The organism is Flavobacterium sp. WV_118_3 (assembly GCF_039778605.1).
GTDB lineage: Bacteria > Bacteroidota > Bacteroidia > Flavobacteriales > Flavobacteriaceae > Flavobacterium.
In genome coordinates this window covers 511201-568871 of record NZ_CP156060.1, presented here as the reverse complement: position 1 = coordinate 568871, position 57671 = coordinate 511201, and the positions used below count along the sequence as shown (strand labels likewise).

The following is a 57671-nucleotide window of genomic DNA, read 5'->3' as shown; positions in this document are numbered from 1 at the left end:
CAAATCCAATAATATTCGCTATGGCCATAAAAGTAGCAATTTCAAACGTCTTCATACTCGAATCGGTCGGATGCCAGGAACCATCAACAACCTGATAACTAAAACCATAACTGCTAAACGGAGCCATCCCCTTTGGGATGTTCATAATACTTTTTAGAGTCGATAAAATCGCATCCATATATTCTATCGGGATTTTGTTTTCCGGAACATCCCAGACAAAAGTATCCGAATCTTTTACCATCCGGATATGAACAACTGCATACTTTTCGGAGGCTCTTTTTATACAATTCCCAATTCCCAGATATTCATTTTGCGTAAAAAGGAACGCTTTAAAAGCCTCCCGAATCTCTTCATACGGAAGATGTTCGGATTTTGCGTTATGAATCAACAATCTCATTTTGAAATATTTATATCATTTTGTATTTCTTTTTTTTAGTCGTCTCTATATTCATTCCCTTTAAAATCCAGCCAGCCTTTTTCTCCGTTTGCGCGTTCATAACGGGCAAAATAACCCTGGAAATCCGCTATTTTTTTATATCGAAATTCCTTTTGTATCGGATAAAGTAAGTACAAATCGTTCTTTTTTATTTGGTAGAACGGTGCTTTATACACTATGGCTTGTACCTTTTGATACCCGGTAAATGGTTGGTCATCTTCGAAATACTGATTTTTATTTTCCGGTTTCAAAAAGTAATGCAGGTAATTGATTCCAAATGTCCCGTCTTTCCTTAAAAAAGTAACGATAACATCGTCGAATGGTACATGCATACTAATCCTTCCTTTTTGATAAGGTCTATTATAAATGCTAAAATCGACACTGCTTTTTACCGTATCCTTCATTTTGTTTTTTAAACAGATTTCCAGAATTTCACTCGTATTTTGCAACGAAATACTATCCGAAACCGTGTATTGATCCTCGTGAGCAATATGATCCAGATTGCGCATTTTTAGCGTAAAATTATCATTCCTTTTAGTTATGACTAATTCATAGAAATATTCCTTTGTTGTGGGTTCATAAACAAGATGAAACGGATAATTAAATTTTGTTTTTAGTTCCTGTCCGGTCCTGTCGATCGATTTAAGCGTATTGTTTTCGATCATCTGTATACTCCACGGATTGAAATTTACCGCTTTGAGTGGATCCTGATTTAGTTTTTTTAAAGCCAAATTATATAAATCCATCGTTTTTCCGGTATGCCCTATTATCGACGTCCCCCTCAAATCAATCGCATCATAATTTTTAGAAATCAATATTTCATTAAAACGATTTTTCAACTGTAGCTTTTTATTAGGTAACGTATCGATTCTAAAATAGTTTTTGTTCAATTCGGCAAAAGCATTGCTTGAAAACGCATAAATCTCATCTTTGGTCAAAGCCTTTTTTTCAACTTTTAATTCGGGAACAGACGGATCATGAAGCCCGAAGAGTTGGATTTTATTCGGAGTGGGAATCAGATATAACGTTACGTTATCGTAGGTATAGAGTATTCGTTTTTGATCAAACTGAATAAAAATACACGGTAACCATTCTTTTAAATAGGTGTTTACCGTATCATTCTCCTGTTTAATGGCAAAAATCGCAAAATACCCCGGATTGAATTGGCGGAATTTACGGATCTCATAAGATGTCATATTCGTGTCATCTTCCGTATACGTGAATTGCAATTCCTGAAGTTTTTTAAAATCGTAACGGCCATCTATTTGATCATACGAAATGGAATTTTCGTGTTTGGATAAAGCTTCGGCTTCATTCTTTTTTATAGGTTTTAAAACCGACTTCATTATTTCCTGCTTTCCTTCAAAATCGACTTCAATTTCTAACGTATAATAGCGCGATCCCTTTTTGATCACGATTCCTTTAGCCGGACTGATACAATACAATTGGCCTTCAGTAACGGTATAGGTTTGCTGACCAACAGAAAATTGGCACCATAGCATTACGATAATACACAATATAATTTTTTTCATCTTATTTCAAATCCCAATGGTTAGCATTTAGAACAAAGTCCATTACTTGTAATTCTTCATTGGTATTAAAGTTAGTAATCGCAATTTCGACTTTATCTTTTCCCATCGCCTTATATTGCACTTCATAAACCTGCTTTTCGCTCATCTTTTCGTGTTCAAAATTTACTACCGCCGATCTAAAACAACCACAACCTTCCGGGCCGGTTGAACTTCTTCCGGTAACAATCGTCATGCCATTATCGTGATAAACAGCTGGAAAACTTTTCTCTTGATCAAAATAATATTGCGACTTGACTCCATATTCAAAAGCATCCATCTTTTCACTGAATCGCGATCGGGGATATATTTGGCTCCCACAAATAAGCGAAGGATTGTAAACAATCAAAAAAAGAGTATCCTTAGTGGTGCCCATTTTCGCAACTTCCTTTACGATAGACGCTGTTAATCCCTTTTCATTCACAATACGTTTTGGTTTTGGGATGTAAAAATCCGTTTTGATAAAAACAAAATACGCCGTGATTAGAATCACAATAACGAGAAGAGAAAAGACTGTTATTTTTGCTTTTTTCATTATAATTTTTATAAAAAAGAATTAAATAGACTACTCTAAATGACAAATCTATACAAAAAAACATCCCTTTTCACAATAGCATTTATTAAAATTGAAGATTAAGTTTTTACTGTATAAAGAGTTCTACATAAAGCAATAGCAAGCTGTGTACTGCTCATTCAAAATGCACTGCAAAAAATCATGGGCAATACACCTAAAGATTAGCGGAAACACAAATTTATGGAAGACTAACGCCGGTACGGAATCGTCCAGATCAGATCAACCGCCAGATAATGCACACCGGATTTTGCGTCACGATATCCATTAATCAGGTTATTCACATAACCGATATCCATCGCAAGCGGTGTTTTGGGAATCTGAAACCAATAATACAAGCCCAATCGTGCTTCTTTATACGCCAACTTCGAGCCGTTTTTATCGCCATCATTATAGCGGCTTATTGCAAAAAGACCTTCGGCACTTAAAGTCAGCGCCTGCTTTGTTTTGGTAGACAAAGTATAAGTTAACTGCGTTTTGAGTCGGGTTCGGAACTGAAAGTTTTCATCGGCCTTACTAAAATCAGCCGTATAAAACTTCCGGAATTCCAGACGGGCGGTGTTTTTCCATTGCCACTGATCACTCAAATGTAACGTATAAGCATAACGTCCGTATATTCGGAATTCCTGTTCGACGTCTTCAAAACGATAAGGTGCTTTCGTTTCGTAATTATCCTGTCGGCGATAACTCATCGCATAACTATACTGCTGATTCGGAGCAAAATTGCGGTATACTTCGTGGTTCAAAACCAAGATCGCCTGGTTTTCGAGTAATCCGGAATGATCCGGATCGCTCTTTCGTCCCAGCCCGAAATAAGTCATTGTTTCTTTTTTTCCGACGGAATCCAGCTTGCGCTTTATACCAACCGCCGACCAGAAAGCCCTTTTTGTTTTTCCCAATCCCGGTGGACTTAATTGAGCCTGGATCGTATGAAGCGATCCCATATTGAATGCAAAAAACAGGAAAAGTGTTTTTGTTATGGTTGTTTGTATGCGCATTATAAAAAGCGTTTGAAATTTGAGGTGTATTCGTTACAGCAGCAATACTACGATCCAAAACTGTAGTGATTCTGGAATACCGTTCACAAAAGCAACTTCTTTTTTGATCCGAAAATCCGAATAGTAAATACGAAACTAAAAAGCTACAAACAGCTGTACAGTGTTGAAAAAGGAATTTTCAACTGATGGTAGAAGCCAAAATAAAAATGAGCACAAAAAACAACAACATAACTACCTATAAACCAAGCAGTAGTAAAATAAATCTATTGTCGACATAGCAAATGTACGGCAAAGAGGAGGTATTAAAATAGCACAAATCCTGACTAAAATTTCACGAAACAAGAGTATTTGCAATAAATCCGGTTTTATTTCCGGGCAGTAGTTTTTTTAATTGGAATTGTGTTGAGAAATTTATTTAAAACTGTAGTTCAATGCCAATCCGGCTTTACTATCGATATACGTCGGACTAAAACACAGTCGGTTTTCTTTTTTAAATTCAAACGTCAACGGATTAAAATAATAAGTAATAACCGCTGTAGCCATGCCTAATCCGGCACCTGCCGTTATATCGCTCAACCAATGGCGGTCGTTGAGTATACGTAGCGTTCCGGTAGTAGTTGCCACCAAAAAACCGGCACTGGCAAACCAGATATTACTATTTCTGTATTCTAAAAAATGTAAGGTTGCACAGGTAAAAGCAGCTGCGGTATGTCCGGACGGGAACGCATTACAAGCGGAATTATCAGGTCTTAAATCGCCTATATTATTTTTTAACGGCAAAGCAATAGCCGTTAGCAGCAATTTTGACACCAACAAATTGGAGAGCATACGGGCATTGCTATGCTCCGATTTGAACCCGATATAATTGCCCCCAAATGTGAGCGCCACCGAACTGTACTGAAAATAATCGTCGAATGAAGTTTGAAACGATCCGAAATTCCGATCTCTAAACTCCTTTACATCGTTATTAATTCCGGAATGTCGAAGCAAGGTACCGCCAATAATCAACGCTGATGGAATAATGAGTTGTTTGTACGAAAAACAATCCTTTTTTAGCAAGGTATCCGATGGTATCAGCATATTGGATTGTACCAAAGTATCGGATACTGTTTCTGCAAAGCCTGAAACAGGAAGGCATAATACCGCTATGATACAGTACAGTAAATGGTAAATTTTTCTCATTAGAATGTCATTTTAAGGCCTAAGGTTTGAAAGCCATAGCGGTGGTAGTTTCCGGTAATCCGGAGATCATATTTTTTTTGGAGGCTTACCTGACCATTTTTCTTGCGATCGACAAAACGGTTTCGGGCAATATTTTTACCACTGAAATACCCGATTAGCAAGGCTAAAGGATAGTCGGATATCCAGTGTACTTCACTTTGAACCATTTGGAAACTCAACAGTCCGATCGCCGAATAACCAACCGGTTTTAGCCATTTCACCTCGGGATAATTTGTGGTAATCACCGTAAAAGCCGACATAATAGTGGCCAGGTGGCCGGACGGAAAAGCGTCGTAAGTAGGCGTATTTTCGCCATAAGCTGCAAAAGAAGGAAACGGATTCCAATCGCCACCCGGATTACCGTTTTCACGAGCGATAAAAGGGCTTTCTCTTCCGGTAGTTCGTTTAAGCACCTGGATATAAAATCCTGATAGTGCCATACTCTCGAGCATCCCCGAAGCAGTGGCATAAGCACGGTAATCGTTTGTAAAAAGGGCATGCGTCATAAAACCGGCCGACAATAACAATACCGTAGTTCCGTTACCCACCAGATAAAAAGCTGCACCGGTATTCTGGGGAATATTACTCAGCGGTCCTAAGTTCCCGTATTTATTATCGGGCGATAATCCTATTTTATCGGCCCATCTTCTGGATTCATCAATAATATTCTGATCCAATGGAATCATTACTGCCGTAGCAGCCAAAGCGCCTCCCAAATACCAGGCATGATCATCGGCAATAAAATCGCGATTGGTATCTTTAAAATCGTGCCACAAATTGGTTATCGGTTCGTGCCATTTGGGCTGATAGTAAATTCTCTCGGTATTCGCATCGATGGTATAGGTTTGCGTTTTTCTATTTTCAAAGCGTTTGTTAAGTATGGATAGTGAATCCGATTGCGAAAAAACGCATCCGGAGAAAAATAAAAGTAAAGGGATAAACCTATTCATTGTTGTTTGTAAAAGTGTGCCAAAAGTATAGTAATAAAATTCATGCCAAAATTTTACTACAAAATAAAATCTCATAAAAATGTTAAATTTTCTTATAAAAATACACTTTATATTATTATTTTAATTTTTTGTTAATTTTTAATCACTATTTTAAAAAAAACATTACACTATAGCTATTAAATCGTTTTTAAGTACCCTAAAAAAACCTTGCGTCCCACAATGCTACTAATTCCCCTAATATCAAAACCTTCCTCAAATCCTGCAACAAAAAAACACCTTACTACTTTTAAACAAGGTATTCTATTACATCCCGTTCACTTTACCCTGCAGAATGCATTTTTCCTCCCTTACCAACTTCATTTAAATAGTCCAAAACATCTTTACATATATACCATAACTTATGACAACTGCTTCCAAAATCCCGAATCCAATCCCCTCCTCTTATTGTTTTTAACTCCTCTATTGACAACTCCTTAAAATTTTCCATTTCTATTTTTTAAAGCTGCATTAGTGCTAACCCAACAAAAACCAGATTATATAATGCATGATACATAATTACATTTAAAAACATTTTTGAAGACAACCTAATATAGGTTAATACCATTCCCAGTACCATTTGAGGAAAAAACTGAATTACCAATGCATATACCGGAAGTTCCTGGAGTGAGGCTACAGTATAATTAGAACTATGTGAAATTGCAAAAATTAAAACATAGCTTACAAGAAAAATTTTAGGGAGTATTTTCTTATTTGAAAAACGAAATACAATAAAAGCCAAAACGTTTAACAGCATCATCAAAACGAATAAATACGAATTAAAATTCGCGACAAAAGCAAAAACAACTCCAAATAGGAGTCCTAAATAAGAGTAGTTACTTTTTACTAACGCATATCGAAAAGCAATTTCCTCTACTATGGGAGCCAAAACAGTTACTACAAACAGTAATTCCAATGGCGACTCCAAATAGGTCATAAGACGATCTGAATGGACACCATCAATATTAAAATAACGTATAGCCAATTCTATAGCTACAATAAAGGAAATATGAATGCAAAAAATCGCAATAAATAGCGCTCTTTTTGGGATAGTGTCATTTACAATCACATTCAACTGCATTCCAACCTTCAACGAACCGATCTGCAGCATCTGCAAGCGCAATAAAAACACCGGCTCTTTGGGCCCATTTATACAATTTACGCCAAGGTATTCGTCCTCCTTCTATACTTTTCATTTCCAAATCACTAAGTACAACCCTATTTAGTTTTTCAAATTTCATTTCCTTCCTTTATACTATTATAAAAATAGACCATACTACTAAAAATAACGAGCTTACTCCTGGTACAAGACAGAACCTTTCATGGTCATTTTTTTATCATTGCCGTATTTTCATTTGATTAAAACTTTATTCGGGCGATTTATTATAATTGATAATTTGCTACTTTTAAACCTGTATCCTAACACCGAACAAAAGCCATGGACAAGGATTTCCAGTACCAATTCCGAGAACCGGAGCCTGCACTCGCCGATTATATCGAAAGCATCGGGATGTTTTTCAATCCATCCGATCAGGAAAAAGAAGTCGTTGTCATGCCCGATGGCCGGGTTGATCTGTTTTTTTCGCAAACGGGAACCGCACCTTTTCGCACCTTACTTCTCGGACTGGAGACCTATCCTGAACAAAGGAGCGTTTCGCCACAAATGCGTACTTTTGTAATTAGCTTTAAACCCTTGGGCGTTGAATATATCCTACAGCAATCTATCGCGTCATTACTGAACACCGCTACAAGTCTTCCGGATGATTTTTGGGATTTTGGTACCGTTGACTTGCTCGATTTTGAGAGTTTTTATATAAAAGCTACTCAGAAAATAACCGAGCGTTTACCCCAAAAAACAGATGCCCGGAAACACCAGCTTTTTGAGCTTATCTATACATCCAAAGGCGAAATGAGCGTCGCGGAACTTTCGGAAAAAATTACATGGAACAGTCGACAGATTAACCGTTATTTTAATCGGCAATTCGGACTTTCGTTAAAAGCCTTTTGTACTATTTTACGCTTCCGGGCTTCTCTGGAACATATCGCTCAGGGTAAATTATTTCCGGAATTAAACTTTACCGATCAGAATCATTTTATAAAGGAAATCAAAAAATTTTCGGGTGTTGTTCCGGGCGAACTGTTCAAAAACCAAAACGACCGATTTATACTAGTATCCGTTTTAAAACAGCGATAGCTTTGTATCCACATTAAATGTAGGATATGAAACTAAAAGATAAACAAATCGCCATCATAGGTGGTGGTCCCGGAGGGCTAACCTTAGCGCGACTATTACAACTTCAGGGCGCAAGCGTAACCGTATACGAACGCGATTATAATCAGGAAGCCCGTTTACAGGGTTCTCCTTTAGATTTACACGAAGGATCGGGTCTTGCGGCCATATACCAAGCCGGTTTATTCGAGGCTTTTAAGCAAAATTTCCGTCCCGGAGCCGACAAAAAGCTGATCCTGAACGAAAAGGCTGAAATCGTCTATAGTGATCACGATGCCAAACCGGAAGAAAACTTTGGTCATGCCCATTTCCGACCGGAGATCGACCGCGGTCCGCTGCGCAACATGCTTTTGGATTCTTTACAACCGGGAACCGTGATCTGGGATCGTCATTTTATCCGAATGGAAAAACAACACGAAGGCTGGTTATTGTATTTTAACAATAGTGCGACTGCCTATGCCGATCTTGTTGTTGCCGGTGATGGTGCCAATTCGAAAATACGTCCGTACCTTACGGATATCAAGGCTTTTTACTCCGGTATTACCATGGTGGAGTTTACGATTCCAAATGCCGAAAAAGCGGTTCCGACTATACATACCTTATTAAATGATGGCAAAATCATGGCTTTTGGAAAAGAAAAATGCCTGCTTATGGGGATGAAAGGCAATGGTGAATTAACCTTTTACGCCAGTCTTAAAGTTCCGGAAAACTGGGCGACCACCAATGGTTTGGATTATTTCGATACGGCACAATTACAGGAATGGTTTCAAACGGAATATGTTGGATGGGACTCCAAATGGAACGAACTGTTTGAAAGTCCTGCTACGGTTATCCCGCGTCCTATTTATTGTATGCCTTTGGATCAGACCTGGGAAGCGCAATCCAATCTGACGCTTCTCGGCGATGCCGCTCATGTCATGCCGCCATTTGCCGGTGAAGGTGCTAATATGGCGATGCTTGATGCGCTGGAATTAAGCGAATGCCTGACTTCAAATAAATACGACAGCATACAGGAAGCGATAACCGCCTATGAAACCAATATGCGGAAAAGAGCCGCCAAAGCCGCTCAGGAATCCCTTGAAAATGGCGAACGGATGCATTCTGATAATGCCTTAACGATTATGTTGGAAATGTTTAGTGATCATTAATTTCTTTAAAAAAGTAAAAGCAGGACAAATTTGGACTTTAGCCGGTTTGTTCTGTATTTAATAAATGAATCTATTGAAAAATTGTTGCTCAAAACTATTTAATTCCTTATTACGTAAATTAAAATTCAAGGCATATGAGCATTTTCAAAAATATCGTATCAGAATGGATGAAACGAAAAAAAAATTCGGATATTGAAAAAGTCAATGTTACTTCTTCCGGTGCCTTTTATATGAAAAGTGAAGATTTATTTAATGATGACAAAGAAGCTTTAGCGTTATTGAACAAATTGGATAAAGCTGTAAAAATTTATAAAAGCGCCAATAAAAAATATTTTTCACATTCGGATTAATGCCTCGTCTTGATTTAATCATCTTACCCTTAATTGCCGGATATGTATTCCTTTGTACTTTTAATTTAACAAAATACTATAACATTAGAGTTGACAAACAACGTTTAATTTTTAACTCTCTTAGAGAAACCAGGCATTATCATACCTGTCAATGTAATCTTAATTGTTTTAAAATTTGACAGTGACCTCTTTGGTCGCTTTAACAATTCGGAAGATGAAAAAAACAATCTTACTTTATCACAAAAATTATATAAAGGTTTCGAAAGCTTTTTTAAAGAACTGTTTCGAGAAAGTCCGATATTTACAAACGCAATAAAAAAACTACTCAAATGGACAACTCAAGAGTATACAAAATGGCATTTGCGAGTGTTTATCCGCATTATATTCAGAAAGCGGAAAAAAAAGGGCGTACAAAAGACGAAGTCGATACAATTATATTCTGGCTTACCGGATATGATCCGCAAAGTTTACAACAGCTTCTCGACAACAAAACCGATTTTGAAACCTTCTTTGCACAGGCACCGCAATTCAATCCGAATGCTTCTAAAATTACCGGTATAATCTGTGGTTACCGGGTCGAAACTATGGAAGATCCGCTGATGCAAAAAATTCGTTATCTCGACAAGCTAATTGACGAACTGGCCAAAGGAAAAGCAATGGAAAAAATTCTACGGCAATAGCATACGATCGTTAAATACTGTTTTTAACCATAGTCCCCAGTTTCTTTAAATCGTTTTCGACGCGATCGGTCCATTCCATCGCATAATTGAGGCGCATACAATTGTTATATTGATTGTATTGCGAAAACATTCTTCCCGGTGCAAAATTCATTTTTTGCTTTAAAGCCTGTTCGTACAAATCTTCCGTACAAATCCGCTTATCCAGTTCCAACCAAAGCATAAAACCACCTTTAGGCTGCGAAATTTTGGTATTATCCGGAAAATACGTTTCAACCGCACGCTGAATCTGTAAATAATTGGCATACAATTTTTGTCGGAAGGTTCGTAAATGATGATCATATCTTCCGTGTTCCAGAAAGTGTGCAATAACATCCGGAAATAAGGATGGTGAACAAACCGTTTGTCCTATTTTCTGGCGGATAATTTTATCTTTAAACTGTCCCGGTGCTACCCATCCAACCCGATAACCCGGTGCCATCGACTTGGAAACCGAGCCACACCACATTACCAATCCGGCTTCATCGTAGTATTTACAAGGCTTGGGACGTTCGGCTCCGAAAAAGAGGTTACCATAGATATCGTCCTCAATCAGTGGCACATTATAATGAGTGATCAATCGAACCAGTTCTTTTTTATTTTCATCGGGCATCTGAAATCCCATCGGATTATTAAAATTCGTCACAAAACAACAGGCAGCTACCTGTGGCAGGATTTCTTTTAACGCGTCGAGATCGACACCCAAAACCGGATGTGTGGGTACTTCAATAGCGCGTAATCCTAACAGTTGAATCGCCCGAAGCACTCCAAAATAGGCCGGCGTTTCGATCGCCACGGCATCGCCTGGTTTGGTAACCGCCATCAGTCCGTTATAAATCGCGTTGATCGCACCGGAAGTAATCACCAGATCCTCTTCGGTAATTTTACCTTCCAAGACCAAGGCCCATTTTGCAATTTCCCGACGCAAATGTTCACTTCCCTGAACGGGTTCGTAGGATGTCGCGCTATCGTCCCGGTCTTTTACTGCTTTGATAATTGCCTTATTTAGTTTTGCCAACGGAAGGAAATTTTTTCCCGGAATACCCAGAGCAAACTGTGTTACGTCTTCATTGGCTATCGTTCCGAAAACTTTGTCGACTAAATCCTGAGCGGTTTCTTTCTTTTCCGTAGCTTTAATTCGGGTAACACTCGGTAATGCCAGTTTTCGCTGCGACGTCTGACTTACAAAGTAGCCCGATTTGGGTCTTGGTTCAATCAATGAATGACTTTCCAACTCCAGATAGGCCAGTTTAACTGTATTAATACTCACATTATACAGTTTCTGAGCACTTCGGATCGACGGTAATTTATCACCTTGTTGTAAGGTTTCACTTTGAATCTGTTCGGCTATGGTTCTCGCTATTTTCTGGTATAACGCTTCTGTTTTCATCGGACTACTTTTCACAAATGTATTGTTAAACGCTTTAATTGCAGCTATAATCCAACCAATTTAAAAGACATAAAATCCCCGATTGTAAGGAACCGACATCTTTAAAAGCGGCTTTTTTTTCCAAAAATTCCATAGCAACCTGCTTTTCCCATTCCGTTTGTATTTCCGGATTTCCGGAAGACTTCTGATCTATTTTATATCCTATCGCTCCATTTTCATTTACGATCAGACTGGCAAAAGCAATAGGCCTGGTATTATTTTTCAGTTGCAAAAACGGAATTCCGAACGACGTCCCAACCGACATATCCTTTGGTCGGCCATTCCATTCATTAAAGGAATCTTTTAATTGTCTTATATCCGTGGCATATACTTCCGTTATACTCCACGTTGCTTTATCGGTAACGATACGATTCATAACATTTGATTTATACCACAAAGCTATATCGGCACTACCAATAGTTACAGATACAGAAAAACTTATTTTTACAGACACAGATGGTCTGCGGCCGTTTTTAGACAACTATTTCTTTTGGCGCTTGGTATTTGCGACAATTAACTCAGTCACACCAGTATAACATTCCGGTGGAATAGCATGTCCCATTCCATTTATCAACTGAAGTTTGGCATCCGGAATAGAACGGGCTAAATCCTTGGCACATTCCGGATGAAAAATCGGATCTTCCGTACCGTGAATAATTTGTGTGGGTACCATTATTTTGTTTAAAATTGCTTCCTGATAGCTCCAGGATCCCATGGCCAGCAATTGTCTTAAAACACTATTCCCGGGTTGGGAGCGTTTTAATTCGGCTTCAATCATCTTGCGTTCCTGTTCTTCATCCAATGGAAAAGCAGTTCCTGCAATACGCTTTGCAAAAGTCAGTGCGTGCGTAATATAGGCCTCGTGATCTATGGATGCATCGACCACCGGTTTTGTCATCATAGCCATAACATCCGGTGCGACCGGTGGCAAATTCGGATTTAAAGATGTTGCCATAATGATGGTTAACGACCGTACTCTTTCCGGATAATTGGCGCCTAGCAATTGCCCGATAATGCCGCCCATCGAACGCCCAACAATATGTGTCTTATCGATTTTCAGATGATCCAATAAGGCAATCACATCGGCTGCCATATCGTTTAACGAATACGGAGGGCCAACCCTTTTCACTTTTTCAAACGCTTTTTCAAGATCACCTTCATAATCATTTTTAGAATCGGGTTTATAAACGGAAGCGCCCGAATCCCGGTTATCCAAACGGATTACCTGAAACCCCTTTTGAATCAATAACTGGCAAAAAGCCTCGTCCCAACGAATTAACTGGCTACCCAGACCGGGAATCAACACGATACTTTCCGGATTATTTTCGCCTAAAACGGTGTAGCACAATTCGACATTATGTATTGAAATTGTATTCATCTTAGTATAAACTTTTCTTTTATTCTATTTTTTTAGCTAAAACCCGATTACAGATTCCCTCCCAGTTCGGCCAGCAACTCCGCCATCAACTGTATGGATTTCCCTTTTTTAGCGGGTAGTAAAGTATTGGCAATTTGTTCGGCGGTTACTTTTGCTTCTTCGAATAGCTTTTCACCATTTTCAGTAATCACGACATAACTCACCCGCGCATCCCGTTCGTTGACTTCCCGTGCCACCAGTCCGATTTTCTCCAGCGGAGCCAGCAAGCGGGTTACACCGGAAGCTGTTAATCCGATTCTTTCGGCCAGATCAATTCGGCGCATCCTTTGTCCGGGCGCATTATACAGTACATAGAGTATCATAAAATCGCTAAATCCGATACCATGAACACTCAGCGAATCGAATTTTCGGGATACGATCGATTGCACTTTAGCCATGTTAAGTAAGAAATTCAAATCTTTATTTATCATTGAAATATATTTGAGTTATCAAGTATTTATTTTTTACAAATGTAGTTTTTTTTTAGGAATTACCATTTAATTTATTACGATCCCGATTTATATCCGAAAATAAAATAAACTCCCTAAAAAATAAGGAAATTATCGTTTAAGATGACGTTTTTTTTTAGCACTCCAATCAAAATTTAAATCTTAAAATTATATCACTAATAAGTGACATAAACCTGATTACCCGCAAAAAGAAACCATTATTAAAGTTTTTTCCTACTATTTAAAACACAACAAAGTAACATAACTCGACAAAAAAGAAAATAATTGTCACAGCTTTAAAAAACCGTATTACAATTTTTAGAAAAAAAATCTTATAATTTTTCACAAAAATGCAGGCAACAAAAACAATAAACAACTCACAAACAACAACTTATACAATATACTTTATTTATTCTAAATTAATTTGTCTATTCCAAGCTTGCCTTTTAATTTTGCATTAAAATTTAATCAATCTAAATAAAAAGATAGAATGAACAGACAAATCCTAGTGTTATTATGGAGTCTATTTTCTCTGGTAACATTTGCTCAAAACAAAGGAACTATAAAAGGGGTTGTTCAAAATGAATCCGGAGTAGCACTCCCAAATGCCAGTATAAGCGTACTGAAAACCTCGATCGGAACGTCGACCAATTACGAAGGTCAGTACACCATTTCCAATCTGAATTACGGCACCTACACCCTACGCGTAACCATGGTAGGCTATAAAAGAACCGAAACCAAGATTACCCTAAACGCAGCACAAAGCACACTACCCAACATCATTCTAAAAGAAGTTGTAAACGAATTGGACGATGTTGTGATCAACGAGAAAAAAACAAACAAATTCACGAAACGAAGCAGTACAACCGTATCGAAAATGCCGTTAAAGGATATTGAAAACCCACAGGTTTATGTATCCGTTCCGGCAGAATTATTAAAAGAACAGGTTGTGACCAACTTTAACGAAGCGCTAAAAAATGCCACCGGGATCACCCGTTTATGGGAATCGACCGGTCGTGGCGGTGATGGAGCCGAATATTTTTCTATGCGTGGTTTTTCGGTACAACCCACCATGTTAAACGGTTTACCGTATATCAACAATGGTAAAATTGATTTTTCCAATATCGAAAGTATTGAAGTGATCAAAGGACCTTCCGGAACGTTATACGGAAGCAGCCTGATTTCCTATGGTGGTTTGATTAATGTCGTAACCAAAAAACCATACGAAACCTTTGGTGGCGAATTGTCGTACCAGGCCGGAACATACGGACTTAACCGTGTAACCGCTGATATAAACACCCCACTGGGCAAAAACAATGATACCTTTTTACGTGTTAATGCCGCCTATCAAAATGGAGATTCTTTTCAGGATGCCGGTTATAGCAAATCCTTTTTTATCGCTCCGTCGTTAACCTATAAAGCATCCGATCGCTTAACATTTATGATCAATACAGAATTTTTAAATTCGGAAGGATCCTATGCACCGATGTTGTTCTTAAATAGAAACTCCCCTCTTCCGTTTACCGATATTAAACTGTTTGACAAAAATTATAAAAATTCATTTACGTCAAACGCACTATCCATTAGCAATCCGACCTTTAGTTTACAGGCGCAAATGCTATACAAACTATCGGATTCGTGGACTTCACAAACGGCTATTTCCAGAAGTACAGCCAAATCGGACGGTTATTATTCTTATTTATATAGCAGTGGAACAGACGATTCGTTTACCCGCTATATTACCAAAGCCAATGCACAAACCAATAGCACCGATATCCAGCAAAACTTTATCGGTGATTTTAAAATTGCCGGTTTACGCAACCGTATGGTCGTAGGTTTGGATTATTATAATGGTATTCAAAAAGACAACGGTGCCGGATGGGCCGCTTTGGGTGTGGTAACCTTATCCAATAGCCAGGATACCGGAAACCTAACCCAATTGGCTGCCGATACCGCTTTGGCAACTACCGACTTTACACGATCGAATGCCGAAACTGAAACGTATGCCGCTTATATTTCGGATGTCATCAATATTACACCTGCATTATCGGCGATGGGAAGTTTACGTGTGGATCATTTTATAGGAGAAGTAGGAGACGAAAAGAAAGGACAAACCGCTTTTTCACCGAAATTCGGTTTAGTATACCAACCGATTCAGGACAAATTATCCGTTTTTGCCAATTATATGAACGGATTTAAAAACGTATTACCGCAAGCTATCACTAACTCGGTAACCAACGAGCGCGAAGGCTACCGTACTTTCGATCCTGAAAAAGCAAACCAATATGAGTTTGGTGTTAAATCCAGCTTTTTTAACAATAAACTAAGTGCTACCGTGAGTTATTACAACATTACGGTAAGTAATATCGTAATGAATGTGGGTAATGGTCCTGCAACCTATACACAAGGAGGCGAAATCAAAAGTAAAGGTCTTGAAGTGAGCGTAGTAGCCAATCCGGTTGAAGGATTAAACATTATTGCCGGTTTTAGCACCAACAATGCCGAAGTAACCAAAGACCTTGAAACATCAGGATATTTAGGATTGCGCCCGGAAAGTGCCGGTCCGGAAACACTGGTAAATCTTTGGGCTAATTATACGTTTACCGAAGGTAGCATTAAAGGATTTGGTTTTGGTTTTGGTGGAAATTATGCCAGTGATCAAAAAACATTAAACCGTTCGAATATCGGGACTTTTGTCCTTCCAAGCTATACGGTAATTAATACGGCTTTATCCTATACTGCCGATCGATTCAATATCATTTTGAAAATGAATAATATTTCGAATGAAAAATATTATTCGGGATGGTCAACCGTTAGTCCGCAAACATTGCGTTCGATTACGGCTGGATTAACCTATAAATTCTAATTGATTTTAGTTTGTTATACAGGGTATTTTTAAAATGCCATATCCTATAACCTGCCAGATTTCTGATTTGGCAGGTTTCCCACAAAAAGAGCTACTCCTTTGAGTTGGCTCCTTTCTATTTTAACCGTTAAACTCGTATGTTATGAGAAATCTGATTTTAATTTTTACACTTTTTATTCTGGGTGCTACCAAAAGCTTTGCCCATTTTATGTGGATCGAAACCACCTCAAAAGGAAAAATCAATACGCCACAGGAAGTTCGGGTTTATTTTGGCGAATACGGACATGATGTTCGCGAAAAAGTAGGCAGTGATACTTTTAATAAGATGAAACGTTTCACACTTTGGGCAATCGCGCCAAACGGTGAAAAAACAAAACTGGATGTAACACCGTCGGATCTTTTCTACAAGGCTTCCTTTACACCGAAAACCAACGGAACCTATACTTTTATTCTGGATAATGATAAAATCGAGGTTATTGATTTTACCAAATACAATTTCGGAATTTTTAAAACCCATTATCATGCTACAGCCAAAACAACCGTTGGAAATGGTTTAGCGGATAGTGTTTCTCAAAATCCATCGGGTTTATCGATAGCCGACATTTCTAAAAAAGCAGGTGAAGTAACGCTAAAAATCACCTATAAAAACGAACCGTTTTCCGAAAAAGAAATCGATTTATTTATCCCGGATCAATGGTCCCGAAAAATAAAAACCGACAAAAACGGAACGCTAACGTTTAAAACGCCGTTTAAAACGCAATATGTGGTGGAAGCTACTCAAAAAGAAGAAACACCCGGAAATTATGATGGCAAAGACTATCAGTTTATCTGGCATAGTGCTGTTTATACCTTACCAAACTAATTGCTAAAAAACGTTTTTCAGGATGGCTAAAAAGAAGAAAAGAGACTTTAAATATTGGATTGGAAAAATGCATTTGTGGCTGGGACTGGCTTCTGGCATCATTGTACTTTTTCTTTCCGTAACCGGCTGCATTTTTGTATTTAACGAAGAAATTTCCAATTGGCTTCGGAAAGATGTACTATATGTAACCGAAAAAGCCGAAAAGACACTTCCGGTTAGTCAGTTATGGGAAACGACCCAACAGCAAATTGGAGAACGTATTAAAAATGCCTCCATTGTTATCTATAACGATCCGGATAAAGCCTGGACCTTTCGCAGTTATAAACGAAAAGACAAGCCTGATTCTATTTTTCATTTTGGGAATATCGAATATTACCAGACGGTTTATGTGAATCCGTATACCGGGAAGGTTTTGGGTGTTTATGATGAAACCACCGATTTTTTCAATATTGTAAAAATGCTACACTGGAGCTTGCTGTTGGAAACAGAAATCGGACAACCCATCATCGGCTGGGGTACTTTTACTTTTGTAATTATGCTGATTACCGGTATCATTTTATGGTGGCCCAAAAACAAAGCTGCTCGCAAACAGCGGGTTTGGTTTCAGTGGAAAGCCACCACACAATGGAAACGTAAAAATTACGATCTGCACAATATTCTGGGTTTTTATATTGCTTCGATCGCGATTATCATTGCGTTTACCGGAATGGTATGGGCTTTTACCTGGTTTCAGGCGATCGTTTATGTTGCCGGTTCGGGAACGACCACGCCACCGGATGTTAAAACCGAAAAATCGATCGTAACAAAACCGGGAACAATTTCGGCATTGGATAAAACACTGGTAATTTGTCGGGAAAAATACCCATCGGCAAGTGCCTATAATTATGGGAAACCAGCCGGCGCAACTGATGTGATCAACGTATATATACAACAAATAGACGGTGCGTATTATATCCATCACAATTTACAAGTTGATCAGTATACCGGTAAACTATTATTACAACGGGATCACAGTGCTAAAAATTTTGGAGAGAAACTGATCACCGCCAACTATGATATTCACGTAGGGGCAATTCTGGGAATTCCCGGAAAAATACTGGCGTTTATCGTCTGTTTTATTTGTGGTATGCTTCCGGTAACCGGCTTTTTAATCTGGTATGGCCGAAATTTTAAAAAGAAATAAAAAAAGCCCTGACGGGCTTTTTTTATTTTTAGGGTTTCCCCATTAATTGTTGTAATGGTTTTAACTGCTCCATATCGATGTTTCCTTTTTTCATCAATCCGAATAAGGCCATTACATCGTTTGGATTCATATTGTCACCAATAATTCGCGCTACGGCAAATCCGTTTTCGCTCTTACATCCGTACAATACAAACTCACTGATATGGTCGGTATCGCCCACAAAGTAAATCGCAGCACCATCTTTTCCATTTCCGGCTTTTACCAATTCCTGATACGTCGGATCTTTTAAAATTTCTTTTACTTTACTGCGTTCCACATCAAATTCCTGCTGGTTTTTACCATCGGCTTTAAAAGCCAGTACATTCATTTTTTTAAAGGATTCCAGGGCTTTTTTCTCTTCCGTCGAAAGAGCTACTTTATCCACATTGATAATGCTCGGAGAAATATCGACCGCTAAAAATTCTTTATTATCCGAATTTTCTACAAAATATTTCTGTAAACTCGGTTTGGTTTCACAACCGGTCAGTGCTAATGAAAGTACGACCAATAAGGTGCCTATTCTTTTCATAATATCCGTATTAATGTTAAAAAAACCTGTTCACCAAAGATGAACAGGAATTCTGATTTATATTATTTCTGTGATGCTTTCTTTAAAGTTTCACCGCCCGGAAGTTTCATTTTCTCGGTTAAGGCTGAAATTTCATCTAAATCGAAATTACCGGTTAACGACATCAATACGGTTTCATTACCTTTTCCGCTTCCGCCTTCGATATACATTAAGAGCTCTTTAATCTGACTGCTGGTTGCTCCTGATTTTACGTAGATTTTTACGTTTTTACCGTTATCATTAACCCGCATCAGTTCTTCCAACGGATTCGCTTTTAAATAGGCCGTCACACTGCTTTTCATTTCTGAAGCGGGTTTCGCACTAGTCGTTGTATACACTTTCAGGTTATCCAGTTTTTTTAGTAAGTTAATGTACACCTGCGTTTGCTTGTCGGAGGCATCCATTTTTACTTTACTCATCATTTCAAACATTTTCTTATTTACCACTACAGACGTGACATCGTCCTGATCGGCAAATTTTTCAAAAGGCGATTGTGCCAATACCATACTTGGCATGATTATTAAAGCGATCGCTACTACTATTTTTTTAACTATTGTTTTCATACTGTTTTTTGTTACTTGTTGGTTTTTATTTAAAAATTGTTTTGGTGGTTTTTTCGTATTCTTTCATGTACCCCATACCTTTTACGCCGAGATTAACATTTTGCGACACCATTTCGAGTGCTTTTTGCGTTTCCTTATAAGCGACTTCCGGGTTTTCGAATGATCCGAGGTCCTGTTCCTGAGGTTTTTGGTTCAGGAAGGTGAAAAGTCCAAACAAAAGCGCGACGCTCGCAGCTACAGAAATCCACGCTACATAGTTACGTTTTCTGGGTTTTAGTGGAACTGTTTTTGTAAACTGTTCGTCTTTTGCCTGGGCGAAATAGCCCAACATTGCGCGATACTGCTCGTGATGTGGCGCCACATCGGGCTGCATAAAGTAGTTTTTCAACTCTTTTTCTTCGGCAATACTGGTTTCACCTGAAAAGTATTTTTCGATTAACCTATCCATTGAATTGAATTCCATAATTGTGTTTTTTAACCAATTGTTCTCTTATTATTTTTCTTGCTCTCGATAACGCTACCCGAACTGCTGTTTCGTTCATGTCCATAATTTTAGCGATTTCCGAGAATTCATATTCTTCCACATCCCGTAACTGGAGAATTAACCGTTGTTGTTCCGGGAGGTCTTCCATTATTTTTTCGACCCAATTCCAGCTATCTTTATCTTCCAGTTGTCTTTGAGCACTTGCCGTACCATCGGAATAGTTATTGTGAACAATTTGCAAATTGGATGCTCTTTTCGATTTTAACTGATCCAGACAATAATTTTTAGTCATCGTCATTGCAAACGCTTCTACACTATTATAATTCGACAGTACGTGGTTATTTTTCCATAATTTCACCAAAACTTCCTGAGTCGCATCTTCCGCTTCTTCAGTACTCACAAGCAAACGTTTTGCCATCCGGAACAGTTTGTCTTTAAAAGGAGAAATTACTCTGATGAACTCCTGTTGATTCATAATTTAGGGTTGGTTAGTTTTGGTTTATATAATGAAGACGAACACGGATTTGTTTTGTTACAACCGTTTTTAAAATTTATTAAAAATAATAAAAAAAGCAGGCAGAAATCGAATATTTCTGCCTGCTTTTGTTCTCAAAAAAGTAGTATTATTATCGTACAATCAGCTTTTTAACTTCTTTCCGTGCTTCGGCTTCTAAAGTGATCATATACGTCCCCGGAGTTAAATCGGATACAGAAATTTGTTTATGATCTCCTTTTTGTAGTTGTTTTACCATACGTCCGTATAGATCGTAAATTACAATTGTTGTTTCTTTTTCAGAACGAATGTTTACGAAGCCGCTGGTCGGATTCGGATACACGGAAAACAACTCCGGGTTAAAATCTTTTGCGCCCAATGTGGCCTGATTGATCACTCCAACTGCATCCAGATCGAAACCACCGGAACCAAACGGTGTTGGATACGGATCGTTCACTATATTTCCAAAACTGTCGCGACTTGCATATTGCGGATCGATTGTTCCAATCACATCGATTACTTTCACATGTGTAATTCGGTCTTTATTCAACAACGGATTATCCGGGATATCCGACAAATCGAACGGCGTACCGAAGTTAGCTCTGTATTTTCCTGCCAGGTTATTGATAAAACGGCAGTCGATATTTCCGAATCCGTCAACCTGAGTAGCCGTTTGTGTTTCACTATGCGCCGGGAAACGGAAGAAATTAACCCCATCTGAACTCACTTCCACAAAAGCCAACTCTAAAAAAGTATCGGAAAAACTGTTTTCAAAAACAGCGAAATCAAATCCTGCTCCGTTGGCAATTGGCTGAGCAAATGTTAATATTGCATTACCGCCATCGCCCAAACTTACAATTCCACTTCCATCTGGAGCACCGGTAGCCGCTTCTGCAGAACCAACATTTGCAAATGGCCCGTTCGGATTCGTAATATTTTGCGGCCCCTGAACCACTGTCGCTCCAGTTGCCCATGCCACAAACTGAGAACTACTGGCTGCAATTGCCGTAGATCCTTCCTGCCCAGCTGGCGGCGCATAGGATTGTGCATTTATAATTGTTGTTAGCCCCAATGAGGCGATGAGTAGTATTCTTTTCATATTGTAGTATTTTTTTAAGTAAATCGGTAGCCGACTTTTATAAAAAATAAGCTACCTATAAAGGGTAGCCTACTTTTATAATTTCAGTTTTAATTATTGAGATAGAAACCATTTGTTCCTATTCCTGTCTCCTTTTGTACTAATACCGCACCAGTAGTACTAAAAACGGTAACCTGACTTCTGGCTACAAACCCTTTGGCGTCCGAAACATAAATTCGTCCGTTAATTGCTGCAAACCCATAGAATGTCGAAAAGTCGTTATCTGCTACGGTAAAAATTGGTGTTTCACTTACCGTTGTTTCATTCAATCCTACACGGTATACCCCATTACCTTTGGTAAAATAAACCACTTCCCCATCGATATCCATATTACGGGCATTTGCCAGAGAAACCGGAAACGTAGTCGTTCCGACAATCTGATTATTCGCTGTATTAATTGCATATAGTTTGGTTTCGGTGGTATTCCCGCATAATGCATATAACTGTGTTCCTTTGGCCTCGATAGCATTCAGACCATCAACTACTGTTAACGTGGTGCTAATGGTATTCGTTGCGGCATCAATCACCGTGATTTCGTTTCCGCTTCCGTAGGCCGCATTCTGAAGGTATACTTTTCCGTTAACAGCCACTACTTTTTCGATGGTTTTATTTACCGGAATCGTAGCTAATTTTACAAAGGTTTCCGTATCGTATACCGTTACATTTTTCGAAACAGCATTGGTCACATATAGTTTACCATTTAATGCAGCTGCATATCGCGGCTGACTCAATCCGTCGGTAATCGCCCCCAAAGAAGCGAACGTATGACGGTTGACTATTTCAATTTTATTAGAATTATTGATCAAAATAAAAGCCTTATCGCCATAAAGCGTCATGCTTTGTGCTACATCACCAAGGATCTTACCCGGATTAACCGCCGGAAAAATACTCGCCTGAAAGTCCTGGAAGTTATTCGACAGGAACGATACCGAAGCATTCGGTGTCATAAAATTTCCTTCGTTCAACATAAAAACACCATTATCATAGGCTTCTAAAGGTGTTTCTATTACGACATCTTCACTTTTACTACAAGAAGCAAAAGCGAAATATAAAAGGAGCAGTGTTAGTATGTTACTCCATTTTATGCTATTCCATTTCATACGAATCGCTATTAATTATTGAAATAGAAACCGTTTGGCATTACCCCAACGGTATAGGTTTTCTGTAGTGTGCCGGCAACATCGTAAACGGTTACTTTTCCGTTTGCTACATAATCGATTGCGTCACCTACATAGAATTTACTATTTTGTGCGGCAAAACCATACACGGTAGTTGCTGTTGCCGTAAAAATTGGAGCAGTTGGTAAAGCCGCTGCTCCCAGGTCTTTTTTATACACGCCTTTACCTTTCATAAAGTAAATGCTACCAGCATCGATATCCATAAGCGCCGGATGCTCACCCGCAGCAAAAGTGAAAGACTGCGCTATTGCATTGCTTGCTAAGTCTACTTTTACCAGTTTTGCAGATGTTTCAGTACCCGACCAAGCCGGTTTTCCAGAACATAGTACATATAATTCGTTATTGTTGATTTCGATAACTGATGGCACATCACCAACCGTAATCGTAGTCTGTACTACATCAGAACTATTGATCAACGAAATTTTGTCATTAAAACCATAACCTCCTTTATGTGCTACATATAAATTGTTATTATAAGCTACGATTTGCTCCGGCCCTTCAGCTACAGCGATATTTCCTGCAATCTGATTGGTTGTAAGATTTACAATCGCTACATAGTCATCGGTAGCCACACCTGCATCACCCCAGTTGGTTACATATCCTTTACCATTGGCAAAAGCGATATATCTTGGGTTTTGTAATCCGGTTTGGATGGTTGCCACACTTTCGAAAGTATAACGGTTTACCACCTCAATTTTGTTGCTTCCGTTTAAAACGATATACGCCAGGTCACCGTTAAATCCAATACTTTGTGCTGTATTTCCCAAAACTTTTGTTGGGTTAACCGTATTGAAAATATTATTCTGGAATAAGGTCGGGAATTCAGATGAGATATAGCTTACCTCTGCATTCGGGGAACCGAAATTTCCTTCGTTCACTACCAAAACACCTTTTTCATAGGCTCCTTTTGCTACCGCTGCCGGTGCTTCTTTGTAAACGATTTCCTCATCGGTACAAGAGGCAAAAAACACCGCTGTTAAAAGGCCTAAACCAAGTAATTTGTTGATTTTCATTTGTTTTAAAAAATTAAAGTTAGGGTTACGTTATAATTTCTGCCTGGCATTAAGCGACCGGCAACACTTTCATATTTTTCGTTGGTAAGGTTTCGAACCTGCGCGCCAAGGCGATAGGTGTTTTTCTTTCCGATACGGTAATCAATCCCAAAATTGGACACCAGATAGTCTTTTACCATATATTTTGGATTGTTGTCCGATAAGGTAAATACTTCACCATTATATAAGGTCTGGTAATAGGCTCCAAAATTTTTAAAGGCATACGATACCGCTCCGGTCAATTTGTGATAAGGCACATAAATAAGCTGCTTGTTGGTGTTTTCATCTTCCGACACCGTATAGGCATAGGTTCCTTTTAAGCCCAATTCGTGCAATCCGAGTTTATGAGTGTAATCCAATAAAACTTCTGCTCCGTAGGATTGTACTTTGTCGGTGTTTACCGGAGCCCAATAGCCTTCACTCGTAGGAAGCCAACGCAACATGTCTTTTATTTTCATATAATAGGCTGTGGCTGTCAATTGTAATCCGCCAAAGGTAAACTCCTGTCCGAAGTCGGCCTGATAGGCACTTTCCGGTCGAAGATTCAGGTTTCCGCCCGGCTTCCAATAGAGGTCATTAAAGGTCGGAATACGGAAATTATGGGAACCGTTTAGTTTTACTTTATACCAGTTGGTAATGGCATAGGTCGCTCCGGCCGAAAACAAAAACGGACTTTGATAGGCATCAGTGATTTCTTTTCGTCCGCTTACTTCGTAGGTAAACGCATCGGATACCTTATGTTTAAACAGTATTACTCCGGAACCTATTTTGCGTTTGGCTTCACCAATACCTTCACCTTCTCCATCGTTGATCGTATAATCGATAATGGCGTTCAGTTTTATGTTTTCGGTGATGGCATATACCACATCGTATTTAGCGATGAAGGTCTGCACTTCCCCAAACGAAAAGTTATCACTTTGAATATTGTCGTAATATTGATAGCGTTCTTTTAGAAAAGCCGCTTTGACATTCGACGTGAATTGCCCTGCGCTATTGGTCCATACTAATAAATTCCGACTGTTTGCATTTCGGTATTTGGTTCGGATCGCATTTTCGGAAGTAATCGAAAAATGCCGTTCGTCTTCGTAAAACTGACTGTATAATTTCAGGATGTTTTTATCGTTGATCTTATAACCGATATTGGCATTGACCGTCGCATTATAGTATTCCCCATTGGTATTTTTTTCGTCCGATCCGACAAAAGGATAATCGTTATCCGAACTGTTCCGGCTAAAACTGATCTGCGTATTCCACTTTTTAGTTCCGGCATTCAGACGATACTGTGTATTGATCGTATTAAAACTACCATAACCCAGATACAATTCATTCTGGAATGCTTCGCGGAACCGGAAGTCGGTATTTAAGTGAACCGTTCCTCCGATGGCACCACTTCCGTAGACCACACTTCCACCACCCGATTTTACCGAAATGGAATTAAAATCGCGCGTAGTAACCGTATTAAAATCCGTTTGACCCAATAGCTGGGAATTGATATTGATCCCATTCCACAACACGGCCGTTTGTTGCGCTGTAGTCCCTCTAAAAGAAGCCGACGACACCATTCCGTATCCGTTTTCCTTAAAATAGATCACGGAATTATAATTTAAAAGAGACGTTAAAGCCGGTTGATTTTGCTGTATAATCGAATCGTTTAGTTTTAAAACCGTTTGCGACACGGTATTATCGCGTAGCTGAACGTCCGACACGATCACTTCGTTCAGGTTAATAGTATCGTTCTGAGCCAATAGCAACTGGCTCAAAAACAGCAATACGAAAAGTAGTTTTAATCTCATAGTCTTAACAAGCCTTTTTTCCCGAAAGCTTTTAATTATTATTTACTATGGCAGGTCTCCTGGCTTGCGTCCTGTGGTTCACCTTCCCATAACGATACGTTACAGTGGTCGAAGCATAACAACAGGCATTCTCCGTTTTTTCGGAAGAACAAAGCTCACAGTTGCGGGTACAGCTCAAGATTGTATCCATTATATCGGACGGCACTTGATTCCCTTTTAATATACTCAGCGAAAGGCTTAAGTATAACCATAATACATTGCAAAGATAGTCGTAAGATTGAAATTATCTAATCCTTAAACCTTTTTTTTGCACATCTCACAAAAATACATCGAAAATAAATTTATTTTTGCAGAAACCGCAACCGTCATCATTATGAAAAAAACAGCGCTTTTAGCTTTGCTTTCTCTGGGATTACTAACCGCTACCAGTTGTAAAAAAGACACACAAACTTCCGAAAAAGCGGTTGTTACCGGAACCAATAGCATTCAATATGCCAAAGGACTTTCTCTTCAACATTACGATGGATACAGCGTGGTAAAAGTGACTAATCCGTGGCCGGATGCAAAAGAAGGCTTTACCTATATTTTACAGGAAAAAGGCGGAATTATTCCGGACAGTCTTCTAAAATACACCACTATATCAGTACCGGTACAATCGGTTGTGGTAACCTCAACCACTCATATTCCGGCATTGGAATTATTAGGCGTGGAAGACAAACTGGTTGGTTTCCCGAATACGGATTATATTTCTTCCGAAAAAACCCGGGCGCGTATCGATACAAAAAAAGTAAAAGAAGTCGGTAAAAACGAAAGCCTCAATACCGAAGTGATGATCGACCTCGATCCGGGTGTTGTCGTTGGATTTAGTATCGACAGTAATAACAAAACCTATTCCGCATTGGAGAAAGCCGGTTTAAAAGTCGTGTATAACGGCGACTGGACCGAACAAACTCCATTAGGAAAAGCCGAATGGATCAAGCTAATCGGTGCTTTATTCGGAAAAAACAAAGAAGCCGAAACCCTGTTTAACAACATCAAAAAAGACTATACCGAAGCACAGGCCATTGCCAAAAACGCCACCAAACAACCCACCGTATTTAGCGGTGCAATGTATCAGGATACCTGGTATTTACCGCAAGGCGACAGTTGGGCGGCCGTTTTCCTAAAAGATGCCAATGCCAATTATTTATGGAAAGATTCCAAAGGAACCGGAAGTGCTTCCGTTTCGTTTGAAGCCGTTTTTGACAAGGCACAGAATGCCGATTTCTGGATTGCGCCGGGCGATTATTCATCGATTAAAGAATTATTGGATGCCAATCCGCATTATGCACAATTCAAAGCATTAAAAAACAAACAAGTTTATTCCTTTGCTTTAAAAAGAGGTCCGAAAGGAGGTTTTATGTACTTTGAACTGGCACCAACCCGTCCGGATCTGGTTTTAAAAGACATGATCCGTATTGTACATCCGGAATTACTACCGGATTACCAACTGTATTTTTTCCAAAAATTAAACTAATTTGACCGCGACCAACCGCCATAAACTACTATTCGGATTACTGGGAATTACCCTGATCGCACTTTTTCTGATCAATATCGGAACGGGTTCTGTTTCCGTACCTTTAAAGGAAATCCTAAACAGCCTGACCGGTAATGAAGTCAGCAAAAAATCGTGGGAATACATTATCCTGAATTACCGATTGCCAAAAGCCTTTACCGCTATATTGGCCGGAATGGGCTTATCGATCAGCGGTTTGTTAATGCAGACCTTATTCCGCAATCCGCTGGCGGGACCGTATGTTCTCGGATTAAGTTCCGGAGCGAGTCTGGGTGTTGCTTTTGTAATTTTGGGTGCGGGAATCTTACCGGTATTTTTACGCGAGCTACTGGTTTCGTCCTACGGAATCGTAATTGCTTCCACATTGGGTAGCTTTTTGGTTTTAATGGCCGTTCTGTTTGTATCGCGTCAATTACGGGACACGATGGCAATACTGATCGTCGGTTTGATGTTTGGAAACTTTGCCTCAGCCATTGTAGGCGTATTAACCTATTTCAGCACCGCCGAACAATTACAAAAATTCACATTCTGGTCGTTGGGAAGCCTCGGTAACCTGTCGTGGACATCAATCACAATACTGTTTATCACCGTGTTTATCGGTATGCTGTTAAGTTTGATCAGCATCAAACCCTTAAATGCTTTACTTTTAGGCGAAAATTATGCTCGTAGCCTAGGGATCAACTTTCGAAGAATCCGTTTTATCATTATCATCGCTACGAGTTTACTGGCCGGAAGCATCACTGCTTTTGCCGGACCGATAGCCTTTGTCGGATTAGCCGTGCCGCATATGGCCAAATTGTTGTTTCAAACCAGTAATCATGCGATATTATTCTGGGCGACTTTAGTATTGGGCGCAGCGATTATGCTTTTATGCGATACGCTTTCGCAACTACCAGGAAGTGAAATGACCTTACCGATTAACGCCATCACTTCACTGATCGGTGCTCCGGTGGTAATCTGGTTATTACTCCGAAAACGCAAAATGATCAATTAATGGCGACAACACAGCACAACATATTGACAACTTCGGGTTTGACCATTGGTTACAAAACCAAAAAAGCGACCACCATCATCGCCGAACAACTGCAATTGGAATTACCTTTGGGTAAGCTCATCACGCTAATCGGCAGTAATGGTATTGGAAAATCGACCTTATTACGTACCCTTACCGGGATTCAGAAACCGTTGGAAGGAACCGTTTTACTTAACGATAAAAATATTAGTGCCTACGAACCACTTGAACTGGCGCAACATTTAAGCCTGGTACTCACCGAAAAACTACCGCCGAGTAACCTTAGTGTTTTCGAACTGGTAGCCCTTGGTCGGCAACCCTATACCAACTGGCTTGGGACACTTTCGGACGAAGACATCGCTCAGATTAAAAAAGCCCTGGAACTGACTCAGATCACACATCTGTCCGATAAAAGACATTATGAGATTAGCGACGGACAATTACAAAAAGTACTCGTAGCCCGCGCGTTGGCGCAGGATACGCCACTTATTATTCTGGATGAACCGACTACACATCTGGATCTTTTACATAAAGTGACCTTGTTTCAACTTTTAAAACGACTGGCACACGAAACCGGAAAATGTATTTTATTTTCCACTCATGATATCGACCTGGCTATACAACTTAGCGATGAAATGATTGTGATGTTACCGGGAACCGTTTTACAGGATACACCTTGTAACCTGATTGCGAATCAGATATTTGATCAGCTTTTTAAAGATGAAAACATTGTATTCGACAGCGAAAAAGGGAAGTTTATCATTCGCTAAATCCAATTCGGTTTTGTAATTTTAACCGAACAAAAAATAATTATCATGAACTGGAAAACCCCAACCACTGCTCTGATATTAATGCTAACCAGCAGTATTGCTCAGGCACAACTCAAAACAGTCGATTATTCCGATGGTAAGCAAGCCCTTCAGGGTTTGATGGCTACTCCTAAAAAATCAAAAGCCAATAAGCCGGGCGTACTGATTTTACCCGCCTGGATGGGAATTGACGCCAATGCAAAAGAAAGCGCTCAGGAATTGGAAAAACTGGGCTACTATGCTTTTGTAGCCGATATTTATGGCGTGGGCAACAAACCGGAAAATACAAAACAAGCTGGAGAACGTGCCGGTTTTTATAAAAAGAATCCGTTGGAATATCAAAAACGTATCCGACTGGCACTTGACGAATTGGTAAAACAAGGTGCCAATCCGAAAGAACTGGCCGTAATAGGTTATTGCTTTGGCGGAACCGGTGCCATTGAAGCCGCACGGGCCAATTTCCCGGTAAAAGGTATTGTCTCTTTTCACGGTGGATTAGCAAAAGAACCGAACGAAAAAACCGGGCTTATTCAACCAAAAGTACTGATCCTTCACGGTGCCGACGATCCGTATGTACCGGAAAGCGATATTAAAAACTTCCAACAGGAAATGCGCGATGCGAAAGCCGACTGGCAGATGGTGTATTATGCCAATTCCGTTCACGGTTTTACGCATAAAGATGCCGGAAGCGACAACAGTAAAGGTGTAGCTTATAACGAAAAAGCAGCCAAACGTTCCTGGAAAGCCATGCTTGACTTTTTTGATGAGATTTTTAAATAAAGTATAAAAAAAACTGTCCGGTTTCTGGAACCTAACAGGTTGTATGATCAAGTTTTATGGACCTGTCAGGTTTTGAAAACCGGACAGGTCTTTATTTTATTATCCTTTTTGTTCGTAATCGTAGTTTACCATCCAGTGGATTCCGAATTTATCGGTAAACATTCCGAATAAAGCCCCCCAGAATGTTTTTTCCAAAGGCATGGTTACTTTTCCTCCGGCTGAAAGTCCTTCGAAAATACGTTTTGCATCCGCTTCCGAATCAGCATTGATGGAGATCGAAATATTATCCCCGGCCGTAACCCTATGTCCGCCGCAACCTTCTGCAGAATCACTTCCCATTAAAATTGTTCCACCAATTGGAAGACTTACGTGCATGATTTTTTCTTGTTCCGATTCCGGCATGGGCTGCTCGGAAGGCATATCTTTAAACTTTCCTTTGTACTGGAATTCACCACCAAATACCGATTGGTAAAAATCAAACGCCGCCTCACAGGTACCGTTGAATGTTAAATAAGGATTTACATTTGCCATAATTTTGTTGTTTTTTGTTTGTTTTGTTTGGAATCTCAAATGTAGCCAATATTCGAATCCGACACCTAAACCGTTCGTTATTTTTTAGGATGATCATCCGGTATCTTTCACTAAAAAAATACGTTGTTATACTGTTTCGGGCAGTTCAAAATGTTGCACTTCGCGCACCGCTCCGGCTTCCAGATTTTCTAACGTCAGATTACCAATTCGCACGCGAACGAGACGTAACGTTGGAAAGCCTACAGCCGCTGTCATTTTTCGTACCTGACGAAATTTCCCTTCGGTTAACGTTATCGAAACCCAACTGGTTGGCCCGTGTCGTTCGTCGCGGATTCTCCGCCCAACACCTATATAATCCGGTAATTCGGTTATAAGCCTGGCTTCGCAGTTTTTTGTCGTATAGCGCGTTCCTTTTACTCCGATTTCGACACCGTTTTGTAAGGCTTTAACGGCTTCGGGCGTAATGATTCCGTCTACCTGAGCATAGTACTCTTTGGCTACGGTTTTGCTACGCACTTTTTCACTCATCATTCCATCGGTCGTAAGTAACAACAATCCCTCCGAATCTTCATCCAATCGGCCGATAGCCATCGTTCCCTCCGGAAAAGCATAGAGTTCACCCAGTAGTTTTTTATGTCGTTTTTTTTCATAAATAAACTGACTCAGATAACCGTGCGGTTTGTGGATCAGGAAATGATGGTGTGGCATAACAGTGGTATTTGCAGCAAAAATACACTTTTTTAATCGTAACGATTAACCGGAAATCGTTAACTGCGCTTTCTTTTCGCGCGCCAACACCGAGGTGTAATAACTGCACAACAGGTCGTATAATATCATTTCACACTGACGATTGTTGGAATCAAACAAACGATTCATCATCATATGAATATGACTCCCCAACACATCGTCCAAACGTTCCGGTTCCAACGCTTCCCGTATTCTATTTGCCGCTGTCAGAATAATCTTATTTCTTTCCAGAAGCAATGCTTTTAGGTCGTTTGAATCGGGATTGCTTTTCATAAAACGATCGATTTCATTTTTATGATTCCGGTATTTTGTACTCAGGTCTTTTTTGGTCATAGCATTTACCTGAAACTCTTTAAAAAATCCGGTTCTAAGATGCTCCGTCAGCTTTTTTCGGGCCATCATATCATACTCAAAAACACTCAAAAACGAATCGATTGCCGCCATTCCGACCATCCATCTTTCATTATCATTATCGGTAAGCTCTAATACGGTAAGTAGTTTGACCATACATTCGCTATCGTAAAAAAAGAGCGTTTCGGTTTCTTCCATTACCATTTCTCCGTAACGACTCAATTCCCGTTCGTAGGTTTCGGTTTGGATTTTCCAGATTGTATGCTGATCCGACAAACGGCGAAACGTATCCCGAAAAGCGAGAATCACCAATCCGATATGTTCCGGTTCCGTCAGATGCAATCGCAGTCGCAAGTGATGTTCCGGGTCGGCATAGCGGATAAAAAACCATTTATCGATTACTCCGTCGCGTAACAAACCGGTTACCACCGTGTATAAATGATTGTACAAAACCGAATCGGTTGTTGCAAAACCGGTATAAATCTTATAATACAGCCATTCTTCCCCTATAAGAAAAGTTGCTTTGACATTGTTTTCCATTTGGTTCCTTTTTAAGATCGGGTTTTAAAAAAAGAAAAAATAAACTCATTGGCGAAATACTCCGTTTCGTTTCCACCTACCAGCGTTGCATCGGTTCCCAGAAATTCTTCCAGCTCGAACACACTTTTTTTCGCAACAGCCGAAACCAACATCTGAAAGGAGGTCAGGTTTTCCAGATTTAACAACAACTTATTATCCCCTTCAACCAAAACAACATATTGCGGTATCTTTCGTTCGTGTCGCCATTGAGTAACTTCCGCCAAACCGGAGATCGTATCGATAGCCTTTAGTTTTTCAAATTCTTTTCCTACTACTTTCCATTTGGCTTTGGACAGAATAATGGTATCATATTCCACTCGTGGCAGAAAATTCGATTCGTCACGTTGAACACCCCAGTTAAAATACAAACCACCTCTTTTACCCTGTGCTTGTAAATCGCATAAAAAATGATAGACCGGCAAGGAATTGTAACTGTAATTATGTGCATTGGTGAGTCGGGGCAAAACCTCTTTATTGTGCTTACGGGAACGTAAAACGATTCGGCCGCTTTTTATCGAAACGTATAAATCGGTTATCGGGATCTGATTTTCCGTGGGTTTACCCGAAGTCGCCAGATACGGGATCTCGAATTGTCTGAAATCCGGTCGCATTAGTACATTCCCTACTCTATTTTCGGGTAAATGAATAATTTCCGATACCAATTTATCCGGATTTAGTTCTTCTTCCGCCCGAATAATAGTGCGCGCATGTTTGTCCATTTGTGGATCACCCAAACAAAAACGCCCCATCAGATTGGCAGCGCCCGATCCTCCTACAGAGCGGATCACCAACTGCTCCTCTTTTTCGCCTTTTACAACCTCTGCTACTACCGAAAATGTATCCGGAAGGTCATCCCAACCTGCTTCGGTTCCTTTTAAATCGGCTTCATCAATCCGGATCACTGCACTTTTATTTTCCCGTGCTTCCTGTATTTTTCGGTATAAAATACTATCAAGTGCCGTCCAACGCACTTCTTTTCGTTTTTGCGTTCCAACATTCGGCACACGGATATTATGCAACAGCGTGTTGATTCCTCCTTTGTAATTATTGACCGGATAACCAATACCCAATTCATTATCCAATACCAGCGATAACGGAACCTCCCGGTCTTCGTAACGTTGACGGAACTTTTCCATGAATTGTTGTAACTGCGGATTTTCGTTTTTGGGCGTTATCCGATTTAATACGGTTATCGCCTTTTGTAGCGGAACTGTTACTACCTGCGCCAGTACATTCCGACTGGCGTTCAGGAACATATCCGTTTGAAAAATAAACTTTTCATCAAAAGGGATTTCGAACCGGCGTAGTGTTTCGATCAGATCATGATAGCGTTCCGGATCATTTCCTAAAGTATGATCAAGTGCGTCTATTTTTGCAGCAACTTCTGCCAATAACGTCACCTGTGCTTCCGCTCCTTTTATGTTTTTAAGTAGGTTAAGCGTTTGTCCGATAAATTCCGTTCCGGAAACGGAAAGCTCCATTTCACTAACCAATATCTGATTATCGACTAGTTCGTCGATAAATTCCGTAGCTTCCGTTTCGGTAATTTCATCCGAAACTAACGCTTTAACCAAAGTCGCTTTAAAAGCACCCGTTTGTGCCTGTTTGAGACAATCCCGAATATAATCCGAACCTTCAATCTCGATCAGATGATGGATGCGATTTCCGTTTTTATACAGACATTCCACATAACGGATATGATCGCCTATAAAATACAAACTGGAATTCGGATAATACCGCAGTTGTTCCCGGATCAACGGGTTGGTTGTAAACGATTGATTTAACGCTCCCACAAAATTCATATCCAAACGGGTATGCCGTTTATTTTGTGTATAATCGGTATTCCGGATGGCACTTTCTTCTGCAAAAGTTCCTAATCCACAACCGGCAAAAAGCCCAAAAGGAGTCGATCGGGAAGCCATTCGGGTTAAATATTTCAGAAAAGAGAGACGGATTTTCTGTATTTCTTTTGGGTCCTTACTGTTTCCGGATACCCATTTTTCTATTTCGCGATATAAAACCGGCGAAGCCAGAAAAACGGCTTCTTTTACAACCGGATTTTCAAATTGTTTTTTTATACTTTCGTCCGGTACCTCTTTTCCGGAAGTCAATTTCAAAAAATGATCGACCGGCAATAACGGCGTTCGTAAGACGTAATTGTCAAAGTTTATATAGGGCAATTTCTGTTCCATGTCATGGTGTTGAATCGTTACAAACTAAGGAATACTGCTTTGTCTACCAAAGGCGCTCCCATTGGAGAAATCGTTGCCAGATAGGCCGCTGCAACTCCCGAAAGACCTTCGAGCAACGAACTATCGTTTTCCTTTCGTTCGCCTCCATCATAAAGGCAATATCCTATTTCGGAATCGGCACCTGTTTTATAATCGTAGGTTTTTTGCAACCAATACTCTGCAGTTTCCCGGAACGCTATTTCGCCGGTACGGTCATAACTGTTTTTAAACAACAATGCCAATCCGGCTGTTCCGTGACACAATCCGGCGTCGTGGTGCATTGTTTCAGCGATCAACCTCCGGCTGGCAACCTGTTTTAATTTTGTTATCGTCTCTTCTTGTAAAGCACCATCCTGTAAGACATCTGCCAGCAATAAATGCGTGTGCAAAATCCCAAGATCCCCATAACACCAGGCTACTCTTGATGTTTCCGGTTTTGTCGTCCCGTTTCGATAATCATCTTCTAACAACATCGTCGGATAATATGATTTTATCGCTCCTAATTCCTGTGTATTGTGGCGGTAAAAATTCAGACTTTCTTTCAACAATTCTTTACAGGTATCCGTTTGGATATTATGTTTGAGACATTTGCCTAAAAAGTATTGGATTCCGGCATTTCCGTGTGCCAGACCAAAATCAATCTTATAGGCTTTTGTTTTAAAAAAATCGAACGTACTCCAATAACAGCTATTTTCTTCTCTTTTGGCGGTGACATTCAGACGGTCGATGACTTTTTCGGCATATGTCGACGCTCCTTTTTCTAAAAAATAAAGCGCCATTCCCATCGCGCCATGCAGGATATCCACATGATCCATTTCCAGATTGTCATTCAGATGCTCTGCGATAATTTCGTCAATTTCTTCGATGATATCTTTATAATCAGCTATATCGATATGCTTTTCTTCTGCCAATTGGTACAAGAGAAACCCATATCCCGCCAGACCGCCACTAAAAGACGGATAAAAAGCTTCACTTTCCGAAAGTAGGATATATACTTTATCAATATATTTTCTGAGAATGACAGGATCTACAAGTTCCGGAAATTGTTTCCGTATAGCTGTCAGTGTGAGAATGATTCCGGGTAGGCCGGTATGTAATGCGATTTGGGCGACTTTATTATCACGAAAAAGCAGTGTTTCGTTTTGCAGATACGCCGCTATTGTATTCAGTTCCTTATAACTATCAAAATTCATAAACAAAAGTAGGTTCAAGGTCATTATTAAATGCAAAACCGTTGAAGAACCGGTATTCTCCAACGGTTTAAATAGCACAATTTTACACTATTGCATATTACAATGCATTTATACGATTATAAATGCGATGGTGTGCAATCGCTATTTATGCTACGATGCTCTTTTTACATCTCCTCCCAAGTATAGGTTGGGCAATAGTGATGTGTAACACATTCGATTTGTATACTTACACATTCTCTTCTTGTTAACTTAACACCACAAGGCTCCGGATCGGTCCATTTCACTTCCGTTGCAAAACTTGCACATGTTTCGTTTGTTCCACCACCCTGGATGTTTGCTTTTTCCTTATCCGTTAAAACGGAAACTACTTTCTTTTTTAAATTTAATCGTTTCATTATATAATAAATTTGATTGGTTGCGGTATATGAAATGGTATTTACCTTTTTAAAAACGTTATTTTCCGTTTAGCAAAAACATAAAAAAACAACGCATTTTGAACCATAAAAAAAATAAATGATTCGCATTTAACATCATACAGAATCTTGTTTTTTTCAAATTTAAGAAGTTAAAAAACAGGTTCTTATTCGTTTTAAGGGTAATTTTACCCGTTTTTTATAGGATAATATTTATTTTTTATATTTTTAAGACCTAAAAAAGAGTAATTAAATGAATCGGACTGTAGGAGCAAAAATTCGCCATTTGAGAAAAACACGAGGTTATTCACAGGAAGAAGTTGCCGAAAAACTTAATATCTCCCAATCGGCTTATGCCCGTATCGAAAACGGAGAAAGTCAGTCGTGGGCTTCACATATTGAACAACTAAGTACGATCTTTGATGTAAAGCCCAAAAGTTTTTTATCCAAACAAAAAGAAGGCTCTCCCATTAAAAAACAAAAAAGTAAGCTACAACTGCAGGATACACTAATCGCTCTGGACGAAGTGTACCAAAAGCTAATCGAACAATACGAAAAACGCCTGCAAGAAAAAGACGAACTGATCGCTTTATTAAAACACGGACTGGAATCCAAAAAATTATTACCGTAATAGCTTTTTAGGGATTCTTATTGATCTCTCCCAATATCCTAAAAACACTTTCCTTTTTTATACGGATTTCCATACCGGTATCTTATCTTATTTTGATCAATTTTATCCCGTTTCGGCGGAGCTTCTTTTTTTTGTGTTCCTAAAAAACAAATAGCTACTTTTACAAAACCATTACATAACAAAAACAAACGATGTTACAGACACTAGTTTTACTCGCCGCATTTATCTTAGCATTGGCAATCGGAATCTATCTTGGAAAAGCCTTATTCAGTGCGCGTTCACAATCGGAAAAATCGGGATTGGAAGAGCGCATTAACGGTCTGTTAGTACAACAGGAGCAACTCAAACAACAGTTTTTACAGGAACGCGGTCAGTTTGAGCGACAACTGGCATCAGTTCAGACCGAAAAGGAAAACATCCGTAACGAAAAAGAAGCACTGGCCATACAGCTTTCCAAAAAAGAAGTCGACTTTGAAAACCTTTGGGAACGCAACAAAGAACAGAAAGAGGAAGTAAACCAGTTACAGGAAAAATTCACCAAAGAATTCGAAAATCTGGCTAATAAAATCCTGGAAGAAAAAACCAATAAGTTTACCGAACAAAACAAAGAAAACTTAAAAAACATACTATCGCCATTACAGGAGCGTATTCATTTATTTGAAAAGAAAGTTGAAGACACCCATAAAGAGAGTATCGACTATCACGCTGCTTTGCGCCAGCAAATTCTAAATCTGCGGGAAACAAACGAACAGATGAGTAAAGAAACGCTAAACCTGACCAAAGCATTGAAAGGCGATAGCAAAATGCAAGGAAACTGGGGCGAATTGATTTTGGAAAAAGTACTGGAAAAATCAGGATTGGAAAAAGGGCGCGAATATGAAGTACAGCAAAGTTTTGTAACCGAAGAAGGTAGTCGCGTACAACCAGACGTTGTGATCAACTTACCGGACGGTAAAAAAATGATTGTGGATTCCAAAGTATCCCTTACGGCTTACGAACGTTATGTAAACGAAGACGATGAAACAATCCAGATTCAATATCTGAAAGAGCATGTTAACTCGATAAAACGTCATGTTGAGCAACTGGGTGGTAAAAACTATCACGATCTGTATCAGATGGAAAGTCCGGATTTTGTATTGCTATTTATCCCGATGGAACCTGCTTTTGCGATCGCTTTAAATGAAGATGCCACCTTATACAATAAGGCTTTTGAAAAAAATATTGTCATCGTAACGCCATCGACCTTATTAGCGACTTTGCGTACCATCGACAGTATGTGGACCAATCAGAAGCAACAGGAAAACGCTTATGAAATTGCCCGTCAGGCTGGTGCTTTATACGACAAATTCGAGGGCTTTGTAAACGATCTGATCAAGATTGGTAAAAAAATGGACGAAGCCAAAACGGAATACCAGGGCGCGATGAACAAGCTTGTAGACGGAAAAGGGAATTTGATCACCAGTGTTGAAAAATTAAAAAAGATGGGAGCCAAAGCCAAAAAGGCATTACCCGAAAGCATCTTAAACCGTGCTAACAACAACGACTTAACCGAATAAAGATGAGTACCGAACCTAAAAAAATCAGCTCTTCGCGAATCAGCATTTCCGAACTGATGTTGCCATCGCATTCCAATTTTAGCGGAAAAATACACGGCGGCTATATTCTGTCCTTAATGGACCAGATTGCTTTCGCATGTGCTTCGAAATATTCGGGTCGCTATTGCGTAACCGCATCGGTTGATACCGTTGATTTTTTAAATCCTATAGAAGTAGGCGAATTGGTTACCTTAAAAGCTTGCGTCAATTATGTAGGCCGGAGTTCTATGGTGGTTGGCATCCGGGTTGTATCGCAAAACATTCAAACCGGAAAAATAAAACACAGTAATTCGTCCTATTTTACGATGGTAGCCAAAGATGATCAAGGAAATACTGTAAGTGTGCCGAAACCTATTTTAAACACACTTGATGAAGTTCGGCGTTTTTACGATTCCATCCGGCGCATTCAATCTAAGAAAGAACATCAGGATCATATCAGTCGTTTTGACTATACTTCTCCGGAAGCTTTAGACAAGTTATCCGATTATGGTGTAACATTGGTCTTATAACAAAAGGGGCTGACTCACTTTTGAGACAGCCCTTTTCTGTTTTGAATGATTGACAACAAAATACCTTAAAACCTGTTTCCTACTAATTTATTGTCAGTTATATTTAAATTTTAACGCATTATTCTTATCCTAAAAAATAGCGTTTTGACTTTTGAGACAGCTCCTTTTTTTATTTCTATGTTTTAATTAATTTCTCATAGGTTTGCGTTCCATCGTTATGTATTACAGTTCCAAAATAAACTCCCTCAGGAAAAACAGACAGATCGATTATATCCATCGCACTCTTCAACACCAATTGTCCACTTAAATTATAAACCAAAACAACAGCAATCTCTTTCGGGGTCTTTATTCGAAAAATACCATTTGATGGATTTGGAAAAATCGTTGTGACAACAGTATAAGCATCCAATTCCGGTATCCCTAATTTTACTTTCTCACCTTCAATACTATACGCTGTAGAATTTACATAACCATAAACCCATTCCGTATCACCGCTTTGCCATACCAGTGTATCAAATCCGCCACCATCACCATCGTGCCAATACCAAATTTTATCTTCCGGCAAACCATCGGTAGCCACAACCGGAGCAAAAGCCAGCCAATAATAATTATTGTTTGCTTCCAGAACTAATTCTTTACCGGCCAGAACCAAGTCAACTGAAACAATAATTTTCTCATCCTCAATCCTTTTTAACAATCCAGGATTGGTATCATCCAGATAAAAATGAGCTAAAGAAGTACCCGAAAACGGAATTTTAAACCTATCGTCATAAAGGCCCTTATCAAAAACAAACACATGCACTCCTTGTATAAGGGAAATATCTCCGGGAGCCGTTTTACCCATTTGTCCTACAAAATTAAATCGGGTGATTTTACTGTTATGTTTAATATAAAAATTATCCGCCAGGATTTTCTTTTGGGTATTCGTAACTGTTGAAATATTATCAACAAAACGATGCGGCTTAGTATCAGGATAGTTTAAAAACGTCGAAACCAGCACTTCCCCTTCTTGTGCCTTCAATAGCGTAATAGCAAGCAGCATGCAAAACAACAACAATCGACATCTTATTCTTTTCATTTTATTTTAGATTTTAATTAATTTTTCACGAACCTGTGTACCATCATTACAAGTCACAGTCAAAAAATAAATTCCTTTAGGAGAAGCCGACAAATCAACAGTTTCCGACCGGTTCTGCAACACCAATTGCCCGTTTCCATTATACACCGCAACAGAAACAATCTCTTTTGGTGTACTAATTTTAAAGATATCGCAAGACGGATTGGGATATACCGTTAGTACAGCTGTTTGCATATCTAATTCAGAAATTCCTAATACCACTTCTTTACCTTCGATACTAAAAGCCATCGTCCTCGGGCTACCACTTCTAATAGGACTCCATTTTGTATCACCATTATTCCATTTTCTAACATAATAACTAGCACCACCTCCTTCATACCAATACCAGACGCTATCAGCCGGCAAACCATCGGTAGCCATAACAGGAGCAAACGCTATCCAATAAGAACCTGATTCCAAAATCAGTTCTTTTCCAGCCAGATCCAAATCAACCGAAACAAGAACTTTCTCTTTCTCAACTTTTTTTAATAAACCTGCGTTGGCATTATCCAAATAAAAATGGGCCAAAGAAGTTCCTGAAAACGGAATTTCTTCATGTTTCCCATCGATCTCCTCAAATATATTCTTAAAAATAAATATATGTACCCCTTTAATCTGCGACATATCCCCTGGAGCAATTAAGCCAATATGTCCCACAAAATTAAACCGGCTAATCTTACTCCTTTTCCTCAGAAAACAATTATCCGTCAGTACTCTTTTTTGAGTATTACTAACTGTTGAGATACTGGCGGCAAAATCATCTAATTTTTTCACATCATCTAAAGTTGAAAATATTACCTTTTCCTGAGCATTTAATAAATTCACCACAAACAAACTACAACAAAGTGCTACCCAATTTTTCACTTTTTTTATTTTCATTTTATTTTAGATTTTAATTAATTTTTCACGAACCTGTGTACCATCATTACAAGTCATAGTCAAAAAATAAATTCCTTTAGGAGAAGCCGACAAATCAACAGTTTCCGACCGGCTCTGCAACACCAATTGTCCGTTTCCATTATACACCACAACAGAAACTATCTCTTTTGGTGTACTAATTTTAAAAACATCATACGAAGGATTAGGATACACCTTTGCAGTAACGGTTTGTATATCCGATTTTGAAATTCCCAACGTTACTTTTTTACCTTCAATACTAAAAGCTACGGATCCAGAACCTGTTGATGACCAACCGCCATTGTCCCAGACTACTGCTTCGTTGCCGAAATCGGTTCCCGGAAACCAGCTCCATACTTTATCGGGTGACATCTCCTCTGTAGCAATTATCGGCGCAAAGGCAATTCCATATGTTCCCGCCTCAAGTATCATATCAAATCCGAGCGATTTTATATCGATACTAATTATAACCTGATCTCCTTGCTGTATTATTTTCAATCCCGGAGCATACTCCCGTATCAGCTCAAAATAATTCAAACTGCTTGCTTCAGATAATGGCTGACCAGTAGTAAACGCTCTAAGAATATACAACCGTACTCCTTTAATTAATGCTATGTTTTCGGGCGTTGCTTTTCCGAGTTGCCCAACAAAATTAAATTGAGTGATCTGACTCTTTTTTGACAATTTAAAATCATCCATTATAATCAACTCCCTTGTATTCGTAACTGATGATACGTTTGGCTCACGTGGCACTGGCTTCCTAACCTCGTCCATTGTTGAAAACAATACTTCCTGTCCATAACCAAAAATAACCTGCAAACAACAACACAGCAGTACTAAATATCCTTTCATTCTCATTACTCTTCTCATATCCAAAATATTGAAATCGTTATTCAACTAAATTACACAAACTTAGTAGCAACGGCGAAGACAATTCAACATGCAAAACAGACAAATAACTCTATTTTATCATTGCTCAAAATAGTGGACAAAAAGCGAATACCTCTTTAAGTCATATTATTATTCCATAACACTATTGGAGCCAATCTGAGCTAACCGGACAAAAAAGAAACATCCTATAAACAAATCATGACAATAACTTAATAACAAATATTTTTAACAAAAAAATTAATATTTTTTAAAATTATTGTTAATTAAAGATTAATTAGCCAATTCTACTATATTTGTTAGACAAAACATAAACATTTGATTAACAATTATATGAAAAAAAATTACTTTTCCCCTACACTACTACTATTAATGGGGCTTTTTGTATTATTTTCCTGTCAATCCGACAACGATGAATACACAGAAATTACCCCAACACCTACTACTCCGACAGGCACACCCGTTTCGGCCGACTTGTCACAAGTTCCTTATCCCAAACTTTCAGACTATCATTTTTTTACCGGAGCGCTAAAAAACAACACCCCAAATGATCGCGTATTACCTTATGAAATTGCCAGTGGACTTTTTACCGATTACGCACATAAAAAACGCTTTGTATGGATGCCGGAAAATACCAAAGCAGTATATAACGGCGATGGAAAAGTAGTAACCTTCCCGATTGGGACAGTTTTGATCAAAACTTTTTATTACGATAATGTTCAACCGGAAAATAAAACACAGATCATTGAAACCCGATTAATGATCAAGAAAGGTGTCGACAGTGAAGGTGTCGATCAGTGGATCTTTGCCAATTATATCTGGAACGACTCTCAAACCGATGCCGTACTTGACATGAACGGCAGTTACCGTTCACTAAGCTGGATAGAAAATGGACAGACCAAGTCAACAAATTACCGAATTCCTTCATCAGTAGAATGCCTTACCTGTCATAAAAAAGATGAAAAAGCGATTCCGATAGGACCTAAACCGCAAAACCTCAACATTGTTTACAACTATACCGATGGTGCTAAAAATCAGTTAACAAAATGGATGGAACGCGGGATGCTTCAATCCGGTTATCCGGCCAACATTACCAGTACCATCAACTGGCAAGACACTTCGAAACCACTGGAACTACGTGTACGTTCCTATCTCGATATCAATTGTGCACACTGTCATTCTGAAAACAGTCATTGCGATTACCGTCCGATGCGTTTTGCCTTTAGTGAAACCTCGAATCCGGTCAATCTGGGGATTTGTGTCGAGCCACAGGAATTTATCGACAATGATCTGACACATATTGTAAGCCGCGGTAAGTTTCAGCGTTCAATGCTACACTTCCGATTACAATCGACCGACGAGGCCAATCGTATGCCGTTACTAGGCCGTACCATGGCACACGAAGAAGCCGTACAGATGATCGAACAATGGATTAGTTCGCTCAATCCAACCTGCCCTTAACCTCTAAATCTAATATAATAACCAAAAAACCAAAACGACATGAAAAAAATTACCTTATTGCTTTTATTGTTGGGATATGTAAACCTACATGCCCAAACCACTTGTAATAATGCCCAGACAATCGGTCCCGGGCAATATTCCGTACCGTTTATTTCAGGTACCAACCTCCCTTCTATACAATGTTTACCGGGAAATCCGATTTTTGGTACAGCCTGTGAATGGTATTCCTATACTCCTACCGCTAATTATTCGGTAACGGTAACCACCGATTTACCGGGCAGCGTAGGTCGTGACACCCGTATTAACGTTTATAAAGGTACCTGTAATTCGATGATTTGTGTAACCAGTGATGATGATAGCGGTAGCGCGAATACCTCAACCGTTGTTTTCGAAGCTGTACAAGGCAACACTTATTTCATTGTTTTTGATAACAGATGGGACAGTATCGGTTTTGATTTCCTCTTATCACAAGCAACACCAGGAACCAATTTAATTAGTTTTTCACAAATGCCCCAACCGCTTACCGGTTTTACCTATAAAAATTGTGTAGTCGATATGAACGGTGATTACCTTGACGATATTGTTGGCGTGGGTAATAACCAAATGCGGATTTTGTATCAGTCCTCAAACGGAAGTTTTACCGGTACCACTTTCCCGTTAACCGGAGCAAACAATCAACCGTCGTGGAGTATCGCAGCCGGTGACCTTGATAAAAACGGGTATAACGACCTGATTTTCGGAGGCGGAAGCGGTGCTTCGTTTATTAAGGCCAATACCAATGGTACTGCTTATACCGCTCAGTCTTTTTCACAATATATATTCTGTCAGCGAACCAATTTTGTAGACATCAACAACGACGGAAATCTGGATATTTTTGTTTGCCATGACGTTAATCCAAACGTATATTTTATGAACGATGGTAACAGCAACCTTACCTATCATCAAGGCGGAATGGGTGATCATCCACAAGGTGGAAACTACGGTTCCATCTGGATTGATTATGATAATGATGGTGATCAGGATTTATTTATTGCTAAATGCCGTGGCGGAAATATTTCTGCCAGTCTTAACGAATTACACCGTAACGATGGAAATGGTGTGTTTACCAATGTAAGTGTACAAGCCGGCTTATCCGACCCAATTCAAACCTGGTCTTCGGCCTGGGGCGATTTCGACAATGACGGCGATATGGACGTTTTTGTAGGTGCCAGTTCCAATACAAACGGTATGCACAAACTGATGCGTAACAACGGTGACGGAACTTTTACCGATGTTACGGCTGGTTCCGGAATCCCGTTGCTAACCAATTTAGGACAGGAAAATGTAGCGCACGATTTTAATAACGATGGCTATATTGATATTTTCGGTCCCGGAAACACAATCCTGTTTAACAACGGCAACATGACCTTTACGCGTCAGCCGTTAGGAGGTATCACCAACGGACCTATCGGAGATTTAAACAACGACGGTTTCCTTGACATCCAAAACGGAGACAATGTTTTCCTAAATAATGCCAACTCCAACAAGTGGTTAAAACTTTCCTTAAAAGGAATCCAAAGTAATGCAAACGGAATCGGAGCCAGAGTCGAAATCAGCGGACCATGGGGTAAACAGATTCGCGATGTTCGAAGCGGTGACGGTTTTAGAAACATGAGTTCTTTAAATGTACATTTCGGACTGGGAACGGCTACACAAATTACTCAGGTGGTGATCAAATGGCCTTCAGGAATTGTAGACACTTATAACAATGTCAATCCTAATCAACATCTTGTAGTTATAGAAGGAAACACACTGCTTAGCACCGGAGACCACAGCAAAGACTCTTTTGTAATTTATCCGAACCCATCCCATGATTTTATCAAAATACAGCTGGATGCAACAGGTGCTACTGCCGACAAAGCGATTTTCTATGATATCACAGGACGTATTGCTCTAACAACGGCTATCGAATCCAATCAGATTGATGTTCGTACTTTAGCAAAAGGAACCTATATCCTATCTATTGAAAGCAATACCGGAGAAAAACACAGTACAAAATTCATCAAGAATTAAAAAATAAGGGCTGTTCAACAACAGCCCTTTTCTGTATTGGAAACCTGTCGGAAATTATAACCGGCAGGTTTTTATTTTTAAAATACCCGAACCAGGTTAAATCCAAAAGATATCTCGCCTTTTCCCCAGTCGCCTGTAGTCTGCCCGAGAAAGCCTGCTTCATTCATCGCTCTGGAATTGGTAAAATGCATTTGAAAAACGTGTCCTCCCGTTTCCAGATCCACACCAACGGATAGCGGATTCGTAAACACGGAATTTTTAGCCCGGTTAAGATGTGCGGCATAATCCATATTAACCGACCAGCGTTTGGTTAGCTTATAACGCCCACCCATCCCCAAAGCAAACTGATCGTTCGATTGCGGATTAGGTGTGATCACATTATTATTTCCATCCAATATATCCCGGATCGTATTTTCATGGAAATAGGTTGGTGCTAATTCCAGCGAAAGCCGTTCGGTAAACTTTCTGGAAATCAATAATTGCGTCACATAACTCAATCGGTTATCAAATTTCAGGTTTGGAAAATCTTCTTTTTTCATTTCAGTATTGATTGCCAAACTGTTAAATCCGACCAAGGTTACCGGAAATCCTTCTTTTTCCTGTGCCATTAACCGATATTTCAGCGCCATTTCGTAGGTTTTCTGAAAACCACTACGGGAAACATGAGCTGTAAGCCAATTGGTCACCCCGTAAGAAAACTTGATTTGCGTATTGGCATCATCCATTCCGAAAAAATCTTCAAACCCATGTTTGACATATCCAAAACGGTGTGCCACTATAAAATAGAAATCGCCTTTCGCGGCAAGTTTTGTCGATTCAAGGTTCACGATTTTTAAGGACTTAAATACCGATTCCACCCGGTTATCTGTTTTTACCGTGTCGATTTCCGACAACAGGTCATTTTGAGCCGACGCGCAAAAAGGGAGCAAGAGTAAAGAAAGTAAACTTTTTTTCATATAAGGTGTTTAATTGGATTCGTTATTTAATTAAATATCGTCATTGGAAATCGGTTACCCTTATTCCACTATGGTACATTGGTCCATTTTAAGTTCGCCCAGTAAATCGTCATAACCAATAAACCGGCCTTTCACTTTGATGTTGGACAAAACCATCAACTCTCCGTTTTTGACTTTATCTTTTAACACAGCAAATAGTTTTTCATCGATGATAACCGAATTGGCTTCCAGATCAACACTACTGATTTTACCATAGACTTCTATTGTTTTATCAAGATATTTCTGATTGGCTTTGGCCTCATCGACTTTAAATTCATCAAAAATAGAATTGGCCGTTACGAGATAACTCTCTTTTTCCGAGGCAATATCGCGATGCCCTTTGTACAGATAGGAGTAACCGGCAAAGCCCAGCAATACCAGTACAATCAAAATTAACACTATTCGTTTTCTTTTCATAAATTTTTAATTTAATAAATGTAAAATTAACGATAATTCATTTTATAAATTAAATTTTAATCATAACTTTAACCATATAATAAAGTAAAATGAAAAAAAGCTACCTATTCCCCCTTTCACTCAGTTTATTAGTACTGACCGGTTGTACGAACGATACCGATTCCGACCTTATCGACACCAGTAACAATACCGAACCGGTTACCTATACTAACACGGTGAAAAGCATTATCACCAACAATTGTATCTCGTGCCACGGAACCATACCATCGAACGGGGCCCCAATGTCGTTAACCTCCTATGCCGATGTAAAAAACGCCGTTTTAAACCGAGGGCTGATCGATAGAATATCCCGGTCTCAGGGAGCAGACGGTATGATGCCCTTGGGCGGCACGCGTTTACCGCAAAGTACAATCAACAAAATAATCGAATGGAACACTAACGGTCTTATCGAATAATAAACCCCTGAATCATGAAACGTATCCTATACCTTCTCGCCGCCCTGCTCTGTACTTTTACAGGGCTACAGGCACAAAATAAAAAGGTCACCAAAACCGGAGAAATCAGCTTTGAAGCATCGGTTCCCGCTTTTGAAGAAGTAAAGGCCAAAAGCCGTAATGCCACATTTGTACTCAACACCGATACGGGTGAAATCGCCAGTTTGGTACTGGTTAAAAGTTTTCGTTTTAAAATTGCCTTAATGGAAGAGCATTTCAATGAAAATTATATTGAGAGTGATCGTTATCCGAAAGCAACCTTCAAAGGAAAAATAGATGATTTTAAAATGAACTCCCTAACAGATGCGGCCAAAGATTATTCCATACGCGGTAAACTCGAAGTACATGGCAAAACAAAAGATGTTGTTATTCCGGCTAAAATCAAAAAAGTGGGTGACGACATTGCCATTCACGCTGATTTTAATGTTACAGTAGACGATTTTGCTATTGCCATTCCGAGTGTAGTCAGTAAAAAAGTTTCTAAAAACGTAGCCGTCAGCTTTGACTGCACGCTAAAATAAATTTCCGACGAAAATCATAAAAAAAGCTCCCATAAAGGGAGCTTTTTTACAATTACTTTTTCTTCTTTTTCGCTTTCGCTTTCTTTTCTTTTTTACCTTCTGACAATTCGGTTTTTTCTTTTAATCGTTTTTCCGTATCCGAAATATAATAATGTAAATCCGAATTATAGGCGTTTAACTTTACTTCTTTCAGTACTTCTTTCGCATCTTTAAAAGCTCTTTTTCGTTCCAACAGGCTCACTTTTTTCAAAAGAATTTCAGCTTTATTACAACCTTTAATGGTTAGTGCGAAATCGATTAATTTCCCGGCCTGATCAAAATCTTCGTTTTGCAACAGCGTATCGATAAAATACGGATACACTTCCAAAGCATACAGGTTTTCGGCCAATGCCTGTTCAAAATAGGTTTTCGCCCCTTCGTAATCGTAAAGTTGTTCGGCATGAAGCCTGCCTAAAAGGCAGAGTGCCATGGTATTTTGGGCGTCATACGACAAAGCGTATCCCAATGATTCCACGGTTTCTTCCAGATAAGACGGATAGGCATCCATAGCCTGAAACAAAAACTTATCTAATTTATCTGTTTTCATTCGATGTAGTTTTTCAAGTTATTCTTTAGTTGTTGTCGTGTGGCACTATAATTTTTCGCCACGTTTTGTTTTTTAAAATCGGTTCCACTGAACACGCGTTTGGGATTCCCTCTAACAATATTGAGTTGGTTTTCCCATTTCTTATCGACCTCCTTTTTTAGTAATGCTAATGTTGCTTCTTCCAGTTTCTGAACAAGGCGTTCGGTTGCTGTTTTTTTATTCTGATGTTGCGAACGGCTATCCATCGCCACTACGCTGATTCCCGTTGGAATATGCGTAGCCCGAACGGCCGAGCTGACTTTATTCACATTTTGTCCGCCGGCTCCGGAACTTCGCATCGCCTGATACTTTATATCTACATACGAAATTTTCGGTACGGCAGATTGTACTATTTCGAAAATTCCGATAAACCAGTTTTTCCGTTTGTGCATTTTTCGAAACTGACTGGTCCCAATCCATTGTATCGTTCCGATCCAGGAATCGACAAAAACTGCGCTATCCTTTCCTTTAACAATAAGCGTTGCTGTAGCCACCGTTCCGTTTTCCTGTCCCGGTTCCCTATGTAGTATCTGCACTTCCAGTCCTTCCGATCGCGCCTCTTCCATTATTCTTTTAAGCACCTGAGCCACAACCCAGGTGCATTCTTCCGGACCTCTTCCGGATGTTATTTGTATGATTTTTTCCATTCTTTAATCACTTTTAATAGTTTATCCCGGTTGCGGGCATCTTTTACAAACTTCGGAAGACTCGCCACCAGTGTTTTTCCACCGTTATACTGACTGTTTCGCTCCCGCAAACCTGCAGCGATATACGCTTCCAAATAAGCAATATGTGCTTCATTATATGCCCAGAACACATTCCCCCTTACGGTTTTCTGATACCATAATTCGGTATTAAAACACCATTCTCTGGCATTATTCTCATCTGTTTTAAAATACAACTGTACTTCGGTAATTCTCGGTACAAATTCTTTTATCTGGTTACAACTCGTGCACTTTACTTTTATTTTTTGCGGTTTCTCATTCAAAAGCTGCGACTCGTATTTTACTTTTTCAACATTGTTACAACAATACTGATTTACGGTTGCTTTATATTTGATCATCGCACTTTCTTCGAGATAGAGATAACAACCCGGGCATTTTAAAATCCCAATCGGATAACGCTCGTATTGATCCTTTTCGGAAAACACTCTTTTAACAGTCGCTTTTGCCCCGCATTGCGGACATTTTACCTGAAATTCATTGGCAAAATGGTGACTTCTTTTATTTTCGTCCTGAAATCGTTTCATCGTTATTCTTATTTATCCATTCGCACGATTTTAGGCGTAAACGTCCCTAAAACGGTAACCAGTTCCTGTTGATTCGCCATCACTTTAGTGATATCCTTATAGGCCATTGGCGCTTCATCGATATTACCGCCAATCAGGTTTACTTCGTGCTTTTTAAGTTCTTTTTTGATATCACTCTGCGTAAACATCGTTTTACATTTGGCTCTTGAAAACACTCTTCCGGCACCATGTGACGCCGAATTAAGACTTTCCGGATTTCCTTTTCCCATCACGATATAACCCGGAGCGGTCATCGAACCGGGAATAATCCCTAATTGCCCTTCGGCTGCCGGAGTAGCCCCTTTGCGGTGTACAATACATTCCTTTCCGTTGTGTATTTCTTTCCACGCAAAATTGTGATGGTTCTCAATGGTCACGGCCACTCTTTTCCCCAATATCTTCGCTATACGCCGGTGAATATCCTCATGACAAGCCTTCGCATAATCGCCAGCCAGATTCATCGCCATCCAGTATTCCTGACCATCATGCGTATTCAGATCCAGCCACGCCAACTGTTGCACATTTTTAGGCAACGGACATTGTTTTGTCGCCAGATAGGTATATTGTTTGGCAATATTCGCACCCAATCCACGGGAACCACTATGCGATAAAATGGCCACATATTCGCCGGGTAGAAGCTTCCATTCCGGTAACGACGTTTCAATCTTTACGATTCCGAATTCCACAAAATGGTTTCCGCCACCGGAAGTTCCCAATTGTTTATAGGCTTTATCCAACAAGCCTTTTACAAATGGAATATCCTTAAATTCCGGTCGGTAAAAAATCTCATGATCGGCTTTAATCTGATGCGTTTCATACATTCCGAATTTGGTATGCTCGGCCAAAATGGCTTCCAATTGTTGGGTCCTTCCTTTTAGAAAAGACGCCGGTAAATCGAAAATAGATAAACTCATCCGACAACCAATATCAACACCCACACCATAGGGAATCACTGCATTTTCGGTGGCCAGTACACCACCGATCGGCAAGCCATAACCGGAATGCGCATCCGGCATCAAAGCGCCTGCTACGGAAATGGGCAACTTTAGCGCATCGTACAACTGGAACTTTGCCTGTTGATCAATTTCATTTTCGCCAAAAATTGAAAACGGTGCACGAGTCGTATTGAGTTGTTGCATCCGCACCTGTACCGGGTTGATCAACCCTTCGGCTACCTTTCCCCACGTACCGTGATTTTTGAATTTTTCCGGAAACAGCAATACTTCTTTTGCCTCCGTTAGAATACCTTCTTTTTTCTCTCTTTTTCTATATCTGTTAATTTGCCCCAAGGCAATATTGATGCTATTATTTTTAGGAAAGCCTAATTTGATCAGGTCCTTCCCGGATAATTTATTTCCCATTGTTTGATTCTTTGATTTTTTTTGGAACGCAAAACAACGTGCTCAGTAATCCAAATGGGTCACTGATTTATTTTGCAAAACATTTTATCCGTATTCGGATAAATAAAGGGCTAAACCGGGAGCTTTAAAGTAAAGTATACAAAAAAGCCCGAAACTTGTTGTCTTCGGGCTTTGTTATCTTGGAAAGTAATTTTTCTAGGATAAAACAAAACCACGAAGAACAGCTACACCACAATTTGGTGTCACACTGATAGTAGATGATTGCAATACAAACATTTTTCTTCGTTTTTTAAAGGTTATTAATTTTTCACAATGCAAAGTTTGTAAAATGTTTTCGACATTTCCTAATATTTTAAACCCTTTTTTAATTTTGATCACTAAATCACTCATTTTCAAAATTATAATTTGTTTTTTCTGATACAAATCACGCGCGATAAACCGTCATCAAAGCGCCCGACAATCGATGCTTTAAAAAATTAACAATAACTTGGGAGATTCGAAAGCGATTATATCTACCTTTATTTTTCAAAAAAAACATACCTATATAATTATATCCTATTATGCCAACTGACTGTATCAGCTATCAAGAATCCAATTATTTTTCCCGGTTAATTGTCGATTATTTAGATAAAAAAACAGAAACACAGTCCTTATACCATCGTTTTCCCACCCTGGAAAATTTCGGAAGTCAAATTGACGAAAAAGCGGCACATTTTAGTACGACTCACAGAAATACACTGGTAACCGTTTTGGAAAAACAGTATACCTCGACAGCTGCTTCGGAAGCGACACTTCAAAATATCGCCCTGTTAAAAAACGGGAACACTTTTACCGTAACCACCGGACACCAGTTGAATCTTTTTACAGGACCTTTATATTTCTTATATAAAATTGTATCAGCCATCAATCTGGCTAAAGAATTAAAAGCCGCTTATCCGAATCATCATTTTGTGCCGGTATATTGGATGGCGACAGAAGATCATGATTTTGAAGAGATCAATTATTTTAATTTCAGAAATAAAAAAATAAAATGGAACCGCAACAGTTCCGGTCCGGTTGGTCGGCTTTCGACCGAAGGATTGGATAGTGTTTTTGATGTTTTTTCGAAAGAACTTGGGATTGGCAATAACGCTGAATTTTTACGTCAGCTGTTTAAAAATGCCTATCTGAAACATTCGAATCTGGCTGATGCGACGCGTTACCTGGCCAACGAATTGTTCCAAGAGCAAGGATTAGTGATCATCGACGGTGATTCCGAAGCGCTAAAACGAGAATTTATTCCGTATGTAAAACGGGAATTGCTCGAACAAATCGCTTTCGAGAAAGTAACCGAAACGGCTGCTTTATTAAAAACCTACAACATACAGGTTAATCCAAGAGAAATCAACCTTTTTTATATTGAGGACGGATTGCGGGAACGCATCGTTTTCGAAAACGGTGGCTACATCGTAAACGGAACTTCCCGTCGGTTTACTACCGAAGAAATTCTGGATGAACTGGAACGTTATCCCGAAAAATTCAGTCCCAATGTGATCATGCGTCCGTTATATCAGGAAGTGATTTTACCCAATCTGGCCTATATTGGTGGTGGTGGTGAATTGGCCTACTGGTTGGAATTAAAATCCTTTTTTGAAGCTTCGAAAGTTCCTTTTCCGATGTTGGTATTACGAAACTCTGCAGTGCTTGCAACACCAAAACAGGCACACAAAGCAGACCAATTAGGACTAACCTGGGCCGATTTGTTTCAAAAGCAACACGAGCTGATCGATGCTAAAACCAAAGCCCTTTCAGCCTTTACGCTGGACTTTTCGGAACAGAAAGCACATCTGGAACAGCAATTTTCCAAATTACGTGAAATAGCTGCCCAAACCGATGCTTCATTTATGGGCGCGGTAGCCGCTCAGGAAAAGAAACAGCTAAAAGGATTGGACAACCTTGAAAAACGATTGTTAAAAGCCGAAAAACGCAACCATCAGGAGCAATTAAGCCGTATTACAGCACTACAAAATGAATTGTTCCCGAACCTGAGTTTACAGGAACGGACGGCCAATTTTTCGGAATTTTATCTGGAGAACGGTTACCATTTATTAACCGAATTATACCGCGAATTAAAACCATTGCAGCAGGATTTCCCGGTATTGATTTTATAAAAGAACAACAATTCTTCGATACAAATAAAAAAGATAACGTATTATTCGGCTTAAAAATACTATTTTTGCGAAAAATTTAAACAAAACAAAATGGCAACGAATAGAACATTCACTATGATTAAGCCTGATGCTGTTGAAAAAGGACACATCGGAGGAATTATTAACATGATTACTGAAGCTGGTTTCAGAATCGTATCGATGAAATTAACACAATTAACAGTAGCGGATGCTCAAAAATTCTACGCTGTTCACAGTGAAAGACCATTCTATGGAGAATTGGTAGAATTCATGTCAAGAGGTCCTATCGTAGCTGCAATCCTTGAAAAAGACAACGCAGTAGAAGCTTTCCGTACTTTAATCGGAGCTACAAACCCTGCTGATGCTGCAGAAGGTACTATCCGTAAAAAATATGCAACTTCTATCGGGGAGAATGCAGTACACGGATCTGACAGTGATGAGAATGCTGCTATCGAAAGTGCTTTCCACTTTGCAGGAAGAGAAGAATTCTAATAATATACATATTATTTTCGAAAAGCCGTTCCGTTTGGAACGGCTTTTTTTGTGTCCGCATCTTTCCTTTTCCGTAATTCTGTCCGGTTTTAAAAACGCGTAATTATACGCTATTATAGATTTTACCAAGCCCCTAAATTTACAAAACGCCTTATACCTAAATCCAAATCAACACAAGTTGCAAATTTAACATCAGAAAAAAATTGCAATTTGATTCTAATTTAACATAAGGTAATTCAACAAAAACAGCATATAAATACGAACCAAATCTACAACAAACATGAAACGACTACTACCCCTTAAAACCATTTCATTTGGTATTCTGGTTGCTCTGACAGCTACCAGTCTGGCCATTTCCTGCAAAAAGAACACCACTCCGGATGCCGGATTATTAGGTGCCGCTCCCATCATTAAACCGCAGGAATTCCCGGACGACTTAAACTTGCCGGGTTTTAAATTTCCACAGGACTCTACCACAATTTACGGTTGGCTTAACAAACAGGATTCGGCCAGTATCGCCCAACATGCCTGGGGTATCTGGGCTGGTTTAACCTCCAAATCCGGACAGGTTTTTAACGGTGATTCGCTATTGGTATTTGAAACCTGGATGAGCGTAAAAGAATTGGCACAAATGGCCGCCGACGGTAACAAAGAAGGCGGATGCTTTCAGATTAAAAAAGAGCGTAGTGCTCTGGAAGTACCCAAACAGTTAATCCACGGGCAATTATTTGGTAAACGAAATGCCGTGCTCGATACGGTTTCCAATGTTTTCGAAACGGTTTCCTACAACCCGGCAGCAGCTTGTTATTCGACACAAAATTTAATTTTCAACCAATCAACACTAAACAAATACCAGGTTAAAGACGGTATCGGTAACATTCCACCATTTCCATCGGCTGGTATCACCACCAAACCTACTTATTTTGCCGGTGGTGCTGATGCAAACGGTTTTATCCGCGTACCGGTATGGCCAGGCGATCCAAAACCAGCTAAAGCATTTGGATATCAAGACTGGCAAACCTACGTTTATGTTGACACCAACAACAAACAGGATAAAAACAAAACCATCGTACCCGTTACCGGTTCCAATCCGACACCTGCTCAAATTGCAGCAGCCAGTTGTAACCTAAACGAATTTATTAACGATCAGGCCGATGCGAGAATGGCCGCCTATCTGAACGCCAACCAGAAAAACAACAAACGCAAATACAAAGCCGGCGATTATATCCTATTGGTAGCGATGCACGTTGGAACCAAAGAAATCAGCAACTGGACCTGGCAAACCTATTTCTGGAGCTATAATCGTGACAATCCGTTTTTCCCAAGTTCGGCTTTCAATGCAAAACTACGTCCAAGTATCATCAAAGGAGCGGCGGCCAACTATGCCGTGTCGACCTCCTATGCCATGGTATGGCCCAACCAGCCCATTACCGGCGGAACCAACAAAGGCGTACGAAGCATCATTTCGTTCAACCCGTATCTGGAAGGCTCTTTTGGTCCAAACGTATTTACCGGCAGCAACAACCAGTTAAATCCAAATTACCAATATGGTGTACAAACCAACTGTATGAGCTGTCACGCCCTGGCATCGGTTACCGGAGCTGTTTATACTGCTGATCAATATATCGATATGAAGGACATGAGTCGTTTCCGTAATCAAACATTATTAGACTTTGCCTGGTCGATTCAGAGTAACATCAATACCGACAAATAACATCACGATAATCCCTAAATCTCAATAGTATGCACGATCACGATCACATTCACCACGGTTGTACCCATTGCGGTTGTAACAATCCGGTTTTAAAGATTCTGGAAAAAGAACTTTCCTCTTCGGAGATTATCACAAAATTATCGGAGCACAAAACCCCATTTACCGATCATACGGAAGAATCCGTATTGTTTCACGGCGGTACCATTCGTCCTTTGGTAGACGGAAAAATGGATACGGTAGAAGCCATCGGATTTCACAAAGGGAAAGTCGTTGCTTCCGGTTCGATGTTACACGTAACAGAAGCCATGATCAAAACAGGACATCTTTTTCAAACCCGAAAACTAGACAAGGGTCACACCTTACTTCCGGGACTGATCGAACCACACGTTCACTTAGTTCCTTCGGCCATATTGGGTAGCTGGCTGGATTTAAGTCCTTATAACGGCCAATTTCTAAAGGACGGCTACAACACTCAATGGTTACAAAAACAGCTGGACGACTACCAAAACGATCCTAAAAACAAAGAAAATCTTAACAAAAATAATTATTGGATTTTGGGTTGTAATCTTGATCCGGCCTTTATGCCGTTTGAGAAAAGTCATACGCCGGGAACTTTAAACAAACTGGTTACGTTCGATTATCAATTTCTGGATAACATCGTACCGGATTATCCGGTATTTATCATGAGTGCCTCGATGCATACGGCCTATGTAAACTCGTTGACACTCCGTATTATTTTCGATCTAAACAAAAGCATACGTGATCAATACAAAACATTCGAGAATTACCAGCAAACCACAAACGGACAATTACAGGAAACCGAAGAAATCGGTCCGGCTTTAAAATGTATGCCGATCCGCCAGGTAGCTGAATTTGCTCTCGGTTCATTTAAACATTTAGAAGAATTGTTTGATACTGCTGTTCAACGTGGCGTTACGTTTATGTATGATGCCGGAATGACATCGGTACAAGAGCTTATCTTAAAATTATATCTGGATTTCCATCAAAAGAAAGTCCGTATTGGTGTGGCACAAACCTGTTTAACGTTGGATGATGCTAAAAAACTACCGCCTTTTACGCCGATAAAAGAGTACAAAGATCTGTATTCGGGTAGTGTTAAAATCATTTCCGACGGTTCGAATCAGGGCTTAACCGGATACCAATCGGAGCCCTATTGTTGTTATCCAGCCGATAATCTTGGCGTGTTTAATTTCCCGGAAGATAAAGAGCATCCGCATCCGGACGAGCCGACACAAACCTATCTTGACATTGTAAAAACGGTTGTAGCAGAAAAAGAATGGCCGTTAATGATCCATGCCAATGGAGACATGGCTGTAAAATTCGCGATCGAAGTATACGATGCCGCCTTTAAAGCCAAAAAAGTAGCCGACCGTCGTCACCGTATTGAACACTGTTCTATTTTGGAACCATCACAGATCCAGCAAATGAAAGATCTTGGTATTGTACCGAGTTTCCTGATCGGGCATGTAGGTTATTACGGTTATCCGTTTAAAGAAGCCATTTTTGAAGATAAAGCAGAAAAACTGGATTTGTGTCGTTCGTCGCTTGACGCCGGATTACGTATTTCGCTACATACCGATTATTCCGTAAGTCCAATCGGGCCCTTACGAATGATGGAGCAAGCGATTACCCGTATGATGGAAGCCGCACCGGACGATTATCCGAACAAAGTATTAAACGAAAAAGAATGTCTTACTCCGGAACAGGCGTTGCTTTCGGTAACCTATGATGCAGCGTGGCAATGTCATGCCGAACAGTGGACCGGTTCGCTACAGGATGGCTATTTCGCCGATTTCGTGATTCTGGAACAGGATCCGTTAACAATGAAAACGTATTATAAAGAACTGCGTAAAGTTCCGGTTTTGGAAACCTGGAAAGGCGGCGTAAAAGTGTATCATAACACCGATATTGTCGTTCCCGAAACGGTATAACATTTTTAAAAAGTGGAAAAGCAGGACGATTGTCCTGCTTTTTTTGTTTTTATAATATTTACAAATCTGATGGAAAACGATAATCTATATTTTCTTTAAGCTTCTCATTTCCTATTTTTAAACGTTCTAGCTCTAATTGATTACGCGTTTTTCGTTCATCATAATTTAACTCTTTCATTTTTGACTCGTATGTCATTTCTAATTCACGTCTCTTTCTTTGTTCTTCATACTCAGCCTTTTTTTCTTCATAATCGAATTCCAATCGACGTCTATCCCTCTCAATATCAAACTCATACATTGATTTATCTCTTTCTAATTCCATTTCTTTACTCTTCTTTTGCATATCATTATCAAGGGAATATTTCAACTTAAGACTTTCAACACGCAATTCAGCATCAATGAGAGCTATTTTTTTAGTAGTATATTCGGTATCCGTCTTTAGTTGATTTGATTTTCTTTCACCATTAGCACGATATTGCAATATTTGAATACCAAGCAGCAACCATGGAAAAATTAATAAGTATACAAAACTAAAAAGTAATGGGAATAATATAA

At 39.5% G+C, this 57671-nt stretch carries 59 protein-coding genes and 1 riboswitch (2 of these 60 only partly in view); of the genes, 22 read left to right on the top strand and 37 right to left on the bottom strand.

Annotation, left to right across the window (positions count from 1 at the left end):
- The 8 genes from ABFU83_RS02690 to ABFU83_RS02655 all read right to left on the bottom strand — a co-directional run.
- Window positions 1–397 carry the 5' portion of a hypothetical protein gene (locus ABFU83_RS02690; protein WP_347068729.1) on the bottom strand. The gene continues 41 nt to the left of window position 1, outside the view, so 397 of the gene's 438 nt are visible here — the first part of the coding sequence; its start codon is at window positions 395–397; its stop codon lies beyond the left edge, outside the window.
- 35 nt (window positions 398–432) lie between these two features.
- Window positions 433–1968: a hypothetical protein gene (locus tag ABFU83_RS02685; RefSeq protein ID WP_347068728.1), complete on the bottom strand. Its 1536-nt coding sequence runs from the start codon at window positions 1966–1968 to the stop codon at window positions 433–435.
- Between the two features lies 1 nt (window position 1969).
- Complete coding sequence (locus tag ABFU83_RS02680) at window positions 1970–2539, bottom strand: hypothetical protein (RefSeq protein WP_347068726.1); 570 nt, start codon at window positions 2537–2539, stop codon at window positions 1970–1972.
- A gap of 227 nt (window positions 2540–2766) precedes the next feature.
- Window positions 2767–3573 carry a DUF2490 domain-containing protein gene (locus tag ABFU83_RS02675; RefSeq protein WP_347068724.1) on the bottom strand — a complete coding sequence of 269 codons (807 nt, stop codon included), beginning with the start codon at window positions 3571–3573 and terminating at the stop codon, window positions 2767–2769.
- A gap of 411 nt (window positions 3574–3984) precedes the next feature.
- Window positions 3985–4755, bottom strand: coding sequence for a phosphatase PAP2 family protein (locus ABFU83_RS02670; RefSeq protein ID WP_347068722.1), 771 nt, complete (start codon window positions 4753–4755; stop codon window positions 3985–3987).
- Window positions 4755–5744, bottom strand: a complete 990-nt coding sequence (locus ABFU83_RS02665) for a phosphatase PAP2 family protein (RefSeq protein WP_347068720.1) — start codon at window positions 5742–5744, stop codon at window positions 4755–4757. The genes ABFU83_RS02670 and ABFU83_RS02665 overlap by 1 nt, the downstream gene beginning before the upstream one ends.
- Before the next feature lie 319 nt (window positions 5745–6063).
- A complete protein-coding gene (locus tag ABFU83_RS02660; protein ID WP_347068718.1) occupies window positions 6064–6231 on the bottom strand; it encodes a bacteriocin in 168 nt (55 codons plus the stop codon).
- Window positions 6232–6240: 9 nt separating this feature from the next.
- Window positions 6241–6891 (bottom strand): hypothetical protein, encoded by a 651-nt coding sequence (locus tag ABFU83_RS02655; protein WP_347068716.1) that lies wholly within the window; start codon window positions 6889–6891, stop codon window positions 6241–6243.
- 327 nt (window positions 6892–7218) lie between these two features.
- Here ABFU83_RS02655 and ABFU83_RS02650 point away from each other — a divergent pair, with 327 nt between their 5' ends.
- The 4 genes from ABFU83_RS02650 (at window position 7219) to ABFU83_RS02635 (ending at window position 10188) form a co-directional block, all read left to right on the top strand.
- Entirely contained in the window at window positions 7219–7974 is a 756-nt protein-coding gene (locus ABFU83_RS02650; RefSeq protein WP_347068714.1) for a helix-turn-helix domain-containing protein, read from the top strand.
- 26 nt (window positions 7975–8000) lie between these two features.
- Entirely contained in the window at window positions 8001–9158 is a 1158-nt protein-coding gene (locus ABFU83_RS02645) for an NAD(P)/FAD-dependent oxidoreductase (protein WP_347068712.1), read from the top strand.
- A 134-nt stretch (window positions 9159–9292) separates the two neighbouring features.
- The gene (locus tag ABFU83_RS02640) at window positions 9293–9508 is read left to right on the top strand and encodes a hypothetical protein (protein ID WP_347068710.1); all 216 of its coding nucleotides are present in this window, start codon (window positions 9293–9295) and stop codon (window positions 9506–9508) included.
- A 329-nt stretch (window positions 9509–9837) separates the two neighbouring features.
- Entirely contained in the window at window positions 9838–10188 is a 351-nt protein-coding gene (locus ABFU83_RS02635; protein ID WP_347068708.1) for a DUF2200 domain-containing protein, read from the top strand.
- Between the two features lie 10 nt (window positions 10189–10198).
- Here the strand turns inward: ABFU83_RS02635 and ABFU83_RS02630 are convergent, their stop codons facing one another.
- From ABFU83_RS02630 to ABFU83_RS02615, 4 genes are all read right to left on the bottom strand, one after another.
- Complete coding sequence (locus ABFU83_RS02630) at window positions 10199–11614, bottom strand: PLP-dependent aminotransferase family protein (protein ID WP_347068707.1); 1416 nt, start codon at window positions 11612–11614, stop codon at window positions 10199–10201.
- A gap of 34 nt (window positions 11615–11648) precedes the next feature.
- A complete protein-coding gene (locus tag ABFU83_RS02625) occupies window positions 11649–12029 on the bottom strand; it encodes a hypothetical protein (RefSeq protein WP_347068705.1) in 381 nt (126 codons plus the stop codon).
- 105 nt (window positions 12030–12134) lie between these two features.
- Window positions 12135–13031, bottom strand: a complete 897-nt coding sequence (locus tag ABFU83_RS02620) for an alpha/beta hydrolase (protein WP_347068703.1) — start codon at window positions 13029–13031, stop codon at window positions 12135–12137.
- A gap of 47 nt (window positions 13032–13078) precedes the next feature.
- Window positions 13079–13501 carry a MarR family transcriptional regulator gene (locus ABFU83_RS02615; protein WP_347068701.1) on the bottom strand — a complete coding sequence of 141 codons (423 nt, stop codon included), beginning with the start codon at window positions 13499–13501 and terminating at the stop codon, window positions 13079–13081.
- 508 nt (window positions 13502–14009) lie between these two features.
- On the opposite strand from ABFU83_RS02615, the gene ABFU83_RS02610 reads away from it, so the two are divergent.
- The 3 genes from ABFU83_RS02610 to ABFU83_RS02600 all read left to right on the top strand — a co-directional run bounded on the left by ABFU83_RS02610 (window position 14010) and on the right by ABFU83_RS02600 (window position 18430).
- Window positions 14010–16385 carry a TonB-dependent receptor gene (locus ABFU83_RS02610; RefSeq protein ID WP_347068699.1) on the top strand — a complete coding sequence of 792 codons (2376 nt, stop codon included), beginning with the start codon at window positions 14010–14012 and terminating at the stop codon, window positions 16383–16385.
- Window positions 16386–16527: 142 nt separating this feature from the next.
- Window positions 16528–17247 (top strand): DUF4198 domain-containing protein, encoded by a 720-nt coding sequence (locus ABFU83_RS02605; protein ID WP_347068698.1) that lies wholly within the window; start codon window positions 16528–16530, stop codon window positions 17245–17247.
- A 22-nt stretch (window positions 17248–17269) separates the two neighbouring features.
- Complete coding sequence (locus ABFU83_RS02600) at window positions 17270–18430, top strand: PepSY-associated TM helix domain-containing protein (protein ID WP_347068697.1); 1161 nt, start codon at window positions 17270–17272, stop codon at window positions 18428–18430.
- Between the two features lie 28 nt (window positions 18431–18458).
- Here the strand turns inward: ABFU83_RS02600 and ABFU83_RS02595 are convergent, their stop codons facing one another.
- From ABFU83_RS02595 to ABFU83_RS02560, 8 genes are all read right to left on the bottom strand, one after another.
- Complete coding sequence (locus ABFU83_RS02595; RefSeq protein ID WP_347068695.1) at window positions 18459–18998, bottom strand: DUF4252 domain-containing protein; 540 nt, start codon at window positions 18996–18998, stop codon at window positions 18459–18461.
- Between the two features lie 62 nt (window positions 18999–19060).
- A complete protein-coding gene (locus tag ABFU83_RS02590) occupies window positions 19061–19600 on the bottom strand; it encodes a DUF4252 domain-containing protein (RefSeq protein WP_347068693.1) in 540 nt (179 codons plus the stop codon).
- Between the two features lie 25 nt (window positions 19601–19625).
- On the bottom strand, window positions 19626–20063 hold the full coding sequence (locus ABFU83_RS02585; protein WP_347068691.1) for a hypothetical protein: 438 nt from the start codon (window positions 20061–20063) through the stop codon (window positions 19626–19628).
- Window positions 20041–20559: an RNA polymerase sigma factor gene (locus ABFU83_RS02580; protein WP_347068689.1), complete on the bottom strand. Its 519-nt coding sequence runs from the start codon at window positions 20557–20559 to the stop codon at window positions 20041–20043. The genes ABFU83_RS02585 and ABFU83_RS02580 overlap by 23 nt, the downstream gene beginning before the upstream one ends.
- Before the next feature lie 151 nt (window positions 20560–20710).
- Window positions 20711–21676, bottom strand: coding sequence for a T9SS type A sorting domain-containing protein (locus ABFU83_RS02575; RefSeq protein WP_347068687.1), 966 nt, complete (start codon window positions 21674–21676; stop codon window positions 20711–20713).
- 89 nt (window positions 21677–21765) lie between these two features.
- Complete coding sequence (locus ABFU83_RS02570) at window positions 21766–22815, bottom strand: DUF5074 domain-containing protein (protein WP_347068685.1); 1050 nt, start codon at window positions 22813–22815, stop codon at window positions 21766–21768.
- 11 nt (window positions 22816–22826) lie between these two features.
- The gene (locus ABFU83_RS02565) at window positions 22827–23906 is read right to left on the bottom strand and encodes a DUF5074 domain-containing protein (protein ID WP_347068683.1); all 1080 of its coding nucleotides are present in this window, start codon (window positions 23904–23906) and stop codon (window positions 22827–22829) included.
- A gap of 5 nt (window positions 23907–23911) precedes the next feature.
- Window positions 23912–25738: a TonB-dependent receptor gene (locus tag ABFU83_RS02560; protein WP_347068681.1), complete on the bottom strand. Its 1827-nt coding sequence runs from the start codon at window positions 25736–25738 to the stop codon at window positions 23912–23914.
- 31 nt (window positions 25739–25769) lie between these two features.
- Window positions 25770–26005: riboswitch (cobalamin riboswitch) on the bottom strand.
- Window positions 26006–26111: 106 nt separating this feature from the next.
- Between ABFU83_RS02560 and ABFU83_RS02555 the strand changes: the two genes are divergently transcribed.
- The 4 genes from ABFU83_RS02555 to ABFU83_RS02540 are packed head-to-tail and all read left to right on the top strand — an operon-like array spanning window position 26112 to window position 29894.
- Window positions 26112–27254 (top strand): ABC transporter substrate-binding protein, encoded by a 1143-nt coding sequence (locus ABFU83_RS02555; protein WP_347068679.1) that lies wholly within the window; start codon window positions 26112–26114, stop codon window positions 27252–27254.
- A 1-nt stretch (window position 27255) separates the two neighbouring features.
- Window positions 27256–28287 carry an iron ABC transporter permease gene (locus ABFU83_RS02550; protein ID WP_347068677.1) on the top strand — a complete coding sequence of 344 codons (1032 nt, stop codon included), beginning with the start codon at window positions 27256–27258 and terminating at the stop codon, window positions 28285–28287.
- Window positions 28287–29075, top strand: a complete 789-nt coding sequence (locus ABFU83_RS02545) for an ABC transporter ATP-binding protein (RefSeq protein ID WP_347068675.1) — start codon at window positions 28287–28289, stop codon at window positions 29073–29075. The genes ABFU83_RS02550 and ABFU83_RS02545 overlap by 1 nt, the downstream gene beginning before the upstream one ends.
- A 45-nt stretch (window positions 29076–29120) precedes the next feature.
- Entirely contained in the window at window positions 29121–29894 is a 774-nt protein-coding gene (locus tag ABFU83_RS02540; protein WP_347068674.1) for a dienelactone hydrolase family protein, read from the top strand.
- A gap of 99 nt (window positions 29895–29993) precedes the next feature.
- On the opposite strand, the gene ABFU83_RS02535 is transcribed toward ABFU83_RS02540, so the two are convergent.
- The 6 genes from ABFU83_RS02535 to ABFU83_RS02510 form a co-directional block, all read right to left on the bottom strand.
- Window positions 29994–30425 (bottom strand): VOC family protein, encoded by a 432-nt coding sequence (locus ABFU83_RS02535; RefSeq protein WP_347068672.1) that lies wholly within the window; start codon window positions 30423–30425, stop codon window positions 29994–29996.
- A gap of 126 nt (window positions 30426–30551) precedes the next feature.
- Window positions 30552–31133, bottom strand: a complete 582-nt coding sequence (locus tag ABFU83_RS02530) for a pseudouridine synthase (protein WP_347068671.1) — start codon at window positions 31131–31133, stop codon at window positions 30552–30554.
- Window positions 31134–31178: 45 nt separating this feature from the next.
- Entirely contained in the window at window positions 31179–32063 is an 885-nt protein-coding gene (locus ABFU83_RS02525) for a thiopeptide-type bacteriocin biosynthesis protein (RefSeq protein ID WP_347068669.1), read from the bottom strand.
- 11 nt (window positions 32064–32074) lie between these two features.
- Entirely contained in the window at window positions 32075–34294 is a 2220-nt protein-coding gene (locus ABFU83_RS02520; RefSeq protein ID WP_347068668.1) for a lantibiotic dehydratase family protein, read from the bottom strand.
- Between the two features lie 17 nt (window positions 34295–34311).
- A complete protein-coding gene (locus ABFU83_RS02515; RefSeq protein WP_347068666.1) occupies window positions 34312–35526 on the bottom strand; it encodes a lanthionine synthetase LanC family protein in 1215 nt (404 codons plus the stop codon).
- Window positions 35527–35690: 164 nt separating this feature from the next.
- Entirely contained in the window at window positions 35691–35921 is a 231-nt protein-coding gene (locus tag ABFU83_RS02510; RefSeq protein WP_347068664.1) for a hypothetical protein, read from the bottom strand.
- A 304-nt stretch (window positions 35922–36225) separates the two neighbouring features.
- Between ABFU83_RS02510 and ABFU83_RS02505 the strand changes: the two genes are divergently transcribed.
- From ABFU83_RS02505 to ABFU83_RS02495, 3 genes are all read left to right on the top strand, one after another.
- Window positions 36226–36570 carry a helix-turn-helix transcriptional regulator gene (locus ABFU83_RS02505; RefSeq protein ID WP_347068663.1) on the top strand — a complete coding sequence of 115 codons (345 nt, stop codon included), beginning with the start codon at window positions 36226–36228 and terminating at the stop codon, window positions 36568–36570.
- A gap of 191 nt (window positions 36571–36761) precedes the next feature.
- The gene (gene rmuC, locus ABFU83_RS02500) at window positions 36762–38126 is read left to right on the top strand and encodes a DNA recombination protein RmuC (protein ID WP_347068661.1); all 1365 of its coding nucleotides are present in this window, start codon (window positions 36762–36764) and stop codon (window positions 38124–38126) included.
- Between the two features lie 2 nt (window positions 38127–38128).
- Window positions 38129–38674 (top strand): acyl-CoA thioesterase, encoded by a 546-nt coding sequence (locus ABFU83_RS02495; protein ID WP_347068660.1) that lies wholly within the window; start codon window positions 38129–38131, stop codon window positions 38672–38674.
- Window positions 38675–38849: 175 nt separating this feature from the next.
- Here the strand turns inward: ABFU83_RS02495 and ABFU83_RS02490 are convergent, their stop codons facing one another.
- From ABFU83_RS02490 to ABFU83_RS02480, 3 genes are read right to left on the bottom strand one after another with little or no spacing between them, the layout of a single operon-like run.
- A complete protein-coding gene (locus ABFU83_RS02490) occupies window positions 38850–39752 on the bottom strand; it encodes a T9SS type A sorting domain-containing protein (protein ID WP_347068658.1) in 903 nt (300 codons plus the stop codon).
- Window positions 39753–39758: 6 nt separating this feature from the next.
- Window positions 39759–40670: a T9SS type A sorting domain-containing protein gene (locus tag ABFU83_RS02485; protein ID WP_347068656.1), complete on the bottom strand. Its 912-nt coding sequence runs from the start codon at window positions 40668–40670 to the stop codon at window positions 39759–39761.
- A gap of 6 nt (window positions 40671–40676) precedes the next feature.
- Complete coding sequence (locus ABFU83_RS02480) at window positions 40677–41558, bottom strand: T9SS type A sorting domain-containing protein (protein WP_347068654.1); 882 nt, start codon at window positions 41556–41558, stop codon at window positions 40677–40679.
- A gap of 351 nt (window positions 41559–41909) precedes the next feature.
- Between ABFU83_RS02480 and ABFU83_RS02475 the strand changes: the two genes are divergently transcribed.
- Together ABFU83_RS02475 and ABFU83_RS02470 are read left to right on the top strand one after the other, a co-directional pair.
- A complete protein-coding gene (locus ABFU83_RS02475) occupies window positions 41910–43037 on the top strand; it encodes a hypothetical protein (RefSeq protein WP_347068652.1) in 1128 nt (375 codons plus the stop codon).
- A gap of 39 nt (window positions 43038–43076) precedes the next feature.
- Window positions 43077–45089, top strand: a complete 2013-nt coding sequence (locus tag ABFU83_RS02470; protein WP_347068650.1) for an FG-GAP-like repeat-containing protein — start codon at window positions 43077–43079, stop codon at window positions 45087–45089.
- A gap of 77 nt (window positions 45090–45166) precedes the next feature.
- Here ABFU83_RS02470 and ABFU83_RS02465 read toward each other — a convergent pair whose 3' ends face one another.
- A complete protein-coding gene (locus tag ABFU83_RS02465; protein ID WP_347068648.1) occupies window positions 45167–46045 on the bottom strand; it encodes a DUF5777 family beta-barrel protein in 879 nt (292 codons plus the stop codon).
- 60 nt (window positions 46046–46105) lie between these two features.
- Window positions 46106–46501, bottom strand: a complete 396-nt coding sequence (locus tag ABFU83_RS02460) for a hypothetical protein (RefSeq protein ID WP_347068646.1) — start codon at window positions 46499–46501, stop codon at window positions 46106–46108.
- Window positions 46502–46590: 89 nt separating this feature from the next.
- On the opposite strand from ABFU83_RS02460, the gene ABFU83_RS02455 reads away from it, so the two are divergent.
- The gene (locus tag ABFU83_RS02455) at window positions 46591–46956 is read left to right on the top strand and encodes a hypothetical protein (RefSeq protein WP_347068644.1); all 366 of its coding nucleotides are present in this window, start codon (window positions 46591–46593) and stop codon (window positions 46954–46956) included.
- Window positions 46957–46970: 14 nt separating this feature from the next.
- Window positions 46971–47516, top strand: coding sequence for a YceI family protein (locus ABFU83_RS02450; protein ID WP_347068642.1), 546 nt, complete (start codon window positions 46971–46973; stop codon window positions 47514–47516).
- Window positions 47517–47568: 52 nt separating this feature from the next.
- Here ABFU83_RS02450 and ABFU83_RS02445 read toward each other — a convergent pair whose 3' ends face one another.
- The 5 genes from ABFU83_RS02445 to ABFU83_RS02425 all read right to left on the bottom strand — a co-directional run bounded on the left by ABFU83_RS02445 (window position 47569) and on the right by ABFU83_RS02425 (window position 51180).
- Window positions 47569–48102, bottom strand: coding sequence for a hypothetical protein (locus tag ABFU83_RS02445; RefSeq protein WP_347068641.1), 534 nt, complete (start codon window positions 48100–48102; stop codon window positions 47569–47571).
- Window positions 48099–48788, bottom strand: a complete 690-nt coding sequence (gene prfH, locus ABFU83_RS02440; protein ID WP_347068639.1) for a peptide chain release factor H — start codon at window positions 48786–48788, stop codon at window positions 48099–48101. Before prfH ends, ABFU83_RS02445 begins: the two co-directional genes overlap by 4 nt.
- Window positions 48767–49390, bottom strand: a complete 624-nt coding sequence (locus ABFU83_RS02435; RefSeq protein WP_347068637.1) for a hypothetical protein — start codon at window positions 49388–49390, stop codon at window positions 48767–48769. Before ABFU83_RS02435 ends, prfH begins: the two co-directional genes overlap by 22 nt.
- 8 nt (window positions 49391–49398) lie before the next feature.
- A complete protein-coding gene (locus ABFU83_RS02430; RefSeq protein ID WP_347068635.1) occupies window positions 49399–50790 on the bottom strand; it encodes an RtcB family protein in 1392 nt (463 codons plus the stop codon).
- Between the two features lie 195 nt (window positions 50791–50985).
- Complete coding sequence (locus tag ABFU83_RS02425; protein ID WP_347068633.1) at window positions 50986–51180, bottom strand: hypothetical protein; 195 nt, start codon at window positions 51178–51180, stop codon at window positions 50986–50988.
- Window positions 51181–51350: 170 nt separating this feature from the next.
- Between ABFU83_RS02425 and bshC the strand changes: the two genes are divergently transcribed.
- The 4 genes from bshC (at window position 51351) to ABFU83_RS02405 (ending at window position 57116) form a co-directional block, all read left to right on the top strand.
- Window positions 51351–52940, top strand: a complete 1590-nt coding sequence (gene bshC, locus ABFU83_RS02420) for a bacillithiol biosynthesis cysteine-adding enzyme BshC (RefSeq protein WP_347068631.1) — start codon at window positions 51351–51353, stop codon at window positions 52938–52940.
- Window positions 52941–53030: 90 nt separating this feature from the next.
- The gene (locus tag ABFU83_RS02415) at window positions 53031–53450 is read left to right on the top strand and encodes a nucleoside-diphosphate kinase (RefSeq protein ID WP_136403285.1); all 420 of its coding nucleotides are present in this window, start codon (window positions 53031–53033) and stop codon (window positions 53448–53450) included.
- A 280-nt stretch (window positions 53451–53730) separates the two neighbouring features.
- Window positions 53731–55164, top strand: coding sequence for a hypothetical protein (locus tag ABFU83_RS02410; protein WP_347068629.1), 1434 nt, complete (start codon window positions 53731–53733; stop codon window positions 55162–55164).
- Window positions 55165–55193: 29 nt separating this feature from the next.
- Window positions 55194–57116: an amidohydrolase family protein gene (locus ABFU83_RS02405; RefSeq protein WP_347068627.1), complete on the top strand. Its 1923-nt coding sequence runs from the start codon at window positions 55194–55196 to the stop codon at window positions 57114–57116.
- A 58-nt stretch (window positions 57117–57174) separates the two neighbouring features.
- On the opposite strand, the gene ABFU83_RS02400 is transcribed toward ABFU83_RS02405, so the two are convergent.
- Window positions 57175–57671 carry the 3' portion of a hypothetical protein gene (locus ABFU83_RS02400; RefSeq protein ID WP_347068625.1) on the bottom strand. Its footprint extends 190 nt past the window's final position, so only the last 497 of its 687 coding nucleotides appear in the window; its start codon lies beyond the right edge, outside the window — the gene reads right to left on this strand; the stop codon is at window positions 57175–57177.

Coding starts and splice junctions, on each gene's coding strand:
- ABFU83_RS02685 (WP_347068728.1), bottom strand. CDS start 1,968: ATGAAAAAAATTATATTGTGTATTATCGTAATGCTATGGTGCCAATTT.
- ABFU83_RS02680 (WP_347068726.1), bottom strand. CDS start 2,539: ATGAAAAAAGCAAAAATAACAGTCTTTTCTCTTCTCGTTATTGTGATT.
- ABFU83_RS02675 (WP_347068724.1), bottom strand. CDS start 3,573: ATGCGCATACAAACAACCATAACAAAAACACTTTTCCTGTTTTTTGCA.
- ABFU83_RS02670 (WP_347068722.1), bottom strand. CDS start 4,755: ATGAGAAAAATTTACCATTTACTGTACTGTATCATAGCGGTATTATGC.
- ABFU83_RS02665 (WP_347068720.1), bottom strand. CDS start 5,744: ATGAATAGGTTTATCCCTTTACTTTTATTTTTCTCCGGATGCGTTTTT.
- ABFU83_RS02660 (WP_347068718.1), bottom strand. CDS start 6,231: ATGGAAAATTTTAAGGAGTTGTCAATAGAGGAGTTAAAAACAATAAGA.
- ABFU83_RS02655 (WP_347068716.1), bottom strand. CDS start 6,891: ATGCTGCAGATCGGTTCGTTGAAGGTTGGAATGCAGTTGAATGTGATT.
- ABFU83_RS02650 (WP_347068714.1), top strand. CDS start 7,219: ATGGACAAGGATTTCCAGTACCAATTCCGAGAACCGGAGCCTGCACTC.
- ABFU83_RS02645 (WP_347068712.1), top strand. CDS start 8,001: ATGAAACTAAAAGATAAACAAATCGCCATCATAGGTGGTGGTCCCGGA.
- ABFU83_RS02640 (WP_347068710.1), top strand. CDS start 9,293: ATGAGCATTTTCAAAAATATCGTATCAGAATGGATGAAACGAAAAAAA.
- ABFU83_RS02635 (WP_347068708.1), top strand. CDS start 9,838: ATGGACAACTCAAGAGTATACAAAATGGCATTTGCGAGTGTTTATCCG.
- ABFU83_RS02630 (WP_347068707.1), bottom strand. CDS start 11,614: ATGAAAACAGAAGCGTTATACCAGAAAATAGCGAGAACCATAGCCGAA.
- ABFU83_RS02625 (WP_347068705.1), bottom strand. CDS start 12,029: ATGAATCGTATCGTTACCGATAAAGCAACGTGGAGTATAACGGAAGTA.
- ABFU83_RS02620 (WP_347068703.1), bottom strand. CDS start 13,031: ATGAATACAATTTCAATACATAATGTCGAATTGTGCTACACCGTTTTA.
- ABFU83_RS02615 (WP_347068701.1), bottom strand. CDS start 13,501: ATGATAAATAAAGATTTGAATTTCTTACTTAACATGGCTAAAGTGCAA.
- ABFU83_RS02610 (WP_347068699.1), top strand. CDS start 14,010: ATGAACAGACAAATCCTAGTGTTATTATGGAGTCTATTTTCTCTGGTA.
- ABFU83_RS02605 (WP_347068698.1), top strand. CDS start 16,528: ATGAGAAATCTGATTTTAATTTTTACACTTTTTATTCTGGGTGCTACC.
- ABFU83_RS02600 (WP_347068697.1), top strand. CDS start 17,270: ATGGCTAAAAAGAAGAAAAGAGACTTTAAATATTGGATTGGAAAAATG.
- ABFU83_RS02595 (WP_347068695.1), bottom strand. CDS start 18,998: ATGAAAAGAATAGGCACCTTATTGGTCGTACTTTCATTAGCACTGACC.
- ABFU83_RS02590 (WP_347068693.1), bottom strand. CDS start 19,600: ATGAAAACAATAGTTAAAAAAATAGTAGTAGCGATCGCTTTAATAATC.
- ABFU83_RS02585 (WP_347068691.1), bottom strand. CDS start 20,063: ATGGAATTCAATTCAATGGATAGGTTAATCGAAAAATACTTTTCAGGT.
- ABFU83_RS02580 (WP_347068689.1), bottom strand. CDS start 20,559: ATGAATCAACAGGAGTTCATCAGAGTAATTTCTCCTTTTAAAGACAAA.
- ABFU83_RS02575 (WP_347068687.1), bottom strand. CDS start 21,676: ATGAAAAGAATACTACTCATCGCCTCATTGGGGCTAACAACAATTATA.
- ABFU83_RS02570 (WP_347068685.1), bottom strand. CDS start 22,815: ATGAAATGGAATAGCATAAAATGGAGTAACATACTAACACTGCTCCTT.
- ABFU83_RS02565 (WP_347068683.1), bottom strand. CDS start 23,906: ATGAAAATCAACAAATTACTTGGTTTAGGCCTTTTAACAGCGGTGTTT.
- ABFU83_RS02560 (WP_347068681.1), bottom strand. CDS start 25,738: ATGAGATTAAAACTACTTTTCGTATTGCTGTTTTTGAGCCAGTTGCTA.
- ABFU83_RS02555 (WP_347068679.1), top strand. CDS start 26,112: ATGAAAAAAACAGCGCTTTTAGCTTTGCTTTCTCTGGGATTACTAACC.
- ABFU83_RS02545 (WP_347068675.1), top strand. CDS start 28,287: ATGGCGACAACACAGCACAACATATTGACAACTTCGGGTTTGACCATT.
- ABFU83_RS02540 (WP_347068674.1), top strand. CDS start 29,121: ATGAACTGGAAAACCCCAACCACTGCTCTGATATTAATGCTAACCAGC.
- ABFU83_RS02535 (WP_347068672.1), bottom strand. CDS start 30,425: ATGGCAAATGTAAATCCTTATTTAACATTCAACGGTACCTGTGAGGCG.
- ABFU83_RS02530 (WP_347068671.1), bottom strand. CDS start 31,133: ATGCCACACCATCATTTCCTGATCCACAAACCGCACGGTTATCTGAGT.
- ABFU83_RS02525 (WP_347068669.1), bottom strand. CDS start 32,063: ATGGAAAACAATGTCAAAGCAACTTTTCTTATAGGGGAAGAATGGCTG.
- ABFU83_RS02520 (WP_347068668.1), bottom strand. CDS start 34,294: ATGGAACAGAAATTGCCCTATATAAACTTTGACAATTACGTCTTACGA.
- ABFU83_RS02515 (WP_347068666.1), bottom strand. CDS start 35,526: ATGAATTTTGATAGTTATAAGGAACTGAATACAATAGCGGCGTATCTG.
- ABFU83_RS02510 (WP_347068664.1), bottom strand. CDS start 35,921: ATGAAACGATTAAATTTAAAAAAGAAAGTAGTTTCCGTTTTAACGGAT.
- rmuC (WP_347068661.1), top strand. CDS start 36,762: ATGTTACAGACACTAGTTTTACTCGCCGCATTTATCTTAGCATTGGCA.
- ABFU83_RS02495 (WP_347068660.1), top strand. CDS start 38,129: ATGAGTACCGAACCTAAAAAAATCAGCTCTTCGCGAATCAGCATTTCC.
- ABFU83_RS02490 (WP_347068658.1), bottom strand. CDS start 39,752: ATGAAAAGAATAAGATGTCGATTGTTGTTGTTTTGCATGCTGCTTGCT.
- ABFU83_RS02485 (WP_347068656.1), bottom strand. CDS start 40,670: ATGAAAATAAAAAAAGTGAAAAATTGGGTAGCACTTTGTTGTAGTTTG.
- ABFU83_RS02480 (WP_347068654.1), bottom strand. CDS start 41,558: ATGAGAAGAGTAATGAGAATGAAAGGATATTTAGTACTGCTGTGTTGT.
- ABFU83_RS02475 (WP_347068652.1), top strand. CDS start 41,910: ATGAAAAAAAATTACTTTTCCCCTACACTACTACTATTAATGGGGCTT.
- ABFU83_RS02470 (WP_347068650.1), top strand. CDS start 43,077: ATGAAAAAAATTACCTTATTGCTTTTATTGTTGGGATATGTAAACCTA.
- ABFU83_RS02465 (WP_347068648.1), bottom strand. CDS start 46,045: ATGAAAAAAAGTTTACTTTCTTTACTCTTGCTCCCTTTTTGCGCGTCG.
- ABFU83_RS02460 (WP_347068646.1), bottom strand. CDS start 46,501: ATGAAAAGAAAACGAATAGTGTTAATTTTGATTGTACTGGTATTGCTG.
- ABFU83_RS02455 (WP_347068644.1), top strand. CDS start 46,591: ATGAAAAAAAGCTACCTATTCCCCCTTTCACTCAGTTTATTAGTACTG.
- ABFU83_RS02450 (WP_347068642.1), top strand. CDS start 46,971: ATGAAACGTATCCTATACCTTCTCGCCGCCCTGCTCTGTACTTTTACA.
- ABFU83_RS02445 (WP_347068641.1), bottom strand. CDS start 48,102: ATGAAAACAGATAAATTAGATAAGTTTTTGTTTCAGGCTATGGATGCC.
- prfH (WP_347068639.1), bottom strand. CDS start 48,788: ATGGAAAAAATCATACAAATAACATCCGGAAGAGGTCCGGAAGAATGC.
- ABFU83_RS02435 (WP_347068637.1), bottom strand. CDS start 49,390: ATGAAACGATTTCAGGACGAAAATAAAAGAAGTCACCATTTTGCCAAT.
- ABFU83_RS02430 (WP_347068635.1), bottom strand. CDS start 50,790: ATGGGAAATAAATTATCCGGGAAGGACCTGATCAAATTAGGCTTTCCT.
- ABFU83_RS02425 (WP_347068633.1), bottom strand. CDS start 51,180: ATGAGTGATTTAGTGATCAAAATTAAAAAAGGGTTTAAAATATTAGGA.
- bshC (WP_347068631.1), top strand. CDS start 51,351: ATGCCAACTGACTGTATCAGCTATCAAGAATCCAATTATTTTTCCCGG.
- ABFU83_RS02415 (WP_136403285.1), top strand. CDS start 53,031: ATGGCAACGAATAGAACATTCACTATGATTAAGCCTGATGCTGTTGAA.
- ABFU83_RS02410 (WP_347068629.1), top strand. CDS start 53,731: ATGAAACGACTACTACCCCTTAAAACCATTTCATTTGGTATTCTGGTT.
- ABFU83_RS02405 (WP_347068627.1), top strand. CDS start 55,194: ATGCACGATCACGATCACATTCACCACGGTTGTACCCATTGCGGTTGT.